Source organism: Bacteroidia bacterium, assembly GCA_033391075.1.
GTDB lineage: Bacteria > Bacteroidota > Bacteroidia > J057 > J057 > JAWPMV01.
Genome location: JAWPMV010000001.1, coordinates 4,150,590 through 4,208,260 on the forward strand (window position 1 = coordinate 4,150,590; position 57,671 = coordinate 4,208,260).

General features: G+C 42.5%; 41 protein-coding genes (2 of these 41 cut by a window edge). 18 read left to right on the forward strand and 23 right to left on the reverse strand.

All coding sequences use genetic code 11. The features are described 5' to 3' along the window. A protein-coding gene (locus tag R8P61_16540; GenBank protein MDW3648677.1) for a PKD domain-containing protein crosses the window boundary here: on the reverse strand, nucleotides 1-1,400 show its 5' portion. Its footprint begins 463 nt before the window's first position; 1,400 of the gene's 1,863 nt are visible here — the first part of the coding sequence; it begins with the start codon at nucleotides 1,398-1,400; its stop codon lies off the left edge, out of view. A gap of 204 nt (nucleotides 1,401-1,604) precedes the next feature. Next, the gene (locus R8P61_16545) at nucleotides 1,605-2,894 is read right to left on the reverse strand and encodes an FtsX-like permease family protein (GenBank protein ID MDW3648678.1); all 1,290 of its coding nucleotides are present in this window, start codon (nucleotides 2,892-2,894) and stop codon (nucleotides 1,605-1,607) included. A 121-nt stretch (nucleotides 2,895-3,015) separates the two neighbouring features. On the opposite strand from R8P61_16545, the gene R8P61_16550 reads away from it, so the two are divergent. Then, complete coding sequence (locus tag R8P61_16550; GenBank protein ID MDW3648679.1) at nucleotides 3,016-4,326, forward strand: DUF1343 domain-containing protein; 1,311 nt, start codon at nucleotides 3,016-3,018, stop codon at nucleotides 4,324-4,326. Between the two features lie 99 nt (nucleotides 4,327-4,425). Continuing rightward, nucleotides 4,426-5,382, forward strand: a complete 957-nt coding sequence (locus tag R8P61_16555) for a glycosyltransferase family 2 protein (protein MDW3648680.1) — start codon at nucleotides 4,426-4,428, stop codon at nucleotides 5,380-5,382. A gap of 562 nt (nucleotides 5,383-5,944) precedes the next feature. Here R8P61_16555 and R8P61_16560 read toward each other — a convergent pair. After that, nucleotides 5,945-9,037, reverse strand: a complete 3,093-nt coding sequence (locus R8P61_16560) for a hypothetical protein (protein MDW3648681.1) — start codon at nucleotides 9,035-9,037, stop codon at nucleotides 5,945-5,947. 153 nt (nucleotides 9,038-9,190) lie between these two features. Here R8P61_16560 and R8P61_16565 point away from each other — a divergent pair, with 153 nt between their 5' ends. After that, entirely contained in the window at nucleotides 9,191-10,006 is an 816-nt protein-coding gene (locus R8P61_16565; protein ID MDW3648682.1) for a DUF4349 domain-containing protein, read from the forward strand. Nucleotides 10,007-10,030: 24 nt separating this feature from the next. Beyond that, nucleotides 10,031-10,732, forward strand: coding sequence for a hypothetical protein (locus tag R8P61_16570; protein MDW3648683.1), 702 nt, complete (start codon nucleotides 10,031-10,033; stop codon nucleotides 10,730-10,732). Between the two features lie 482 nt (nucleotides 10,733-11,214). Here the strand turns inward: R8P61_16570 and R8P61_16575 are convergent, their stop codons facing one another. Then, a complete protein-coding gene (locus R8P61_16575; GenBank protein MDW3648684.1) occupies nucleotides 11,215-13,995 on the reverse strand; it encodes a 7TM diverse intracellular signaling domain-containing protein in 2,781 nt (926 codons plus the stop codon). A 237-nt stretch (nucleotides 13,996-14,232) separates the two neighbouring features. Here R8P61_16575 and R8P61_16580 point away from each other — a divergent pair, with 237 nt between their 5' ends. Further along, nucleotides 14,233-14,454: a hypothetical protein gene (locus tag R8P61_16580; GenBank protein ID MDW3648685.1), complete on the forward strand. Its 222-nt coding sequence runs from the start codon at nucleotides 14,233-14,235 to the stop codon at nucleotides 14,452-14,454. On the opposite strand, the gene R8P61_16585 is transcribed toward R8P61_16580, so the two are convergent. The 5 genes from R8P61_16585 to R8P61_16605 form a co-directional block, all read right to left on the reverse strand. Continuing rightward, a complete protein-coding gene (locus tag R8P61_16585) occupies nucleotides 14,440-15,087 on the reverse strand; it encodes a hemolysin III family protein (protein MDW3648686.1) in 648 nt (215 codons plus the stop codon). The two genes, R8P61_16580 and R8P61_16585, sit on opposite strands and share 15 nt — an antisense overlap. Nucleotides 15,088-15,109: 22 nt before the next feature. Next, the gene (locus R8P61_16590; GenBank protein ID MDW3648687.1) at nucleotides 15,110-15,970 is read right to left on the reverse strand and encodes a 4-hydroxy-3-methylbut-2-enyl diphosphate reductase; all 861 of its coding nucleotides are present in this window, start codon (nucleotides 15,968-15,970) and stop codon (nucleotides 15,110-15,112) included. 12 nt (nucleotides 15,971-15,982) lie between these two features. Beyond that, nucleotides 15,983-16,684, reverse strand: coding sequence for a (d)CMP kinase (gene cmk, locus R8P61_16595; protein MDW3648688.1), 702 nt, complete (start codon nucleotides 16,682-16,684; stop codon nucleotides 15,983-15,985). Between the two features lie 9 nt (nucleotides 16,685-16,693). Next, entirely contained in the window at nucleotides 16,694-17,080 is a 387-nt protein-coding gene (queD, locus tag R8P61_16600) for a 6-carboxytetrahydropterin synthase QueD (protein ID MDW3648689.1), read from the reverse strand. Between the two features lie 224 nt (nucleotides 17,081-17,304). Beyond that, the gene (locus tag R8P61_16605; GenBank protein ID MDW3648690.1) at nucleotides 17,305-18,267 is read right to left on the reverse strand and encodes a hypothetical protein; all 963 of its coding nucleotides are present in this window, start codon (nucleotides 18,265-18,267) and stop codon (nucleotides 17,305-17,307) included. A 179-nt stretch (nucleotides 18,268-18,446) separates the two neighbouring features. Here R8P61_16605 and thpR point away from each other — a divergent pair, with 179 nt between their 5' ends. Further along, nucleotides 18,447-18,992 carry an RNA 2',3'-cyclic phosphodiesterase gene (gene thpR / locus R8P61_16610; protein ID MDW3648691.1) on the forward strand — a complete coding sequence of 182 codons (546 nt, stop codon included), beginning with the start codon at nucleotides 18,447-18,449 and terminating at the stop codon, nucleotides 18,990-18,992. Between the two features lie 16 nt (nucleotides 18,993-19,008). Here thpR and R8P61_16615 read toward each other — a convergent pair whose 3' ends face one another. After that, a complete protein-coding gene (locus tag R8P61_16615) occupies nucleotides 19,009-19,692 on the reverse strand; it encodes a response regulator transcription factor (protein ID MDW3648692.1) in 684 nt (227 codons plus the stop codon). A 3-nt stretch (nucleotides 19,693-19,695) separates the two neighbouring features. Then, nucleotides 19,696-20,955, reverse strand: a complete 1,260-nt coding sequence (locus tag R8P61_16620; protein ID MDW3648693.1) for a HAMP domain-containing sensor histidine kinase — start codon at nucleotides 20,953-20,955, stop codon at nucleotides 19,696-19,698. 169 nt (nucleotides 20,956-21,124) lie between these two features. Here R8P61_16620 and R8P61_16625 point away from each other — a divergent pair, with 169 nt between their 5' ends. Then, nucleotides 21,125-21,571: a DUF1573 domain-containing protein gene (locus tag R8P61_16625; protein MDW3648694.1), complete on the forward strand. Its 447-nt coding sequence runs from the start codon at nucleotides 21,125-21,127 to the stop codon at nucleotides 21,569-21,571. A gap of 12 nt (nucleotides 21,572-21,583) precedes the next feature. On the opposite strand, the gene R8P61_16630 is transcribed toward R8P61_16625, so the two are convergent. Next, complete coding sequence (locus R8P61_16630; protein ID MDW3648695.1) at nucleotides 21,584-25,189, reverse strand: LamG-like jellyroll fold domain-containing protein; 3,606 nt, start codon at nucleotides 25,187-25,189, stop codon at nucleotides 21,584-21,586. 159 nt (nucleotides 25,190-25,348) lie between these two features. Further along, on the reverse strand, nucleotides 25,349-28,207 hold the full coding sequence (locus R8P61_16635; GenBank protein MDW3648696.1) for a TonB-dependent receptor: 2,859 nt from the start codon (nucleotides 28,205-28,207) through the stop codon (nucleotides 25,349-25,351). A 432-nt stretch (nucleotides 28,208-28,639) separates the two neighbouring features. Between R8P61_16635 and R8P61_16640 the strand changes: the two genes are divergently transcribed. Then, nucleotides 28,640-30,316 carry a DUF1800 domain-containing protein gene (locus R8P61_16640; GenBank protein MDW3648697.1) on the forward strand — a complete coding sequence of 559 codons (1,677 nt, stop codon included), beginning with the start codon at nucleotides 28,640-28,642 and terminating at the stop codon, nucleotides 30,314-30,316. Between the two features lie 22 nt (nucleotides 30,317-30,338). After that, complete coding sequence (locus R8P61_16645) at nucleotides 30,339-31,922, forward strand: DUF1501 domain-containing protein (GenBank protein ID MDW3648698.1); 1,584 nt, start codon at nucleotides 30,339-30,341, stop codon at nucleotides 31,920-31,922. A gap of 66 nt (nucleotides 31,923-31,988) precedes the next feature. On the opposite strand, the gene R8P61_16650 is transcribed toward R8P61_16645, so the two are convergent. The 3 genes from R8P61_16650 to R8P61_16660 all read right to left on the reverse strand — a co-directional run bounded on the left by R8P61_16650 (nucleotide 31,989) and on the right by R8P61_16660 (nucleotide 36,519). After that, complete coding sequence (locus tag R8P61_16650; GenBank protein MDW3648699.1) at nucleotides 31,989-32,180, reverse strand: YwbE family protein; 192 nt, start codon at nucleotides 32,178-32,180, stop codon at nucleotides 31,989-31,991. A gap of 4 nt (nucleotides 32,181-32,184) precedes the next feature. Continuing rightward, complete coding sequence (locus R8P61_16655) at nucleotides 32,185-33,036, reverse strand: hypothetical protein (GenBank protein MDW3648700.1); 852 nt, start codon at nucleotides 33,034-33,036, stop codon at nucleotides 32,185-32,187. A gap of 249 nt (nucleotides 33,037-33,285) precedes the next feature. Further along, nucleotides 33,286-36,519 carry a hypothetical protein gene (locus R8P61_16660; protein MDW3648701.1) on the reverse strand — a complete coding sequence of 1,078 codons (3,234 nt, stop codon included), beginning with the start codon at nucleotides 36,517-36,519 and terminating at the stop codon, nucleotides 33,286-33,288. Between the two features lie 184 nt (nucleotides 36,520-36,703). On the opposite strand from R8P61_16660, the gene R8P61_16665 reads away from it, so the two are divergent. From R8P61_16665 to R8P61_16695, 7 genes are all read left to right on the forward strand, one after another. Further along, nucleotides 36,704-39,370, forward strand: coding sequence for a S8 family serine peptidase (locus R8P61_16665; GenBank protein MDW3648702.1), 2,667 nt, complete (start codon nucleotides 36,704-36,706; stop codon nucleotides 39,368-39,370). 51 nt (nucleotides 39,371-39,421) lie between these two features. After that, nucleotides 39,422-40,480: a hypothetical protein gene (locus tag R8P61_16670; protein MDW3648703.1), complete on the forward strand. Its 1,059-nt coding sequence runs from the start codon at nucleotides 39,422-39,424 to the stop codon at nucleotides 40,478-40,480. 81 nt (nucleotides 40,481-40,561) lie between these two features. Next, a complete protein-coding gene (locus tag R8P61_16675; protein ID MDW3648704.1) occupies nucleotides 40,562-43,450 on the forward strand; it encodes a CHAT domain-containing protein in 2,889 nt (962 codons plus the stop codon). A 188-nt stretch (nucleotides 43,451-43,638) separates the two neighbouring features. Continuing rightward, nucleotides 43,639-44,325: a MotA/TolQ/ExbB proton channel family protein gene (locus R8P61_16680; GenBank protein ID MDW3648705.1), complete on the forward strand. Its 687-nt coding sequence runs from the start codon at nucleotides 43,639-43,641 to the stop codon at nucleotides 44,323-44,325. Between the two features lie 41 nt (nucleotides 44,326-44,366). Beyond that, entirely contained in the window at nucleotides 44,367-44,774 is a 408-nt protein-coding gene (locus tag R8P61_16685; GenBank protein MDW3648706.1) for a biopolymer transporter ExbD, read from the forward strand. A gap of 232 nt (nucleotides 44,775-45,006) precedes the next feature. Further along, entirely contained in the window at nucleotides 45,007-45,813 is an 807-nt protein-coding gene (locus R8P61_16690; protein ID MDW3648707.1) for a DUF1223 domain-containing protein, read from the forward strand. 393 nt (nucleotides 45,814-46,206) lie between these two features. Then, nucleotides 46,207-50,388: an ATP-binding protein gene (locus R8P61_16695; protein ID MDW3648708.1), complete on the forward strand. Its 4,182-nt coding sequence runs from the start codon at nucleotides 46,207-46,209 to the stop codon at nucleotides 50,386-50,388. Nucleotides 50,389-50,440: 52 nt separating this feature from the next. Here R8P61_16695 and R8P61_16700 read toward each other — a convergent pair whose 3' ends face one another. After that, nucleotides 50,441-51,343, reverse strand: coding sequence for a helix-turn-helix domain-containing protein (locus R8P61_16700; GenBank protein ID MDW3648709.1), 903 nt, complete (start codon nucleotides 51,341-51,343; stop codon nucleotides 50,441-50,443). A 211-nt stretch (nucleotides 51,344-51,554) separates the two neighbouring features. Between R8P61_16700 and R8P61_16705 the strand changes: the two genes are divergently transcribed. Beyond that, complete coding sequence (locus R8P61_16705; protein MDW3648710.1) at nucleotides 51,555-52,157, forward strand: DUF3137 domain-containing protein; 603 nt, start codon at nucleotides 51,555-51,557, stop codon at nucleotides 52,155-52,157. A 98-nt stretch (nucleotides 52,158-52,255) separates the two neighbouring features. Here R8P61_16705 and R8P61_16710 read toward each other — a convergent pair whose 3' ends face one another. Beyond that, nucleotides 52,256-53,245: a glycerophosphodiester phosphodiesterase family protein gene (locus R8P61_16710; protein ID MDW3648711.1), complete on the reverse strand. Its 990-nt coding sequence runs from the start codon at nucleotides 53,243-53,245 to the stop codon at nucleotides 52,256-52,258. Between the two features lie 173 nt (nucleotides 53,246-53,418). Here R8P61_16710 and R8P61_16715 point away from each other — a divergent pair, with 173 nt between their 5' ends. Beyond that, nucleotides 53,419-53,871 carry a hypothetical protein gene (locus R8P61_16715; protein ID MDW3648712.1) on the forward strand — a complete coding sequence of 151 codons (453 nt, stop codon included), beginning with the start codon at nucleotides 53,419-53,421 and terminating at the stop codon, nucleotides 53,869-53,871. Nucleotides 53,872-53,892: 21 nt separating this feature from the next. Here the strand turns inward: R8P61_16715 and R8P61_16720 are convergent, their stop codons facing one another. From R8P61_16720 to galU, 5 genes are all read right to left on the reverse strand, one after another. Then, on the reverse strand, nucleotides 53,893-55,035 hold the full coding sequence (locus R8P61_16720; GenBank protein MDW3648713.1) for a hypothetical protein: 1,143 nt from the start codon (nucleotides 55,033-55,035) through the stop codon (nucleotides 53,893-53,895). A 15-nt stretch (nucleotides 55,036-55,050) separates the two neighbouring features. After that, entirely contained in the window at nucleotides 55,051-55,953 is a 903-nt protein-coding gene (locus R8P61_16725; protein ID MDW3648714.1) for a hypothetical protein, read from the reverse strand. Continuing rightward, on the reverse strand, nucleotides 55,940-56,299 hold the full coding sequence (locus R8P61_16730) for a cupin domain-containing protein (GenBank protein MDW3648715.1): 360 nt from the start codon (nucleotides 56,297-56,299) through the stop codon (nucleotides 55,940-55,942). Before R8P61_16730 ends, R8P61_16725 begins: the two co-directional genes overlap by 14 nt. A 112-nt stretch (nucleotides 56,300-56,411) precedes the next feature. Next, a complete protein-coding gene (locus tag R8P61_16735) occupies nucleotides 56,412-57,362 on the reverse strand; it encodes a hypothetical protein (GenBank protein MDW3648716.1) in 951 nt (316 codons plus the stop codon). An 88-nt stretch (nucleotides 57,363-57,450) separates the two neighbouring features. Then, on the reverse strand, nucleotides 57,451-57,671 hold the final stretch of the coding sequence (gene galU / locus R8P61_16740; GenBank protein MDW3648717.1) for a UTP--glucose-1-phosphate uridylyltransferase GalU. It continues 688 nt past the right edge of the window; the window shows 221 of its 909 coding nt (coding positions 689-909); its start codon lies off the right edge, out of view; the stop codon is at nucleotides 57,451-57,453.

A 57,671-nucleotide genomic window follows, 5' to 3' on the forward strand; every position in this document is an offset into this window, starting at 1 on the left:
AAGGCTTTCATGTACCAGGGGCAGGTGTCGGCTACCAAACCAGGAACATGAACACAAATATCGGATTCTCCTTTACACGTACCAGGCCCTACGGTATCCAATGCTATAATTACCGGACGATTGTCCTCTTGCTCTCTTTTCAGAACCAATGTAAGTTCCGGTCCATCCGTAACTTTGATTTGTTCTTTACCTTCATCCTCCCACGACCAGATAAATTGTCTGGGGGAAGCACCGGTAAATGCGGCTTTGATGGTAAATTGAACATGACTATCACTAAGTTCCCTTTTATCGGTCTGTTTGACTTCTCCAATAACCGGACAATCAACAGGCGAGGGATCGAGCCTTACACTGGTGATTACTGAGCTTTCACAAGTTTCAGGTCCTTTACCATCCACGCTCACCTGATGCGTAGAAAAGTCATCTCCATTTTTATAGGTATGTGTGGCTTTTAATCCATCCGGTCCTTTCTTAACTACTTTATCACTTCCATCTCCAAAATCCCAGGTATAAGTAAGGTGAGGATTGTCAGCTTTTTCCAGAGTCGCAACAAAATCAATGGTAGTTTCCTTTTTGTCCTGGGATTTTTCACGCTTAGTTTCTTCTACGCTCTTTAGAGCTGGATGCTCTCTTCCCGGAATCTTTATCCCTATCGATTCCGAATCTCCACATGGACCAGGTCCTGAACTTGTTACACTGACCGTAAATCTTACGTCATCACCAAAAGGTCTTTCATAGGTATGCTTTACTTCTGGTTTTTTGGTTTTGATAGGATCACTACCATCGCCCATATTCCAGGTAAATTCTTCTATTCCTTCTCCTTCGACCCGTAGGTGAAAGCTTGCATTTATAAGCTTGTCATCCGGATAACTGTAGGTATAATGAGAGAATCTGATTTCCGGACAGTCCTCAACAATATGAATCTCATTGGAGCTATGCGGGAAGAAAGATCTTTTAGCTTTAAAATTAGTTAAGAAGGTCCAACCACTTTCGCCAAAATTGCGTTCATCTACATACTTTTTCCTAATCTCAGTTGGAGCATTTGCCATTTGCTCCCAATTATCCCCAATCATTTCATTCCCTCCACTTAAGCCAAATCCTTTACTTGCATCCAGTGCGTCTCCAAATACTTTGGAAATTTCGACTGCATTATTGCCTTTGTCATCTTTTACCCTTTTTGCAAAATATCCCCCTAATACCGTGAACTCTCCATCGGGTCCTTTTAGGGCAGTATTTACCAGGGTTTTCCCGAGGATAGCAGCAGTATCTATATCATTTTCAGTAGCGCCCTTGTGGGTAGAAAAGACGACGCCATATCTTTCAAATCCTGGCCTCTCTATGGGACCGGATCTTAGATTGAATTGCTCCAGTAAAACAGGAGGAGGAACAAGAGATTTTCTCATTTCTTAGAGTTTAAGGTGTTTCAATACAAGAGATTGGGAAAAGCATTCTAGGTGACTATTTTTAATATGGGCAAAAAATTTCATAATTGCCAAAAATAAAGCCCTCCATATATCCGAAATAGCGGAAAATTACTAGAAGCTATACTACTGAAAACCCTTAATAGTCAGGGAGAAAGGAAATAAATAGCAGGCTGTTTATAATGCTTAGTCGAAACGAATTGCCTTCAAAGGACTGATTTTATCAATCACCAGGGTAGGGATAAACATGAAAATGGTACTGATTAAAACAACCGCCAGATTTACCGCAAAAAAGCTACTCCATTCCCAGGAAACAGGCACCGTATCGATAAAGTAATCTGCCTGGGGAATTTTCAACCAGGAGAAGGTGTATTGGGACCAAAGGAGACCTAATCCCAAAATATTGCCAAATATGACTCCGAGGCTAATGAGGAAAAAGGCATTGAATATAAAAAGTCTTTGTACCCGTCCGGAAGACAAGCCAAGGGCCTTCAATATCCCGATGGTCTTGGTTCGCTCTATAATCGAAATAAGAATTACGCCCGTCATATTGATGATAGCCACAACCACCATGAGCCCCAGAATGACCCATACATTCTGGTGTTGGAGATTTAACCAGTCAAAAATCTCGGGCATTATATCTGTGATTGCTCTGGCTTTTTGATCTATTCGAGCCACTTGTGTAATCGAGTCTGTGGTCTGTATCAGATTTGAAGGCTCTCGTTGGACCAGCGGAAGGCCACTCAAATTGAGTTTGTAGGGTTCATAATTATCAAAACTTTTGAGGTCCACTTCCAAACCTGAGACCTGATTATCCTCCCATTTCCACACCTGCCGCAATCGATCTATATGACAAATCATAAATTGATTGTCAAACTCCTCCATACCGGTTTCATAGATTGCCGCAACTTTAATGGTTCGTATCAATTTATTGCCGGTTCGGGATTGAAAAATCAGGCGCGCCCGATCTCCAACTTCCAGCCCAAAGTTCTGAGATTGTTTTTTCGAAATGACTATATCCTTGGAAACAGAAGAGCCCGAATAGTCGGGTATTTCACCTTCCAGCAATACTGATTCTATATATTTCCAGTTATAAGCAGAATCCACTCCTTTCAGCATTATGCCATCCCAGGACTCTGAAGATTGCATGACCGCAACATGGTGGATGTAGGGACTCACAGATTCAACATTGGAAACAGAAAGAATAGAATCCCGCAAACTCTCGGAATAGGTAATGGGCACAGCTTCCATGATTTTATGCTTATCCTCCAGATAATGAGTAAGCACCACATCCGCGCTAAAGCCAACAACCTTCTGTTGAATTTCCGTTTCAAAGCCAGTAACTACCGACAAGGCAATCTCCATAGTAGCCGTAGCCAATGCTATACTTAAAATGTAAAGCTTGATTACGAGACCCGTTGCAGCTCTTTCACTACCAAAGGTCATTCTGCGGGCAAAGAAGTATTCGAAATTCAAAAGATATCCTTTATCGTTGAGAGCAAACTATTAGTTGAATAAATGCGAAAATCATTCCCGGGCTAATTTTTGCTCCTGTAAATTATTGTAAATTTAGCCTTTCAATTTATTTCGTGCACAAATGGAATCCGCCAAATATACCAAAATAAGCCTCATATTACTTGTAACGATCACTTGTTTTCTAAGTTTCGCTTGTGAGGGAAGTGGCCAGAATAATTCTTCTGCCGAACAAAAGGCTGTAGAAATGAGGGAAGGAGAACAAGTAGACGAGCAAAGCAAGCGCAGAGCCGCACTCAAAACAGGTCCTGAAATGCTTTTTGAGCAGCATTTGGCTAAGCTTGAGGGGAAATCCATCGCTGTTGTAGCCAATCATACCTCCCAATTCCGCAATGGAACCCATCTAGTAGATAGCCTCATAAGTACAGGAATAAAGGTCGAGAAAGTTTTTGCTCCTGAACATGGATTCAGAGGTACGGCAGATGCTGGAGAAGCGGTAGAAAGCGGTAAAGATGCAAAAACAGGTCTTCCTATCATCAGTCTTTACGGTAAAAATAAAAAGCCGAGTAAAGAACAGATGGAAGGGCTGGATATGGTCATCTTTGATATTCAGGATGTGGGTTCTAGACATTATACCTATATCGGTACCATGACTTATGTGATGGAAGCCTGTGCAGAGAAAGGCATTCCTATCATGGTTCTCGACCGTCCCAATCCCAATGGCTGGTATGTAGATGGTCCGGTCTTGAAAGCCGGAAACAATTCCTTTATCGGCATGCACGAAATTCCCATTGTCCATGGAATGAGCATCGCGGAATATGCTAACATGGTCAATGGAGAAAACTGGCTAGCAGATGGCCTAAAGGTAGAACTCGAAGTGGTTCCCTGTGAAGGCTACGTACATAGCATGCGCTGGGAAGATACCGGTCTGGACTGGATTCCCCCCTCTCCTAATCTCGGTACTGAATACAGCGCATATTTATATCCGGCCATTTGTTGGCTGGAACCAACTCCAGCCAGTGTAGGAAGAGGAACACATGATGCCTTTACTATTGTAGGTGCCCCCTGGTATACACCCGCAGCTGGCAGCTACAAAGGCCTGGAAACTGAAGCCTATAGTTTTACCCCTGTTTCTTTAGCAGGCAAATCAAAATACCCCAAGTTTCAGGATGAAACCTGTAAGGGGATAAAATTCTCGAACCGAGTTTCAGGCAAAGCCCTCCTGATTGCAGGTATAGAAATTATAAAAGAACTATACGCACAGGCACCCGATAAAAAAGCCTTCTTCAAAAAAGGGTTTAACAAATGGCCGGGAAGCGGTGAATTTCAACAACAACTGGAATCTGGAGTACCAACAGAAGAAATTTATACTTCCTGGCAGGAAGAGATTAGGGCATTTCAGCAGATTAGAAACAAATATTTGCTTTATCCTTGATCCTGAGGCAAGTTTTCGGCAATAAAGGACATTTTCTAAGCTTGATCTTAGGCTATCCCTAATATTTCCTAAATTTGCCGACCAATATCACCGAATGCTATGGATATTTCTGTTGTAGTGCCTTTATATAATGAAGATGAATCAATTCCAGAATTGATGGAATGGATTGATCGTATCATGAAGGAGAATAACTTCAGCTATGAAGTTTTGATGGTTGATGATGGGAGCAAGGATAAATCCTGGGAAGTTGTGCAGGGCATGACAGAGAAGTATCCACAATTGAAGGGGATTCGGTTTGGGCGAAATTATGGAAAGTCTGCGGCCCTTCATGTAGGCTTTCAGGCGACTCAGGGAGATGTGGTCATTACTATGGATGCAGATCTGCAGGATAGTCCAGATGAAATCCCGGGATTATATAAAATGATTGCTGAAGATGGTTTTGATCTGGTGTCCGGCTGGAAGAAGAAACGCTACGACCCTATTTCCAAAACCATTCCTTCCAAATTCTTCAACTTCATCACCCGCAAAGTTTCGGGCATCCATAATCTTCACGATTTCAATTGTGGTTTGAAGGCCTATCGCAGTGAGGTAGTAAAAGCCATAGAAATCTATGGAGAAATGCATCGGCAAATCCCACTCATTGCAAAATGGGCCGGATTTGAGAAGATAGGGGAAAAGGTAGTTGAGCACAGAGCCCGTAAATATGGAGTCTCTAAATTTGGCTTAAACCGATTTATCAACGGTTTCCTCGATCTTTTTACCATCGTATTTACGCAGAAGTACTTAAAAAAGCCCATGCACTTTTTCGGTACATGGGGCGTATTATTTGCTGTAATCGGAGGCTCTACCCTGGCCTATCTGGCTTTTATCAAATTGGCTCTGGGCGAAGGACTCGGGCATAGAATTCCCGCCCTTATGTTCGGCTCTGTTACAGTACTTCTAGGATTTATCCTGTTTAGTACGGGTCTCCTGGGCGAAATGATCAGTAGAACTGACCCCAATCGAAATTCCTATCGCATAGCTGAGACGGTAGGAGATATGGTCAAGGTTGAGTAGCCTCTCTAAACCCTTCCTGACCCCTTCCGCGCTATCCCCCTTTCCCTTTTTCATGAAAAGGGGAAACGACCCGCATGGCCAGAATTCTCAATGGCCTTGTGCGCATTTCCCTAAATCGCGCAATAAGGGAAATGGGGCCTGTCGCGAAAGGGTTCATCACAATCAAACCAAAGGTCATCTCGAAGCTTGACCTGCGCCATGATTGGAGGGCTGATAGATCATGTACATCAATTCTCTCAAAATACATGATTTCTCGGTACGCATTCCCTCACACCTCCAAGCCTCGAAATGACTTTTGTGGATTTCTGAACCCTTCCGCACTACCCCATATTCTTTACTACATTTAGGAATTCGAAAGGTCTTACTTTCAACAATTATATCAAGGACATTTACTTAAAAAAAGGCGTGCGGGAGTTGGAACGGCTGTGGGCGGACGGATATGCGAAGTGGCCTTGGTTTAGCCGTTCCGATTTTGCGCAACTTTTCTAAAAAGTTGCAAGAAAACCCATACTAATCATCAAAAATCATCCTTTTTAATTGTATTCGCCTAATGGGCATAATTTTATTCCCCTAACCAATCCAGCTCAATATCATCTACTTTCTTCTTGAAAACTTTCCAATCTACTTCAAAGAATTCCTTGATGGCTGCCATATGCGGCTCCATCTGCTTCTCCGCCTGATCAACAGCAGAAACTTGTGCAGGCGTTGAGGGGAAAAGCGTACTCTGAAGATTACGGATTACCCCCAACATGCCGTATTCCAGAATTTCTGGATTGCGGCTAAAGCCCTGAATATCTCTGGGGGGTAAAATCCCTTTCAGGATGGTTTTGATCTTCTTTTTGAGTTCCTGAGCCTCATCGTACAAGATTTCATGGGCATCATTGTCAACTTCTTTAAGTTTGGCGCTTACTTGATCCAGGCTTTTTTCAGCTGCCCGCAGGTGATCAACTTCAGCCGTAACAAAAGCGATATTTCCCAAATGCCTGTCCAGCAATTCGGCCTTCTCCACAAAATCATCCTGACTCATCGGCAATTTAGGATCGGCTTTTACCTGTACATCAATCGATTCGGATTGATCTCCTACGGTTATTGAAACCTTATAAGTACCGGGCACCACCTGTCTTCCGCTAGGGGGATCACTTCCTGCTTTGGCTTTTGGAGCAGATGGGAAGCGGATGCCATTGTTTTGTAAGTTCCAGGAAATGCGATTGAAACCTTTATGGATTTTTCGGCTGAAATTCCTAACCAGATTTCCCGCTTCATCAACTATTTCGATTTGGGCTTTGGCCTCTTTATTCTCCAACTCATTTATATAAAAACTCAGTAAGGCCCCCTGCACTCGATTTTCCGCTGCAAATACCGTCGCACCCGTACTTCGGTACCCATTCGGTTCTCCCATATGAGCCAGATAAGCATCCGGTGCCTGAAATACATGAAGCTTTTTATCCAGGATTTTTTTGGAGGCACTGATTTCGCGGAAAGGTCGAATATCATCCATAATAAAGGCAGAGCGTCCGAAGGTTCCGATGATCCAATCCCCTTCTCTGGGATGAATTTTCATATCCATCATAGAAGTAGTTGGCAATCCAGCTTCCCATTTTTGCCAGTTCTTTCCTTTATCCAAACTCACATAAGCGCCAAACTCAGTCCCGAGGAATAGCAAATCTTCCTCAACCGGATCAGGCGCAATAGAAAGGGCATAGCCCCAAACTTTATCTGTATCTACCAGATTGGTAAAGCTGTTTCCATAATTTTTGCTGTGAAAAACATAGGGATCCCAATCTCCTCTGCGATAATTATTGGCTACAACAAAGACTTCACCGGCGTTGTGAGGAGAGGCGACAATTTGACAAATCCAGGAACCCTCAGGCAAGCCCGGCAATTCCCCTGTCATATCTTCCCAGTTCTTTCCACCATTACGCGTTACATGCAATTTACCATCGTCACTACCTACCCAAATCAAGCCTTGCTGCAAGGGGCTAGGTTCAACCGTGATAATAGTTGTGAAGTTTTCCGCACCACTATTATCGAGAGAAAGACCACCAGTAGTCAATTGTTGTTGTTTTTCAGGATCATTGGTGGTGAGGTCAGGTGAAATGCTTTCCCAAGAAGCACCTCTATCCATGGTTTTTAGCAAATATTGGCTACCATAATAAATTGTATTTTCTTCGAAAGGATCCAGAGCTATAGCAGCATTCCAATTAAAGCGGAGTTTGCGGCCATCAGCAAGGACAGGTTTGAGACTCCTCAAAGCCCCTGTCTCCAAATCATATTGCAGCAAGCTCCCTCCCTGCAACATAGAATAGCCATAACGAGCATCCTGCGGATCAGGAATGGCATCAAAGCCATCTCCATAACCTATGCGATTCCAATATAAATTTCGAATGCCTTTCCTGCGCCAAACCTGAGAAGGACCTCGCCAGGTTCCATTGTCCTGCATGCCTCCATATACATGATAGGGAGTCTCCATATCATAATTAATATGATAAAACTGCCCGAGGGGCAGGGTTTCCGGGAACATCCAGGTCTTTCCTCTATCCCGTGAAACAGCCATTCCTCCATCATTTCCTAATAAGAGAAATGAAGGATCATCCGGATGACTCCACCAGGCGTGATTATCTCCATGTAGTTCATTGGGATTCACAAACTGACGAAAAGTTTTTCCTCCATCCTCACTTACCGACACCCGACTATATAAATTGTAGATGCGGTTTTCATTTTTGGTATCAACAAAGATATCGGCATAATAAAAAGGTCTGCCTCCTACATTCTTATCTGTTTGTTTTTTAAAGGTATGCCCTCCATCCTCGGAGCGATAGAAGGCAGTCTTTTTCGCTTCGATCAAAGCATATACGATATTGGGATTACTCGGGGCGATAGCCAATCCCATACGACCCAACTCACCTTCCGGAAGACCATCAGCAGGCGTTCTTTGGGTCCAGTTTTCCCCTCCATCATAAGAAATATACATTCCTGAGCCTTCTCCTCCTGATTTGAAATACCAGGGCCAGCGTCTATGCTCCCACATGCCTACGATAAGCTTATTGGGGTTTTGCGGATCGACTACCATATCTCCTACGCCCGTCCTTTCATTTACATAAAGTACCTTTCTCCAGTTCTTTCCTCCATCCGTACTCTTAAAAACTCCTCTTTCTTCATGATCGTCCCAGGGATTTCCGATAGCACCGACCCAAATGGTATTGGGATCATCTCTGTGCAAAATGACTCGATGAATATTACGGGTTTCTCCTAATCCCATATGTTCCCAGCTCTTTCCACCATCAATGCTTCGAAAAACCCCATATCCATGAGAAAGACTATTTCTGGGATTTCCTTCTCCAGTTCCCACCCAGATTTCATTGGGATTGTTCTGATTCAGGGCAATGGCACCTATGGATGCTGCTTTCTCCTGTTCGAAAATGGGAGTGTAACTGATGCCACCATTATCCGAGCGCCAAACACCTCCCGTAGCTGTCCCAACAAAAATAATATCGGGATCACTTATTACGACATCAAATGCCGTAACCCTGCCACTCATTCCGGCGGGGCCTATATTTCGGGCTCTAAGGTCTTTGAATAATTCAGGATCTAATTCCTGAGCGGAAAGGGGAAAAAGCATCCCCAGCATGCTGAGTAGTATTAATAGTTTCTTCACGTGTTTTAGCGTTAAGGTCAGGAATTCAAATTCCGGAGAAATAGTGAAAGCTACAAGTAGCTGGAAGATAATAGGCCATTGTTTATGGAATATTGAATAGGCTCTGCTCTTTGAGGTATACAACACATATTAAACAAGCATAAAATCAGCTTCATGAAAATCACCACCTATTTGTCCCTGATCCTTCTTTTGCTTTTCTCTTGTCAGGAATATTCAAATGAACAGTTGGAATCCTATACTGCTTTTGAGCAATACGATCAAAATGACCGTTCCGATTTACGAGAAAAGGCTGGAGATGAAGCCCCCGAAGAAATGCCGAGAAAGTTGATCCGCAAAGGTGAAGTCAGTTTTACGGTAAATCACCTTGATAGTGCTTATGTCCGAATTGCCCATTTGATCAGGGAGCAAGGAGCTATCATTTCTAATGAGACCTTGAGATCACATAACAACTATAGAGCTTATGAAATTACGGTCAGGGTAAAGCCAGAAAATTTTGACCTCCTGCTTGATAAAATTCTGGATGGAAGTGAAGAAGTAACAAATAGATCTGTCAATACGAAAGACGTAAGCCAGCGCTACTATGATCTGGAAAGCCGACTAAAGAGTAAGAGAGCTATGGAAAGCAGGTATCTACAATTGCTTACAAAGGCAGATAAAATTGAGGACATGCTAAAAATTGAGGCACAAGCGGCTCAACTTCGGGAAGATATCGAGGCTATGGAAACCCGCTTTCGTTTACTCAAAAACCAGATCGGATTAAGTAGCCTTCAGCTTTATTTTACTGAAACGGAGGCCATGCAAAAACCAAGTCTACTTCAAAAAGCAGGCTCCAACTTTGGTCAGGGCTGGAATGGCTTTATGAATAGCTTGATTGCCCTAATCAATATCTGGCCTTTGCTTCTCTTACTTGGAGCCTTATTTATTAGCCTAAAACGATATAGAAGCCGTAGGAGAAATGAAGAAATTTAAGCGATCTATTTGTAATTTTAGGGGGTGAGCGAAAATCCCCATATAGAAGAACTTAGTTTTGAAGAAAGTATAGAATTCCTCTTCTCTTTACGGGAAGGGGAATTCCCGTATAGGATAGAAGCAGAAAGAGATCGACATCGTCTGTATGCGATAGATGAAGCGCGCAATACCTTATGGGAATTTCGTTTACCGCTTCCTCTGGCCGCCCTCCCGACCGAAAGAACAGAATGGAGAAGCTACCTTCATGAATTAGAAGAGGAGATTCCTAACTATGTGTTGGTCCTCGTGCAGTTGGGGGCTGCTGCTTTGGGTTATTTTGAAGATGGAGAAGTTTACATTCACAAAACCATCAAGAAATATATGAAGCGGCATAAGCGAGGAAAGGCCCAAATCAGTTACCTCAATACCCGGGGCAAATCCAAAGCAGGTTCCCGTATCCGTCTGGCGAATACGATCCGCTTTTTCGAGGAGATCAATGAGAAGTTGGTAGAATGGTCCGAAGACTTCGAACTGGAAAGAATCTGCTTTAGTGGGACAGCACAAGTCTGGGGGCTATTGTTCCAAAGCAGCCCACTTCCTCCTTTTGAGAAGAAAGATGAGCGTTTGGTAAAAGTTCCTATGGATGTGAAGGTTCCTTCCTTTGAGGAGATGATGAGAGTCTCTGACTTTATAAAAAAGGGAAGACTCTCCGTTCATCAACTTAATTATCATCCTCTTGAGCATTAGGGAATCAAATAGGGTAGGCTTTGTGTAAATCAATGGTTGTTACTGTAGGAACATTCAGACGTAATAAAAATTAAAATCCCCGGCACCTAAGGCCGCTTTTCCCTAACAAAAAGCCATGGTACCGGAGATAACAGTCGTCTACATAAAAGAAATAGTGCATGTGCAATATATTTTTCTCTTGGGCCCAAGTACTAACACAAATGTTTCTAAGTATTAAATAAGGACAAAAGTCATCCTCACCTCTTGGATACCCAGGTTGTTTTCATAGTATAGATTCAAGACTGAGCTTTAATTTTCGTCAATGTGTTTCGATGCTCGTTTGAATGTTTAGAGAGTTAATATGCACAACATACACTATCCCTTCAGAATCAATTCAAACTTATTACATTTTAGGAAAATGTGGGGAGTTGAAATGGGACAAGAATGGTATCTTTTGGGACATTTTGCGAAAAAAGCGCCCAAACTAAGCTTTTTAGGTCTATTTATTCCGCGGACCCATTTTTACGAAATTGTGTAGGACTTTTCCCAACCAGGTCCTTAAAGGCCTTTCGAAAGCTGGCGACCTCTTTATATCCAACTTCCAAAGCGATCTCTATTACCTGCATATTGGTATTCATTAAGAGGTCCTTTGCTATGTTGATTTTATTATTTCGAATAAGTTCGCCTGGGGCGACCTCAAAGATCTCCTTGATCTTCCGGGTCAGTTGTCGTCTCTCATAATTGGCATCCTCAGCCAATACAGAAACCCCATAGTCTGTATTCTTGAGATTGAGATCAAGACTTTCTCGAACTTTATTTATGAACTCCTGGTCATGTGCAGAGAAGACTTTATCAGCTTCAACTTGTTTCTTAGTTTCTCCATTTGATGAAGAAGTATTTGTAAGGAATTCCTTCAAATATTTTTCCTTCAGCTCTCTCCGCTGGTGAATCATTTGGTGTATGCGCGTTTTGAGAAAGTCTGGATGGAAGGGTTTCAGCAAGAAGGCATCTGCACCCATCTGATATCCATTCAACTGCACTTCGTCTTCGGGTTCTCCTGAAAGAAGCAAAACTGGAATATGCCCCATTGTTGGAGATTTTTTTATACGAGTGGAGAGATCAAAACCTGTTAAACCGGGCATCTTGATATCTGAAACAATCAAATCCGGAAGGTGCTCTTCCGCCAATGCAAGGGCCTGCTCCCCATTTTCGGCCAGATACAGCTGGAAGTCCTTTTGTAATTCAAATGCGATAAAGTTTCTCAATTCCCGATCATTATCAACGATCAGGACAGAAGCCTTAGTTCCATCCTCACTTTTGGTCTGTTGAATAGGGGGTGCAGTCAGGGTCGTTTCAATAAATGACTTTTCTCCCTCTTCTTCATCAGACTCCTGCATCCACTCATGTGCTTTGATATGAGCCGTTCCCAGGGGCAAGCTTAGGGTAAAACTTGTAAATTCCCCTTGTTTTCCATCAATTTCCAATTTACCTCCCAGAATCTTAGATAATTCATAGGATACTGCCAGCCGTATACCTGTAAGGTTGCGATTTTCGACTTCTTCTGTCTGAAATTGATGAAAGCGGTTGAATACTTTTTTCAAGAGCTTTTCTGAAACTCCCTGGCCCGTATTCCAGACATTAATATGGAAATGTTGCTTATCTGTACTAATCCCGAGCCTGAGTTTGCCTTTATCATTTAGATCAATAAAGGCTCTTTTAATCAGGTTATCGAGAATCATAAATAGTTTTTCCCGATCTGTTGCAACTTCCAGTCCATCAGCCTCATTAAAGATTTCCAGCTCGAAACCTCTGTCTTTTGCCAGGGGTTGTACAAAGCGGAGAATTTCATCCAACAAATCTTTAAGTAGAAAGCGGCTGGCATTGACCTTCATCCGACCTTCATCTATTTTGGTCAGTTCCAGTAATTGATCTGTACTATCCTGCAGTCTTCCTGCATGGATCTGTATATTTTTCAGATAATAGGAATAGGCATCCCTATCTATGGGTGTTTTTTCTTTCAGGCTTTTCAGCATGGATTGGGTAGGTCCCAAAATGAGGGTAAGAGGAGCTCTACTTTGCAAGAAAAGGTATCTGAACAAACGAGATTTAATCTGGTCAGCTGCCTTGATTCGACTCTGCTCGAGATCATTCTTTCTTGTTCTCATAGCCAAAGCAAAAGAGAAACAAGCCAATTCGATCAAGGTAGATAACTGAAAAAAGTTGATCCGATCAAAATAACCTAGCAGGTGTGTTCCTTCAAAGCCAAGCAAAAAGAGGACGGCATTGAGCAAATTGCCAAAGGCAAGGAAGATCGAACCACAAATAAAATATCGGGCTGCTCTGTCTCCTTTTTTCATCACCAAAGGAGCTATCAGGAAGACAAAAAGAACACCAGGAGCTGTGATTAGGAAATTAAATCCAAGCACTCCGAAGATCTCATAGCTTACTCCTAAAATGAAGGTGCCTATAATCAGGTTGATAAATTGAATCCAAATCAAGGCTTGCACCCATTTGTCATATGCAGGTTTAAGCTTCTTGAGATTGGTCATTTCCTTAAGGAGCAACAAATAGAATATGACAATTCCATTGTCAGCAAGGTTTCTGATATTCGGACGGTAATTGGGTATCTCATCCAGAATAAACTCAGAGATCAAGCCATTATAATCCAGGCTATGCAGGATCAGGCAGACCATATACAGGGAATAGTAAAGGTAAATGGGTTCTTTACTGCCCAAAAATATGATCAAATGGTAAATAAAGAGAACCAGGATGATGCCCAAAAAGAGAGAATGAAAAATAACCCGAATAGGACCATGCAGATCCAGGTCCATGGACAGGGGCCTCACGATCAGGCTTGAACGAACATCCAAATCGGTAAATTGCAGAGCTGTGATTTCCAGGTAGGTCTCTTCATTGGGGGGAAGTTTGACCCTCAATTGGTTTTGCAAGCCCATTCGCTGGTCTATGCAATTATCATAGAAGATAATAGCTTTGGGAGCTTTCCAGGAGTCAGGAATAAAATGGCCAGACAACAGCTTTTCTTTTTTCCCCTCACTAATTTGATAGTAGCCCCAGATTTTATCCCAATTACCGGGAAGGATAATAAAACTGGCAGAATCTGAGTATTCGCTTTTAAGATTTAAGATTAGCTTTACTTCTTTTCCTCTCTGCGGTTTGAACCATTGATCATTTAACTGGCTCTGGAGGTCAATTACTTGATTTGCAGGGCTTAAAACTACCGATACGTGTATAGGGTCCCCTTTTGCAGTATTGGTAATGCACATGCACAGCAAAAAGGCACAAACGTTTAGCAAGACACTTATTTGTAGCCGTATCCTCACGTAGACAGACCTAAGTTGAATTACGAGTTAAGAAAATTTAAACAGAAATTGAAATAATGATGAGGTAAGGGCAAAAAAACAACCGGCATCCGCTACGATGCCGGTCTATTCCTTTGTTAACTTATATTCTGATCTGCCGAGGCAGCTCCACCTAGCCAACGAAGGTAAAAAAGCTAAAAAATGTCTCCCTACCTTCGGGGAGCATTAATGGTGAAGAATTTTGTTAAACTACAATTGGAACAAAGCATTTTCTACCTCCTTTCTTTAAGTGAAACAAAACAGCAAGCTTCGTCTTTGGTCGATTCCTCCGACTACTTTCATGCTGGCGGTGAAGATTATCACCTCGCTGTATTAAAGATAAGTATCTCCCCTCGACTTGCCAAACAATCAGGCAGTTTTTGACAAGAAATCCATGGAGTATAAAATGGCGATGTAGTGGCTGACTGTTCCTGTCAGGACGAAGAGGTGCCAGATGGCGTGGCTAAAGCGTAAATTCTTCCAAAGGTAGAAGATGACTCCCAGGGTATAGGCCCCTCCCCCAATAGCTACCCAGAGGATTCCTTCAAAGGACATCGCAGAGAATATGGGCTTCGCAATGAAGACTATGGTCCAGCCCATCATGAGGTAAATGATCGTAGAAAGAATATTGAACCTACCCGTAAAGAAGATTTTAAGTATGCTTCCCAGCAGGGCACAAGTCCATAGAAGAATCAGGAATAAATAGCCGCTTTCCCCATTCATAAAAAAGAAGATAAAGGGCGTATAACTTCCTGCGATCAGAAAATATATGGCGATGTGATCCAGAATTCTCAAAACGGGCTTCACTTCCGGATGCTGTATGCTATGGTAAAGAGTGGAAAAAAGATAAAGCATTAATAAACTCACGCTAAATATGCTTACCCCCCACAAATGAAGGACATTGTCGTGGTTGATCGCATAGCTGATCAGGACGGGTACACCGATAATTCCCAATATCACTCCCAATCCATGGGTAAGGCTATTGGCCAGCTCTTCTTTGAGATTAAAACTTTGCATGAGTTATAGGATAAGCCTCCAATCAGGCAGGCAAACTTTCTGTTTGCTGTTTGTTGATAAAATCAGCCACTTCTTCCATAAGCCACATGGGAGTTGAGGTAGCTCCACAAATGCCTATGCTCTTCTTTCCCCTGATCCAGTCCAGGTCCAGTTCTTCTACTCCGGAAATGAAGTAGCTCTCAGGATTAACGGATTTACAGGTTTGGTAAAGGGCTTTCCCATTGGAGCTCTTTTTTCCAGAAACAAAAATGATGACTTCATGCTTATCTGAAAACTTCTGCAATTCAGGTTCGCGATTGCTCACCTGCCGACAAATGGTATCGTTGAATTTGAAGTCCTCAAATTTGTCGTTCATTTTCTCCCGAATATTATAGAGAAGCTTGGTTCCCTTGGTAGTTTGAGAGAAAAGAGAAACAGGTTTATCTATTTGCAGTTTTTCTGCTTCTTCTTCAGATGAAATTACGATGGCTTCTTGCTGGGTTTGTCCTACCAAACCATTTACCTCTGCATGTCCTTTTTTACCCAGAATCACGATTTGCCGATCTTCATCATATGCATTACGGATACGATTCTGCAACTTTAACACTACTGGACAGGAAGCATCTATCAATTCAAGATTGTTTTCGAGGGCAGTGAGGTAGGTTTCGGGAGGCTCCCCATGCGCCCTGATCAATATCGTCGCATTTTTGAGTTCTTTCAATTCATCATGACTGATGATCTCAAGTCCCAACTCCTGCAAACGTTCTACTTCTTTGTCATTATGCACGATATCCCCCAGGCAATACAATTGCCCATGTTCTTTCAGGTGATCTTCAGCCATTTCGATGGCATAAACTACGCCAAAACAGAAACCAGAATTCGAATCGATTTCAACTTGAAGCATATTATTGGGGTTTCAATTCTCGACCTTATTTATTTCTATCATTCTCCCTTTCGCAAGTTTACATACTTTTTCTACTTGCTCAGGAATACTCATATCGGTAGTATCTATTACGATAGCATCCGCAGCCTGTTTCAAAGGACTTTGTTCGCGGGTAGTATCAATTCTGTCTCTTTCCTTGAGATTTTCAACGACCTCCTCCAGACTGATTTCAATTCCTCTTTCTTCCAACTCCTGTAAGCGCCTTTGGGCTCGCACCTCAACATCAGCTTTCATAAAGATTTTTAGCTCTGCCTGAGGAAAGACAACCGTCCCGATATCTCTTCCATCCATCACAATTCCTCCTTGAGAACCAATCATTCTTTGTTGGCGGACCATCTCTTTACGGACCAATGGATGAACACTCACCTGACTCACATTGTCATTTACTTCCGGAGTCCTGAGTACATCTTCTACATGAACACCATTTAAATACGTTTGAGCTACTTTATGTTCTCCTTCTACTCTCAATTCTATTCTCATTTGCTCCAGGGCCTTCTCCAATTTCTCATTCTCTGAATCAAAAGGAATATCATTTCGGAGGAAATACAAGGTCGTAGCCCTATACATAGCTCCCGTCGTGATGTAGATGTAGTCCAGCTTTTCAGCTACCAGTTGTGCAGTTGTACTCTTCCCACATCCTGCATAACCGTCAATCGCAATGATAATTTTTTTCACGCAGACAAGTTAATCAATTTTTTCCCTGAACTCACATTTGGCAGTACAGGTTTCATGGACAATTATACTATACAAACCCGCCAACTTTGGCTTTAGGGTAAAGTACAGCCATTTGGCGAGATTTTCTGAGGTAGGATTTTTAAGTAGATCAATGCCTTCCCTTTCTCCTACCTCATTGAGGCACCAGTGATCCAACATTTCGATATAAGGCTTGACAAGCTTCTTTATATCCCCAAAATCAATCAAAATCCCTGTATCAGGATCAATTTCCCCTGCCACATTTACCACTACCACAAAGCTGTGACCATGCAGTCTTCTGCATTTATGCCCTTCTGGCATTTTGGGTAAATAATGAGCGGCTTCAAATCTGAACTTTTTGCTTATTACTACTGGCATATAATTCGCCTTTCCTGCAAAACAACTGCGAATTATTTAGATAAGCAAGGGGGGAGAGGTGTTCTGGTGTTCTGGTGTTATTGTTGGGGGAAGGGTGCGGGTATTAGGGTATTAGGGTATTAGGGTATTCTCCTCTTAGGCTAATAAAATCCAAAGAGTATCAGTGCTAATCCTATAAGACTAACACTTGAACACAAGAACACCTGAACACGAGCACACTATCCTTACCTCCTCCTAAAGCTTTTACAAACTTCCCGAAAGGCACTGAGGTGATAGATTTCATCATCTGGGGCGTAGGCACGAATTTCGAAATGAGACTCTTTATCGAAAAGTACTACATGATAGGCGAGTTTTTGCTGATCTTCAATTTGCCGATTTCTTTCTATGGCCCAGGTTTCCAGGCCTTGCATTCCATCGATAAAAACCTCTTGCACTTCAATCGCTTCATAGGTACTGAAAAAGGTGTCAGGAAATACGGCTCGTTCTGGCCAGGATTTGGGATCGGAATTCCAATGGTTTTCTGAAACCAGTAATCTGTGTTGGTTTCCTTTACCGCTTAGGGCCTCCCCTCCTTTGGTAAAAATCAGGCTGATACTATTTCCTTCTTCTTTGACCAGGGTTTTGGTTTGGGCCAATTCCAGCTCCATAGGTTGGCAATTGATCTCAAAGGAAGCCAGGGTATGTTTACTCATTTTCAGGCGATCACTCGGATCATAAGTAAGGCCCAACATGCATTCCTCAATCTCTTTGCCCAATTCTTTTTCTCGGAAAGAAGGATAACTGGCAATTACCAACACCAAATAACGCTCATCTCCCAAAGCAAGGAGGTTACTGATCATTTGCTCATTCTGATCCGGAACAAGACTGGGTACGCTATAAGAAAATTTCAATATGCGTGCCTGGAAGCCGGAAACTTCTACTTCTTTAGAGGAAATCAGCTTTTGACCGGGCGCCAGCATGCCTTCACTAAATTGGGCTCCATTCTGCTTGAATGATTGCCCTCTTAGCTCTTTTACCCGTATTTGACTTTGCTTGCGAATGGCCTCTATACCAGGATAGCCCATGGCCAGTTGAAAGTCCACAGGAATTTTCAGGTACATGTGTGTACCCGGTATATGAGTATATGCCCGATGGGTGGATGAACGAAGGGGTAAATGCGGTTTTTGAGTTGGCACTAGTACCTGCATGTTGAATAACTTAAAGGTAACGATTGCTAATGAAAAAATATTATTTGCAAATAAATTTAGTTAAAATATTCCATTATGCAAATAATTATTGCAATAATGTTAATATTTTTGGCAATAGACTTCGTGTTTAGGTGAGTATTCCCGTGAAAGGGCGTATATTGATTCTCTTTCAGATATATATGACAAGATTGTTTTTAGGGATACCGATAAGTCCTTCCATAAAAGAGGAGCTTTTGCATTTTAAAGAAGCTCAAACTGCCTATACGGGAGTAAAATGGACAGCGGAAGAAAAGCTCCACATTACGGCATATTTTTTTGCAGAAGTGGCGGAAGAAATGTTAGAAAATCTAAAGTCGCTCCTTTACATTGCCCTAAAGGATCAATCTTCCTTTGACCTTGAATTTGAAAAATATGAGCTTGCTCCTCCCCGCCAAGCCGCACGCATGATCTGGGCTCGTTTCAAAAAGTCTGAGCGCTTCATTTCCCTCCATGAAGAGGTACATGCCCTGTACAGCCAAATTGAAAAACCCATTCAAAGAAGGAAGAAACCGATTCCCCATATTACCCTTGCCCGTCTAAAGGATCAGGCTCCCAGAGAAAGGGAGGATTATACTTGGAAATATAGCTGTAAAGATTTGAGCGTAGATAAGCTTATTTTATGGCAAAGCAGTTTGCAGCCAGAAGGAAGTATATACGAAGCTTTAGAAGAATATACCCTCAGCTAAAGAGAAAATGCTCGCATCAAGGGCATTTAAAACGAAATCCAATGCCATGCACATTTTCAATGGATAGTCGTTCATCAGCTTTCAGGTATTTTCTCAGTTTGGAGATAAATACATCCATACTGCGCCCCAGAAAATAATCATCTTCTCCCCAAACTCCTTCCAGTATCTCCGCTCGCTTCAGGACTTGATTTTTTCTATTGTACAGAAACTTTAATACTTCTGCCTCTCTTTGGGTCAATCGCTGCTGTTCTCCCGCATGGCTCAGGTGCAGATTATCAAAATCGAAATCATAAGCACCTAATTTCAAGGAGCCAGGTCTGGGTAGGACTTGATGTTTGCTACGCCTCAAAAAAACCCGTATCCGCAGGATCAACTCTTCAATGCTGTAAGGCTTGGTTATATAATCATCTCCTCCCGTTTCAAAGCCCTTGATTCGATCCTCCTTTAATGATTTTGCTGTTAAAAAGATGATGGGTATTTGCTGGTCCATCTTCCTGATTTCTTCTGCTATGCTAAACCCATCCAATTCGGAAAGCATGACATCCAGCAGACAAAGATCAAAACTTTCTGCTTGAAAGCTTTCCAGTCCCATTTTCCCATTTTCACAATGACAAATCTCAAAGCCTGCCTGCTCAAGATTGTCTCGGGTTACAAAGGCCAGGCTTCGATCATCTTCCACATAGAGAATTTTTGCAGACATAGGTTAGCTGAATTGAATATTGATTCGGGTGCCTTTTCCTTCTTCACTTCCCAACTGGATTTTCCATCCATGAGCATCACAGATTTGTTTCACATAATATAAGCCCAGCCCAAATCCTTTTACATTATGTACATCACCAGTTGGAATACGGAAGAAGCGATCGAATACATGTTTTTGATATTCTTTGGGAATGCCCACTCCCTGATCACGTATTTCCAAGACTGGCCCTTTTGACTCATCTCGACTGCTTATTTCTATGTGGGGAGCCTTTGAACTATACTTTATGGAATTGTCAATGAGGTTGAAGAGGATGTTTTGCAGGTGTAATTGATCTGCTTGAACCTTGTCCTCAGTAGCCTGTAAATCGAGCATGATTTTTCCCGATTTATCTTCCACTTTAGCACTAAAACTATCTTTGAGGGTATGGATTAACTGATGCAGGGGCACCCTTTCCAGATTTAGTTGAAGATTATTCTTTCCAACTTCAGCGATCTGTAAAAGTTTTTCGACCTGTTGATTGAGTCTTTCGTTCTGGTCTTGAATAATCGAAGCATAATTGAGCAGACGAGGATCTTGCTGGACCTGAGCATCATCCAGAAAGACCTGGTTGCTGATTTTTATCGTGGAAATAGGCGTTTTAAACTCATGGGTCATATTATTGATAAAATCTGTCTGAAAGCGAGCAAGACGATTTTGCCTTCGAATAATAAAGATGGCCAGGATAAAGAATACGATTGTCATGAGCAGAAGCAGGGTAAAAAGAATGCTCATATCCATAGAACTCAAGATAAAGCCTCCTCTACTCGGAAATCTCACGCCAAAATAATAGATCATATCTCCCTGAGCAGCTGTGAGATTCAGGATATCACTTTCCAGTCCGTCATAGCTGATGGAATTGCAATACAGCATCTCATCGCTGGAGCAGTCATATACATAGTAATCAAAGTTTTCCTGCAATAAAGCGGATTCGAGGTGATAGCGCAGCGCCACCTCCAGATCACTGGCATCAAAAGCATGATCGATATTGACGAGGTAGTAGTCTGTAGAGATTTGTTGTACCAAATTCTGTCTTGTTGGCAGGGGAATGTTGGCAAGGCCTGCCAGATTATTGGCCACGCGAAAAAGCGAGGCTCGCACTTTCTGATCAAATTCAGCTTCTCGCAAAGACCATGTTCTATATAGCCAATAGGTTTGTATGCTCAGGATGCCGAGAATAGCAACCGAGCCCAGTACAATTAACCATTTGATTAAGCTTCCTTTCAAGCTGATTTCTTTCCCCTAAGATAGTACAGAATCTGATTGAGAATCGAGACATTAACAACTCATTAACAAACAATAGGAACTGCTTAACAAGCTCGTATTGTCTTCTGAATTAGTTTTGAGGAAATGATGATCATCAATTCATTCAACTAAAAAATCATAAAAAGAAATCATGAGAAATCTAATCTTTGGAAGCATTTTACTTCTATCCCTTGTTTGCCTTGCATGGATTCCCCGCAATACTGAGTTCACAGCAGAAGTTGAAAACAAAAAAGTACTCAAAGCCTCTTTGGTAATTGGAGAGGATGCTGCGATCAGCTGGAACAAAATGGAACATGACTTTGGGGCAATTCCTCAAAACGTACCCGTATCTTATGAATTTGAGATTACCAATACCGGGGATCAGGCAGTAAAAATCCTGGATGTAAAAACTTCTTGTGGATGTACAGCAGCCGGATACAGCAAAGACGCTATCGAAGCTGGAAGCTCCACCTATCTTACTGCTAACTACAATGCAAAAAGCGCAGGCCTATTCAGCAAGTACATCAAAGTTTATACAGATGTTCAGGAAGAGCCTTTCAAGCTTCAAATCAAAGGAGAAGTAGAAGTAGCTAAGTAATGCCTGACGGGATCATTGTTTGATCCAGGTCCTGCTTACAGAGGCTCCGCCTTCTCTTAATCGCACAACATAGAAACCCAAGGGCCAGTTTGTGGTGGATACTTGTATCTCCTGCAAGCTGGCATAACTTTTCACCTCCTGTTCATAAATTTTTCGTCCCTGGAAATCATAGACTTCCAAGAGCAAATGAGCAGCTTTCGCAGTCTCCAATTCAATATTTAGTTGTTCATTGCCGGGATTGGGGAAAAGCTTCCAGCCCAGGAGTTCTGAAGGCAAGTCCTCTACTGAGATGGTCATATCATCAGCAATCGACAGGCTAAAAAGGTCTCCATCATTGAATTGCACCCCTTTAAACTGAATTTTACTCCCTAGCAGCACACCATTATTTCTGACAATTGCATCAGAAAAGTCTTTGTCATTATCGATCAATAGTGAAAATTCGGATTCATCTGTCAAATCCAACCCTAGACCTGCCAGTTCAAATTCCACCCAAACCAATCCAGGATTACCCGTTCGGCTTACTCGCCAACTTCGGTTAAATCGCATGTTCTCTCCGCTTGGCACATTGGGATTTCGCTCGAGGGTCCCTCCATCATGCCCCCATACCAGGTACTCCTGTTCTCCCAGACCTGACGGATTGCTGATTCGCAAAATGGCAGAAGTATCTATGCTCATGCTATTATCCTGCAGTAGATGTTGCTGACTATCCTTTCCTATACCTGCAAGGGCTTTATCATGACTACTCTGAGTATAATAAAGGTGAGAGCTCACCGGAATTGTCAGTCCATATTTAACAGAGAGATAAGTTTCGATAGCATTACGGCTTTGCAAGTCCTGATCTTTGCCATAAACGATCAGTTCGGCAATCTGCCCGGTATACCAGGCCGAATAGCGGCGATTTCTTGCTCCCACAAAATAAGGCCCCTCTCCCTGCAAGCCATCTCTTAGGGTGCGAGAGCTGTTTTCGATCCCATTCTCAAAAATCTGATATCCATCGGGAGAAGAAGAGACACTCATCATATTCCAATCGCTCGAAGGGGAAGTAGTATTGATCGATCCCGGTTCGAGTCCATAGACAGAGTAGTCTCGGCTATTGCCATTCACTTCCAATCTATAGCCAGATTCTTTGACGGTAAAAGGATTTCTCCAGTTAAGGCTATTGGCTGAGTTTAGAACGATATAATAATTGTGCTTGTCTGGTTTGAGGTATAATTCAGAAGAACCAATCATGAGGTTTCTGAAAATGGTGAAGTCAATGGCGGGATTTCCATTTATTTGATCCCATTCTCTGCGGGGTCCTTCATCAAAGGCCGTTGCAGAATTTCCATGCGGACTCAAATCTTCCCATATACTCAAGGAATTACTATTGGGTCCCAGTTCTGCCTGCAACCATAAGCTCAAGCCATCGTCAAGCCTTCCCGGAGCTTTAGGAATTGCTCCTTGTGGGACCTGCCCCAAAGTGAAATATTCACCATCTTCTAACCTCACTCCAGGAAATCCAATTTCATTTTCATTCAAATAAGATTGAGCATAAACCCTCGAATTTGAGAAGTTCCCATCCTCATCTACCAAAATCGCATAGGTATAGCCGGGATTGAGGCCCAATTCTTCCAGATCAAAACTTACAGCAACTTTCCCCAAATCTCCCGCATGACTCACTCGCCAGCTTCTTTGGATTCGACTGTTGACTCCCGGAGGAACACTCCCGCCAATGCCTAAGTCTCCATTATCATGTCCCCAAACCAGGTAATCTCCATCATCCAATCTACTAGGTCTGGAGATAGATACGATACTGCCGGAGCTAACATTTCGACTTTTGGTTTGGCTAAAGCCCATCAAGGCTCGTTCCTGACCAATTCCGGCCAATTGATTCGGGTGACTTGTATGATTATAAAAGCGATGTTGATTTACGGAAATATCGATTCCGAATTTCAAGGATAAATAAGTGAGAATGCTATTTCTTTCTGCATTATTCAGGTTGTTTTCGTATACCAAAACCTCTGCGATTTCCCCATTAAACCAGTCGCTATTATCAACTGATCTGGCGCCCATGAGTGTGCTATCTCCCGGATCAAGCCCGGTCAGGGGATTGAGGATAGCAACATTGGCACCATTTAAGAAAAGGCGATAATCTGTAGCATTAGAATTTGCACTCAGTATGCTCCATTGATTGACATCGACAGGAATTTGAGCTGTTTGTGATGGTTGGATTCCCGCTACCTGCCACATGCTTGACGAAGCCACTTCCAGTCTATATCCGTTTTCAGTGAAAGCAAAGGGGGTTGCAGCATCTGCAGGACTATTTCCTTTCAATACGATAAACCAGGCATGTCGATTTGCCCGCCCTGCAAGATCAAGGGCTTCTCCCACCAATCTTTCATTTGCAGCATTGAAATTGACGGATTCATTGAGGTTGATCTCTTCCAATTTTCGAGTAGGGCTTGTTCCGGATTTTGACAAATGATTTTGGCCTCCAGAGATATCAAACCAGTTTTCTACGGCTCTTGCATTGGGGCCAAAGTTTGCATTTGCCCAATAAATAAGTCCCCGTTCAACTCTTCCCGGTGCTACGCGAGGAGGTTCGTCTGTTCCACATAAGCGAATATCATCTATAAATATGCTATATGGATTTGTCAGATATGCATTTTTGGCAATAAAGCGGATATAGGCCTCTGTTGCACTCACATTGGCCCGGAAAGTCATGCTGTACTTTCGCCAGACAGTATCTAAAATAAAAAATTGAGTACCTAATTCCTCGTAGGGAGTTCGCCGATTGACCAGAGCCTCTATCCTTGCACTATCGACATCACTCTTCATCCAGCAAGTCAGGGTATAGTAGGAAGCACTATCAACAGGAAACATAGCCCGAGTAGCAGTAGTCATAAATGCGCCTGCCCCTCCAAAGTAATTGACCTTCAATTCCGCACAAAAACGCCTGTCGTATACATTTTCATTCTCTAGAAAAAGAAAGGATGAACCGGGATCTCCGCCATCATAATGCGACCATACAGAAGAGAAGGCCAGACTTTCAAAGCTTCCCAAAATTGCCAGATTGCAACTATCAGAAACTTCTTTTTCACAGAGGGTAACAAAGTCCACAAAAAAGTCATAAGGTCCTCTTTGAGGAAAAAAACTGGGAGAAAACACGAGTACCGCATTAGGCCAATTTTCAGGTGCCTGAAATTCTACATTCACCTCCTGCCAAAAAGGAAGGGTAAAAACGGAATCCAATAAAACCGGGATAAAGCTAGAGTCTCTCAATATGCCGAAATAGACCCTACTGGTATCAGAAGATCGGGCAAAAAAGGAAAGTTCATAAAATTTGCCAGCGGTCAGGGAAAAAGTCTGGGGGCGATTGTTCATACTGGCCCCATTCCCATTTACTTCCAGTTTAGCAGCAAAGTTGCCAGAAATTACTGAACTATCTGTCTGGCTCAGGCCAGAAGGATTTCCATTTACCCCATCCGTAGAATTCCAGCCCAATTGGATATTGGCTTCTTCAAAGTCATGAAATTCAATTCGATTGCAAAGCTGAGCCTGCAAGGGAAGCTGAAAAATAGAAATCAGGATAATGGGGAGAAAAAATGTTTTCAGGAAATCTGTAGTTGTCCTATACATAGGCAGGATAAAGTGAAAAAATGATTGTATCAGTTACCCCCTCAAACCTAAGTAAGCCAATCTCTTTACAAGTGTCAAGTTCTTGTATGTTCGTTCAAAAAGTAACCCGCAAGGCAAAATCTGCCTTGCGGGTTTCATTATTTAGGTAGAATAATTCTATTATTCTTCTCCAAATGTATATCTCAGGGTAAGCAATGTTCTTCTACCCAACATTGGGAAGTTAGGGAAGGCACGGTAATTAGAATCAAAAAGGTTGGTAGCATTTACACTAACGAATAGTCCATTATCGAAAGCATATCCTACAGAAGCGTCAACCAGATTTCTCACATCCGTTTCTCCGGAGAACTGTCCAAAGTTGGCAAAGAAAGAATCATCATGCTGAAAAGCGAATGAACCATTGACGCCACTTCTTGGCGTGTAGTTCATACCAAAACGATATTTGTTTTTAGGCGTGTTGAGGTAAGCAGGGAACTGCAGACCATCATCATTATCGTTTCCAGGAATCCACTCATTTTGACTCAACCAGGAATAGTTGGCAAAAAAGCTCAGGTCATTGTTTACAAAATACTGTATTCCAATATCAGATCCCCAGTGGTCTCTCTTAGCGTCCGCAAATGAACGATAACCAGCTGTAACGTGGGTAATTCCATCTCCCTGAGGGATATTGTCAGATTCAACAGCACCGAAGATGCTCAATAAAGGTGCTATCGCAGTCTGGAATCCAGCACCCCCTTGTCCATAAGCACCGCCAATAATCGGAGCAAGTCCTGCTGCGGTAGCTGCGGCTTGCTCTGGAGTCTGTCCAGCATTTGTAAACAAGTCCACGAGGAAAGGAGTAATGCCTGTTGCAACTGCATTTGCAAGCGCATCCTGGATCTCTGTATCGCCTAAAACAAGGGCATAAGTAGGAGCTACTGCTGTAAATTGAGTAAATCCTTTCACACTCATGTTGTAAACGTCTACCGTTACAGCCAGCTTATCACCAAAGAATCCTTTGTATCCAAATTCAATCGCATCGATGATATTCAGACGTGCAGGTGCTGTAGGCACCAGTTCTGTCAGCGGCTGCTGCGTAAAGATATTATATCCAGCGAGTACACCCGTAACTCCTCCTGGAGCATTTGCGGGGTTTGACAAATAAGCAAGAATTTGATCGGTAAGAGGTTGACCAATTTGTGCCGCTAAACCAGGTCCAAGCGCAGCAAGGACATCTGCACTAACAGCTCCATAAGGAATCGCCAAAGGAAGTCCTGGGGTACCGAAAGGCAGGTCAGGAATACCTGGAACAGTAATGTCAATAACCGGATCGGTATAGGTATGAGGAGTTTTCTGTCCGTAGAGCCAGATGTCAAACAAACCAGGAACTGGTGAAGCAACCGGGAAGTCAATGTTTACCTGAAGACCAGAAGGCGGTCCGGTAGCGCGGTTGTAGGTCGCGCGGAAGGTATGCGTAGGAGCCGCTTTATACACCAAAGCAGCACGAGGCGCCCATGCACCATCGTCCAGGAAGTTGAAACGGTCATAACGACCTGCAAGTGTCAAATCAAGCTTATCACCCAAAGCGAATTTACCTTGTAGATATGCTCCATAAATCTGATAATCATCATCTTCCTCATTTCTTCCATATACCAGGTTTTCAGTACCATTGATCGCTTGACGATAATCCGCACCAGCAGTCCAGAATGCATTCAGGAATCCCGGAGTTTCAAAATTATACTGAACCTGAGCCTCTACTTGTTTACGGGCTACAGGAGTTCTTAAACCAGTTTGGTAAAGGAAAGTAGGATTCTCCTGACTTCCTCCATCATTGTCTACATAGAAAAACTGTCCAAAGAAACCTCCTTTTTGAACACGAGCCTGTCCCCAGAATTCAGTTGCCTGAGCAAGGCCTTCTCCTTGATTATTGTAGAATACAGAAGATGACTGATTATATCCACCAGAAGTGAAAATACTTAGATCTTCAGTAGGTCGAAATTCTAAAGTTGCATTTACGGCTGTATTGAACCAGTCATTTTGCATAGGATTGCCGTCTCCATCATCATCCAGTTCGGCCTCTGTCAATAAGGTGGTTAGTGGTTTTGTAACATCAACTACACCATTGGTGATTTGAGGCTGGGAAATGGTCGTCTGGAATTTGGCAATCTGATCGGCGTCTATTGTAGGATCCAGAATAAATTCATTTCCTCTCTTATAGTGCGCATTGATTTTGTATCCAAACTTCTTGCTGGCATTTCTACCTGCATGACGGATGGTACCTCCAAAGGTATTCAATTCCCCACCTATCAATTCGATGGTAGTTCCGGGAAAATCAATAGGGTTCTTGGTAATGAAGTGGATTACCCCTGTTACTACCCCAGGTCCATATAGGGCTGATCCAGGTCCTCTTACCACTTCTATTCTTTGAAGGTCAATATTGTTTATACCTTGAGCATCTGTCTGAAAGGTACCAATACCTGGCCCGATCAAACTTCTATAGTCCATAATTGGGAATGCCCCGGTACCGAAAAGACCCGCAGCACCACGCATCTCAATATTGATACGGTTGGCAGATTGTTGCTGAATCTGTACCCCTGGTACATTGACAAGGTTACGTGTTGCATCAATCTGTGGCGAAATCTTTAGATTCTCAGTATTAATCACCGAAATAGAAGCTGGAGCATCCTGTATTTTTTCAGGACGTCGAGATGCGGAAATAACCACCTCTTCACTAGAAGTAATGTCCTCAACCATCACGATGTTGAGCGTAGTAGAACTTTGTGTAATCTCAATACTCTGCGCCTTATACCCTATATAGGTAATATTGAGGGTAAGGGGAGGGCTATTATCGACACTCAAAGAAAAATTTCCCTGATCATCGGAATAGACACCTGAGGTAGTACCTTCGATTTGTAGCGAAGCACCAACCAATGGAGTACCATCTTCCGCAGTTGTCTTACCGGTAATTTTGGTCTGAGCCGAAAGATAGGAACATAGGGAGGTGAGGATGACAAGTAATAAAACGTGTCTGAGTTTCTGCATAATAGTAGTAGTAAAAAGTGATTTATTTAAATGTCTTCCCAGAAGGGAATATTTGATAGTTGCCTTAGGTAAATTTAGATTTCGAGTAGTATTTAGAGTATAAGTCATCACGTTAATCAGATTAACGTGTATTGATGTTAGTAGATATGTTAGCTAAAAGACCGATAAATTCCTGTGGCATTTACCAGAACGAGGATAGGGTATGTAATTTTTAAATGTAACCAAAGTTTCCAATATTTCAAATATAAGGAACTTAGGCCAATTAGCCTAAATGATTTCCTGAAGCATTTTCACGGCCTGTTTCATGCTCCTATTAAGATAATGATTTTTCCCATTATATCGAATCTTCATTTATTCCCTTAAACAAATGTTTTATAAAAAATAAATATATTGAGATTCATATTTATGGGAACTCATTAAAACCTAACGGTTATGGATAGAAGATCTTTCCTGGGTTTAAGACAGGAAAAAGATGTGTCTAAAGCTCTCTTGCCCAAACAGATACATTCCGGACTTTCTCCTTATGCGGGTCCATGGACTAAGGTTCAGGCCTCTCACCTTCTCCGAAGAAGTTTATTTGGTCCGAAAGCAAGTGAAATCAACTGGTCCGTCAGCGCGGGATTAGAGGCTAGCCTGGATGCACTTTTTGCAGATCAAGCGCCGCCAGAACCTCCACTCAATTTTTATGATACCGCAGATCCGGTGGTTCCCCTTGGAAACACCTGGATAGATGCCCCTTATGTGGACGGTAGCCGAAATAGCAGGAGGAGAATATCCCTCTTAGCCTGGAGCATGGGACTGAGAATTCATCAAAATATTTCTATCCGGGAAAAGATGTGTCTTTTCTGGCATAACCATTTTGCTATCCAGAGTTCGGATGTAGTTGATTCCCGATTCCTGTATAAGTATTGCAATCTGATACGAGAACAGGCCCTCGGCAACTTTCAAACCCTCACAGAAAGAATCACGGTTGACCCTTCCATGCTTCATTACCTAAATGGGAATAGCAATTTTCGACAATCAGATGATGGAGGCCAAACCTATAGAGCTTCCAATGAAAATTATGGACGGGAACTCTTGGAACTTTTTACCATTGGAAAAGGAGACGATGGAACTGAAGTTTACTATACAGAAGATGATGTCAGAGCGGCAGCTCGAGTGCTTACGGGTTGGATTCATCGGGGACGCCTTTCCAATCGCTTTCCCGTGACGGTAGAATTCCGCAGCAACCGACATGATCCGACCCCCAAACAATTCTCTTCTCATTTCAACAATCAAGTCATAAGCGATAATGGAGCCAATGAGTACAAAGATCTGATCTCGATGATATTCAATCAATTGGAGACGGCTCGATTTATTTGTAGAAAGCTTTATCGCTGGTTTGTCTATTATGAAATTGATGAAGATGTCGAAAGTCAGGTGATCAATCCTATGGCGGCTCTGCTCAGGTTCAACAATTATGATATCAAACCTTGTTTAAGAGCATTGCTTGCCAGCGAACATTTTTATGATGCGGTAAATAGAGGCTGTATTATCAAAAATCCACTCGAATTCACCGTAGGAATTCATCGGCAATTTGATATAGAGTTTCCAAAGTATCCCAATATTCTCCCGCAATATCTGCATTGGTACCGCTTACATACGGAAACCACAAACCAATTGCTCGAATATTTAAATCCTCCGGACGTAGCGGGCTGGCCGGCTTATTATCAGTTGCCGAGATACCATGCCTACTGGATCAGCTCAGTTACCCTTCCGGCCAGGCAAAATACGGTAAGTCTCTACAATAAAGATCAGGGCTATAAAAGCAGTGGATTCCAGACCCTTATACAACCTCTCACATTACTCGATGCTGTGAGTGATCCACTGGATCCTAATACCCTGATTTCCGAATGGGCAGAATTGCTATTTCCGCAAGCCCTGGATCAAAGTCAGTTGGACTTTTTAAAGGAAGTACTCATTCCCGGTTTGCCTGATTATGAGTGGACCCTTGAATATGGATTATTTCTCGAAGATCCTTTCGATCAGGTTCTGAAAGCATCTATTCTCAGCAAATTGCGAGCCTTATTGGATACCATGATGAGTCTGGCGGAATTCCATTTATGCTAAAGCCCTTTTAACAGAAAATCTCATGAAAAGAAGAAACTTTCTGAAAAATACAGCAGCGGCTACCACCTTGCCTATTATGCTGGGAGGGCTTCCTGTACACGCGATCAATCGAAATCCTCTCCTGGATATCCTGTATAAAAATGCCATGATGACGGATCGGGTCCTGGTCCTGATTCAATTAAATGGAGGAAATGACGGATTAAATACGGTTGTTCCTCTCAATGAATATGGCAATTTGAGTCTGGTCAGGCCTCAGGTAATTCTGCCCGAATTAAGTATTCTGAGATTGAATACAGATACGGGATTACACCCTGCGCTGACTGGCTTCAAACAACTTTATGATAGCAGCAAATTGACGGTTTTGCAGAATGTAGGATATGATAATCCTAATTTTTCTCACTTCCGATCAACAGATATATGGCTTACTGGCTCTCCTTCTAATGAAGTTTATTCCACTGGATGGTTGGGACGATATCTCGATATGGACCATGGAGGATATCCCGCAAATTATCCCAATGATGATTTTCCCGATCCATTGGCCATAACCGTGGGGTCTATTGTTTCCAATACCTGTCAGGGACTGGGCAGCAATTTCGGAATGGCTATTCGCAGCCTGGATGAATTTAACCAGTTGCAGACGGGAGGAACAGGGGGAACACCCAATAATCGATATGGTATTGAACTGGATTTCATCCGACAAAGCATGCTGCAAACCAATCAATATCTGGGAAGTATACAGGATGCAGCAAGTGCCGGTAATAATCTCTCCCAACTTTATCCCCAAAGTGGCAATCGCCTGGCTGATCAACTCCGCATAGTCGCTCAGTTGATTTCGGGAGGCCTACGCACTCCTTTCTATGTTGTAAATCTGGGAGGTTTTGATACGCATATCCAACAGGTAAACTCCAGTGATCATCTTGCTGGTCGACATGCAGATTTGATGTTTGATTTGAATGAGGCAGTTACAGCATTTCAGGATGATTTGGAGCTGATGGGGATACAGGATAGAGTTCTCGGGATGACTTTCTCAGAGTTTGGAAGAAGGATCAGAGGAAATGACAGTTATGGAACAGATCACGGTGCGGCTGCGCCTATGATGCTTTTTGGAAGTCAGGTAAATGGTCAGATTATTGGCCAAAACCCTATCATCGACCCGGCGGTAGATGAGACCGCCAGTATTCCGGCTGATATTGATTTCCGATCTGTATATGGTTCCGTTCTGATGGATTGGTTTTGTGTGGATGAAAATGACATAAAAACCCTGCTATACAATGATTTCCAACGCATCAACATCCTTCCTCCGGACCTCAGCTGTGATTCAGCAACCAGTGTTAAGGATCTATTGAATCCGGACTTATTGAGTCAAAATTACCCCAATCCATTCCAAAGCAGTACTCGAATTCCTTTTAGTAGTGAAGGTGGGGATTTACGGATTGATATTTTCAATACCAGTGGAGTAATGATTAAAACCCTCACGAATCGATTCTTTGCGCCCGGAGAATACCAAATCACCTTTGATGCGGAAGGCCTGGCTGCAGGCGTCTATTATTATCGTTTGAGGCATAACAATAGTTATGCTACGCGGAGTATGATCCTCACTCGATAAAGCTGAGACTAAAAAAAGAGTCGGGACAGATGATCATCTGTCCCGACTCTTTTTCATAATTTTCGATTATAAAATCTCTTTTACCCTTCCGACAATCCCACTGGCAAGTTTAACCTTGATTCCATGGGGGTGATTGGAGGATTTGGTCAGAATCCGCTGTACGGTCCCTTCAGTCAATTCGCCCGTACGCTGATGGTGTTTTTGTACCACGCGAACCTCGGCTCCGACCTGTAAATTTTTCCTATTCCTATATGGCATCTCTCTATGGACGTTTTCGGTTTCCTCTCACTCGACTATTTGTCCCAACCTCTTGGGGTCTTTTGCCTCCCCAACCAACATTCAGTAAATCCATCTTCTCATCCCAGCGCTGTTTGATCTGGTATTCCATTTCTATGAGGTCAGAGGTACGATTGTAAGCACTTCCCGTTATATCTTCTCTTTTGGCAAATACCGCATACCAGTGTCCTTCGCCATATTCGATTTCCAGCAAATCATAATCATCTTTCCAACGCTGAGAGATATTGTATTCCATTTCCCATAGATCAACGATCCGGTTGTAACCAGAATTGGTGTGGCTCTTGCTTTTTGCGAATACAGCATACCACTGCTCTTCCCCATATTCTATATCCAGCAATTCGTATCCATCATCCCAGTTATTCTTGATATCTCTCTGCAGGGCATTGATATCTCTGGCCCGACTGATACGGCAGTCCTCCATTTCATCACTTTGTGCATATACTCCATACCAGAGTCCGTCCCCAAATTCAATATCCAGCATAATAAAGCCATTTCCCAGAATTTCGCGGGACTCGGTTTCCCATTCCAGTAGATTGGTGGATCCAAAGAAAGAAGTCTTTCTCAAGTCCTGGCTTTTACCAAAAATTGCATACCAGTGTCCTTCACCATATTCGATTTCGAGGAGATCATATCCATCTTTCCAGCGTTGCTGGATTTCAGATTCCAATTCCCATCGGCTATCAGTCCGGTTGTATCCGGTATTATCTATATCCTCACTTTCTCCAAATATGGCGAACCATTTTTTTTCTTCTTGTGCATTTCCTTCAAAGGAGATCAGCAGCATTACTGCTAGTAGAAATGAGATGAGTCTGTTCATGTTAAAGTTTATTGTTTGCAATAAGAATTTCGCAAGTATGTGCTTTTCCGACTGTCAAATACTTAGGTCAAATAAAATTTAAGATATAAAGGCTTTTGCTAAAGCACCCAAAAATGGCACAATTTTATGTGTTTTCAAGCATTTCAGGAAAATGATAAAATAAAAGATCTTTAAAAGAAAGGCTTCCCTATTCCTTAAATCTATCACATTTGTGTCTAATATCAGACAGCCTCTATCTAATCATACAAATCATTCCAGTCTTACCCTCAGCATTCCACAATTTTTCAAGTTAGAACGCAATACAAGGGTTTTCCGACTTTCTCCATCATCCACCATAACGGCAGCAGTATTGGGGGGAGTGCTACCTAAATTGTGGGCATAGAGGGTAATGAAATTATTACCTGGTCGGAATGTGAATTCAAATTCGGCTTTTTTCTTTTTCAGGCCGTATTGTTCAATGATCCATTCTCCATTCACATTGACAGAAACGGTATCCAGGTCTTCGGCTGCGTGATCCCAAATGGTAATCGTTGCTTTTGGATTGCGGATAACAATCTCCTCCTGGGTTTTGATCCGTCTCTTCTTTATTCGGGTCGGAATACCATCTCTTCCATAAGAAATATCACTTTCTACCGGCCTTTCAGTTGAGACAGGCTGAGGTTTAGGTTCTTCCCTGGGAGGAGGCGGTGGGGGAATATTCTCGCGGGGTTTTTCAGCAGCTGTAATGGGTGGGGCCGCTTCCAGATCATCATTACAATCCCGTATCTGTTGAGGACCGGAAATTCTTTCACAATAATCTGCATAGGCTCTCACCTGATAGGTCCCAGGCCTTTCTACTTTATAGGAAGCTTGATTGGCACCGGGAATATCTTTTCCATCTTTGATCCACTGATAACGAAGTCCGGCTCTGACTTGTGTATATAACATCAATCCTCCATCATCGCATAATGTCATCGGCTCTTTGCGATTCTTGAAATCAGGTCTGCCATATTTCATCACAAAGCCTTGCGAATTGCTGGTCAAATCGAATTGAGCACCTGGAAAGTTTTTGCCTTTGCTGTTGCCAGCTACCCAGATGCTTCCTTCCTGATCTCCGCTAATGGCCGGTAATTGGTTCATCACATTGCTGGCCCCTTTGTCCTGCCAAATAATGGTCTGCTTGTCCAGTCGATTGAGTTTGCTAACAAAGAAATCGGTACGGTCGCTGAATCCGGCGATATAAAGATCGCCATCAGAACTATGGATACGGGATTTTAAGGTGAGGCTGGAATTCGGCTCTAACAAATCACCCCTCCAGCGACGCTTCCCATAGGTATCATATCGATAAATCACACTGTTCATGACCAGATAAGAAGTTCCCTCACAGTCTGTATGAAAGTCAGCGGTCCGGTATTTACGTTTGCCTGTATCCATACTTTGAGCCCAGAAAAGATCTCCCTCCGGACTGAATTTCGCCAAAAAGTAATTATCACCCTGCACTGCACCTCTTAAAATCTTCTTCTCAAAATTCGCAATGATCTTGTATCCACCTGCGACATACACATTTCCATCACAGTCGGTATGCAAGCCATTGCCAAAATCATATTTATACCAGTCTATCGGAAAGGTTTTCACCCAAAGTAATTCTCCCCTTGAGGAGTGTTTGGCCAGAAATAAGGAACCTCGATTGGCAGCCTTGTAGCGCATTCCACTAATAATCATTTGATCATTGAAACGGCCACTGGTATATACAGAACCCAAATCATCTACAGCAAGACCTGTCAATCGCTGGCGAGAGACTTCTTTCTTCCAGAGCAGACGACCATCCGGACGGTATTTACTCAAATAGGTGTCATTATCGGCAACAATGAGGTTTCCATCATTATCGGTATCTATAAATCTCTGGCTGAGATCACTTTTTCTTTCTACGGGGAAATTCAGGCGAAAGAGTCCATTAGGGAAAAATCCATCGATTCTGTCTTCAACCCGAGATCCTCTCTCTACGCTACTTAAGACATAAGTAGCACCAGTAGGAGCATTGGAAATAGCTCTTATATAGGTATCCCCTTTAGATTTTGGCAATTTATTGGTCCATAGCCAACGAGGTAAAATGGGGAGCATTCCGTTTACCGTATCTGCCTCTGTAAATATGCCCGGAGGAGTAAATCTTCTTAGATTTAGGGCCGGAGATACATTGGTACAAGCTCCTAGGGAAACTTTTACAGAATAATTGCCTGGCGTTTTTACCCAATAGTTTTTCCCATTTGCATTGGGGATTTCCAGCTTATTTTTTAACCATTGATACTCTCCCCCTCCACGGACGACAGCACTTAGTTGAATAGAATCATCTAAACAAAGGATATCTTCATAGGATTCAACTGTAGGCTCTGGGGGAGGAACAAAAGTAATTCTCTGTTCCTGAGAGGTATTTACACAGCCGTCTTTTCTTCTCTGTAATTGATACACGCCACTTTCTCGAACGAGCAGGTCTCGTTGGGTTGCTCCTCTGATCGGGCTTCCATTTTTCAGCCACTGATAATCTATCCTTCCCATGGCAAATCCAGCCTCCAGTCTAATTTCTGCCCCTTGACACAAAGTCTGATCACCTCCCGGATATACGTCCAACTCACAGCTATTGAGATCCATCTCAAAAATATCATTACTCCCCAAACTTCCCTGATCCGAACACCAGAACAGTCGCTTTCCATTATCGGTAACAAAAAAATCGAAATCATATCCTGGTGTATTAATGGGCGCACCGATGTTTACCGGTTTCGACCAGTTTCTCCAGGTATTGTCAAGGCGTTTGGTCATGAAAATATCATGGTCTCCCAGGCCTTCATGTCCATTGCTATTGAAATAGAGGGTAACTCCATCTTCAGCCAGGAAAGGCGCATCTTCATCACCAACCGTATTGATGGTGGGTCCCAGATTGACGGGTTCACTCCAGGCAGTATCATTTATAGGAAAAGAAATGTATATGTCCGTTCCTCCATAGGTATTTTCTCCTTCATTGGGCAAAAGCATGATCCTTTCCGGAGTCATGTAATAGTCTTTGTATTGCCCCTGATAATTGAAATTGCGGATATGAGCATCGATAGGAACGGACCAATAGCCTTGTCTGGTCCGCACACTATAGGCAATTCCACCTTCTCTCACACCAGGAGGCACCTGCATGACCCATAAGGTGTCTTCATCCGGGGAAACCTGCCAAACAAAATCATGCCCTTTCCCATTCAGAGGCTTTCCGATATTTCTGGCGGGATTCCAGCTTCCATCTCTTCGACGGGTACTGAACCAAATATCGCCAGGATCGGCTTGTCCACCTGTGTTCGAAGGCATTTCTCTACGCCAAAAGTATAGAACACTCCCATCTGAATTGGGAATGGGCTCTCTTTCTTCATAGGCTGAATTAATCTCAAATTCCGGATGAATGACCTTCTGACCCCAGAGAGGAAGCACCGAAAAGATGGAAATTAGCAAGACTAGGAAATTCGGTCTCATGTTTACTTAGGTTCTGAATTGTCTGGATGATTATCCTTAATATAGTCAACGCAAAGATTTGCGATGGATTTTATGAGGATAATAATTTCTTTAATACACTAAATAAATGGGGTAAACGTGCAAGAAACGCCTCCTGCAATAAAGGGAAATTCAAGCAATTTCCGTGTATATTCGTTTTACTATTATGCGAAAGCACCTATTCCTTTGGCTTTTACTTGCTGTGCTATCGACAAGCTATGCGCAGGATAGCCCCTGCGTGAGTGGTGAGTTGCTGGTTATGCTGGAGTCGACTGCTCCGGAAAAAGTCCTCGCCCGTCCCTTCCAGGGAGCAAATTCTCTGACCTACCCTCAAGTCAAAAAATGCATTTCCCCTGCCCTCTCTATTTTCCTTCTGAGCTTTGATCAGTCGGAGTTGGATGAAACAGAAGCCCTCTCGCAACTCAGGCAATGGGAAGGAGTCAGGTATGCTCAGCTAAATCACAAGCTCGAACATAGAGCTTTGAATACGACCATACCAAATGATCCTAATTTTCTTGGTCAATGGCCTCTGGAAAATATCGGGCAGAACAATGGGACTGTAGATGCTGATATTGCGGCTACAGAAGCCTGGGATATTACCACCGGTGGATTGACGGTTCAGGGAGATACGATTGTTGTGGCAGTCATTGATCAGGGCATGGATTTGAATCATGAGGACCTAAACTTATGGAGGAATCATGCAGAAATCCCCGACAATGGGATAGATGATGATGGGAATGGGTTTACGGACGATTATTTGGGTTGGAATGCTAATCAGGATAATGATGAAATCCCTCTGGATATACACGGTACACCCGTAGCAGGCATCATTGCTGCCCAGGGAGATAATGGAAAAGGAATTGCCGGAGTAAGTTGGAATACCCAGATCATGACGCTGGTAAATATTCTGGCGGTAGAGGCAGAGGTTGTTGAAGCTTATAGTTATGTATTGGAAATGCGGCGAAGATATAATCAAAGCGGAGGGGCAGAAGGGGCTTTTGTAGTGGCAACCAATTCCTCTTTTGGGGTTGATTTTGGGAATCCGGCCAATTTTCCCATTTGGTGTGCCATTTATGATTCTTTGGGAGCACAGGGAGTAATCAATGTAGCAGCTACTACCAATGCAGCTCGGAATGTAGATGTGCAAAACGATATGCCCAGCGGATGCATCAGTGATTTCCTCATTACCGTAACCAATACCAATAATCAGGATGTCCTGAATACAGGAGCGGGTTTTGGAGCCAATAATGTCGATTTGGGAGCTCCGGGCACCCAGGTACCGAGTACTCGGGAGAATGATACTTATGGGAGCTACAGCGGAACTTCTTTCTCTACGCCTTATGTAAGTGGTACTGTGGCCCTGCTTTTCTCTGCTGCCTGCCCGGAAATTTTAACCCAATACAAACTCACACCAGAAAATATGGCCCTGGAATTTAAATCCTGGATTCTGGATGGGGTAGATCTTTTACCTTCTCTCAATGGAAAAACCCTATCGGGGGGAAGGTTGAATGCTTATAATAGCCTCTTACTTCAACAAGGAGATTGTAGCAATTTTAATTTGGATTGTCTGGCGCCCGATATGCTTGAAGTGAGTAATCTGACAGATGTTTCAGCCCTGCTTAGCTGGGCGAATATTGATTCTGCGGAGAATTATTCTTTTCGATATCGGGAAAGTAGTGCGAGTATCTGGACCGATAGCGTGCTCAGCGATACCTTTCTCCAACTTGACATACTGACCCCCTGCACCGATTATATTTTTCAGGTATCAGCCAATTGTACTGACGATAGTTCCGGTTTTTTGGCTAGCCAGAGATTCCGAACCGAGGGTTGTTGCGAAGCGGCTCCAGGATTTGGCGTAACTGAGCTTGATTCTACTGAGATTTCTCTGGTCTGGCAGAATGTTTTTGGTGCCAATGCCTATATTCTTCAGTTTAGAGAAGAAGGTCAACAAAGCTGGAATGAGGAAATAATCAACGATACAAATTTTCTCCTGGGCAACTTAAATCCCTGCACGCTATATGAATTGAGGTTGGGAACAGATTGCGGGAATCCCGATACCAATTTCACCCAAATCCTTCAAATACAAAGTCCGGGCTGTGGATTTTGTCTCGATACAGAATACTGCACCTCTCGCGCCAATGTCACACAATTCGAATGGATAGAAGCGGTTAAGATCGGCCCTATTCAAAATGTCTCTGGTTCAAATGGAGGTTATGCAGAATTTTCTGAGCCCTCCTACATACTGGCTGAAGATTCTACGTATGAAATCACCCTCGAACATGGATTTGTAGGATTGGCTGGCAGACAACATTGGCGAATTTGGATTGATGCAAATCAAGATGGACAATTTGCAAGTAATGATAGTGAATTATTCTTTGCCACGGATTTGCCGATTGATGGAGAATTTAGCGATAGCCTGAAAACTCCAGCAGCCATTCTCAGTGGAAATACCCGTATGCGAATCAGCATGAAATTTGAAGGCACATTGAATCCTGAACTTCCTCCCAGTGAATGCGAGACCTTTGAATTTGGAGAGGTAGAGGATTATTGTATCCAAATTTTACCTAAAGGAAGTGTCAGCCGAACTCCCCTATTTAATCCCCCTTTCCTAAAAGTTTATCCAAACCCTTTCCAAAATCAATTAGTTATAGAAAGTGAGGAGGCGGTTCTGGACTGGCAACTATTTGATGTTCAGGGACGATTAGTAAGAGAGGAAGGTAATTTAAGGAACTACGAACGTTTGTTGAATTTAGGAGATCTCCCAAGCGGCATATACTATCTGAAAATACACACAGAAAACGGCACAAGCAGTAAGAAAATACTCAAGTATTGAGTTACATCCTTGTCTCGATTACTCTAAGCAACACCTCTAAGCTAAACTGCGATGAAATCTATTTGGTCAACGTCATGTGCATTCATTCTCTTTTTTCTACTACTGCATTCATCTTCTTTCAGTCAAATTCAAACTACCTTATCTCTAGGAGATCGAGAATCTGGCGATGATCTAACCAGCCTTTGTGAGCGACCTATTTCTTTTTGTCTGAAGGCCAATTGGGGCAGCAACATTGAAATGGAAATTAAAGGTCCTCCCGTTAAGATTCTGAGTGTAAATGCAAAAGTTTCTCAAGGAAGAAAAACCATCTGGGAATCGGAAGGATTTGAAATTGATAGTCTTTTCTTTCAAAACGATCGTCATTACTATCGTGTCATGGCTGATCTCACCAAAAGTAAATTTGTAGGAAGAGCATTTCTGGAAATCCGAATAGATTATTTGGACCAAAGTGATGGAAATCAGGAAATCCAAACGGCTATCCGTAAATATGCTGTTTGTATAAATTGGGAAATAGGAACCATAGAAGATTGTCAGAAAGTATGTAATTGCTCTGAAGATTGGAAAATAGGCATCATGGCAGGAACTATTTGGGGACTATATGGAGGCGGACCTGATATCTTTCAAGACAATACTTTCAGACCCAATATCAGAGACAAATTTATCGGGGCAAGTTATAGTTCTCCCGGATATCGATATAGCTATTCAGCAGAAATTGGCCTTCAATCCAATGATTTTGTCTGGCAGGAAGTTATTTACTTTGTCAATCAACCCGTAATCGTTGCTACAGATACAATCTCTCGTCTTCAACTCTTCGTAACCCCCGGCCTTTGGCGAGCTCACTTAAGGGGGCTAAAAAGTATTGCTTTAGGCAACAGCTATTATTATCTTATAAATGCTAAGGTAGATGGTGAAAATGCCGCCAACCTCGGTGAGATCAAAGACCAGCGATTCAAACGTTTCCAGCCCGAATTTTTCTGGGAATTTCGCTATGGTCATCCCCTCGAAGGTCTAAGTGTAAGTGCACGTGTGAGCATTCGAAGGGGAGGAATTCAAGGTGTCACGGATAACTGGCATCCCTTTGGCAGGCTATATTTAAATTATGGATTTTGAGTTATTACGAATAATTGCTCAAAATCAGAATATTAGCTAGCCTAAAGCCAACACAGCCTTTGGCCAATACGTATTTATAGCATGATCCACGCCTTCAAATATTTAGGTCTGGCTATTGTATTCTTTTCCTTACTCAGTGGTAAATCTCTGGCGCAGGATCAGTCTGACGATAGTTATCAAGCTGATGAGCTTGCAAAACAACAATTTGAGCTTGCCCTGACAAATCTTAACCAGGATCGTAATGATACTGCGATTATACTTTTCGAGGAAGCACTCTCGCATTATAATGATGCGGAAAATAGTGAAGGGGTTTATACCAGTGGTATCTATCTGGCCATCGCACTCAAGAAAGCAGGACGACTGGAAGACTTCCTCGCCCATAGCCATATCTTTCGTTCTCATTTGGTGGATTCAGACTCTCTTAGTGCGCAGCTTAAACTCTCTCTGGGAGCATCTTTTTTCAAAAAAGGCGACTATCAGGAAGCCCTGGACAATCTAGAATCTGCCCAGGATCGCGTGGAGAACATGAATAACAATGATTTGCTCCACTACCGTATCCTTGAAAACAAAGCCCGGATTTATAGAAAAATAGAGGATGCTGGGGGAGAATTGAAAACCCATGAGGAAATCGAGAAACTCCTAGGAACCCATGAAGTATTTCTTCTGGAAGAAGATCTGCTTGAATTATCTATATATAAATGGGCAGCCCTTGTTCGGGCAAAAAAAACAAAAGAAGCTGAGAATTATCATTTAAGGTCCGAAAAAATATACCGGGCCTATGAAGACAGCTTTAGCCCGGATCGGAAGGAATTTGCGTTGAGAGAAATGGGGCATACGGCTTATGAGATGGGAAAACACCAAACAGCAAAGAACTATCTCAATGAATACCTCAACCTGGCTTCAAAGCAGGAAACAGAAATTGATGAAGCGAAGTATTTATTAGTTCAGATCGCTTTTCGTTCAGGCGAAGAGACCTCTGCACAAAAGTTACTTACAGCACTATTGGCAAAAGGAAAAGAGCTAAGCCTAAGTAAAGACAAAATTGCAGAGCTCCATTTTATAGCAGGTGAATTGAAAAAAGCAGAGGGATTGTATGAAGAAGCCATCCGTCAGTATCAGGAGGTTTTCAAAATTTGGAAACCGGATCAAAGAAGCCTTTCCATTCACCAAATCCCTGAAGTAGAAAATCTTCCGGCTAAAGTCCTCAATCATCGTGTTCTCTGGTCCTATGCTGAAACACTCAATGATATGGGATTGATTGATGAAAAAGCCTCAAAGGCATTATTCGAATCCTCTCTTGCTGCTTATCAAAAAGCCATGGAATTCGGAGAAAAATTGAGAAATGATGTCCTGTTTGAAGAAGAAGAAATCATCCCTTTAGCCCAGGTCAGACAAAAATATGAAGAGGCAATACAACTGGCAGTACATCTGGGACGCATCAATAAAGATGATCGTTTTATAGGTATAGCTTTTCAATTTCAACAAGCCGCAAAAGCAGAAGAAAGAAGAGAAGTTTTTTTCCAGTATTACCGCAATCAGGGCGTCCCTTGGGATTCGAAGGAGGAAAGCAGAAGAAAAATCTTTATTCAACGCCTCAAGGATTTTGAGAAAGAAATTGCAGAAATCCCTTTCAAAGAAGAGCGCGAAGTTTTGCAATCTATCCGAGACAATGTTGAGGATGAATATGGACGTTTCCGCCAGTCTTTACGCTATGGAGATGCTGCCTATTTTAAACTCAAGGAACAAAGCGCTCAGAGCTCCATCGCTGAGCTTAGGGCACAATTGGGCAATTATGAATTGCTGCTTTGTATGTTCCAGGGGAAAGAGAAACTCTACCTCTTCGAACTGAGAAAAGAAATCATAGACCTTCGCATTGTTGAACTCAGCGAAGAAGGGAATAAACCTTATCTGGACTTTATAGCTATGGTTCAGGATAAATATTCTTCAGCTCATGGTTTTGGTGAACGAGCCTATTCTTTTTACCAGGAATTACTGGAGAAACCATTGACTGACAGTACTTCATCTATTGTTCTGGTTCCTGACGGTTTGTTTCATTTTTTCCCATTTGAAGTTTTGCTAAGCGAAAAAAGCGAATCTATTGATTTTAAAGACCAGCCCTATTTAATCCGAAAATATCCGATCCGCTATCTTCTCCATAGTACTGATATCCTGCCCACCAAAGAATATTTTTATCGGGATTATCAGCATAAGTATGCCATGTTTATGCCCAGACCTAAAGAGGGTAAGAGCCTGAGTTTTATTGATTCCCTCCAACTAAATGATGAGGAAAGAACCAATATTTCCAATAGCGATTTTCCGCTGCTCGATAAACAGGAGAAGTACATGGAAAAAAGACGCAAACAAATGGGTGCAGAAATCTTTGCGGGTTGGAGAGCTAGCGAAAGAAGCTTCAGAGGCTATGGGGAAGATTACCACAGCGTTGAAATGGCAGGCTATGTGGTGAGCTCAGATTACCAGCCCTTATACTCAGGCCTTCAATTTAGTCCGCAGGATGATGGAGGGCATTTCCTGGCCGTTCATGAGATTCTTGGCAATGATTTGAATAATGATCTCCTGATCCTGCCCAATCATGCTGCAGTAGGAAGTCTCCAGAATGGACAAGGTTTTCGAAGCCTTGTATATGCATTAGAAATCTCCAAGGTGCAAAATCTCATTATCAGCCAATGGATGATGGAGGAAAACGGAAATCAAATCATACTCGAAGATTTGATCAAAAGACTTTATGTCGGAACCGGTAAAGCACGTGCCCTTCAGGAAGCCAAATTGAACTACTTGAAAACAGAGGAAGAAACCCATCCTTATTATTGGTCAGGCCTCGTTTTATATGGAGATAATATAGAACTGGAAGGGGAAGAAAGACCCTGGTGGAGCTATGGTGCTTTGATATTTGCCCTCTTTATGCTCCTCCTGATAATCTTCGGTTTTAGGCGAAAAAGAAGACGGAGATAGTTCAGTACAGAAAAAATCCATAGGCTTTGTGCAACACTCAGCAATCCTCTTTGTCATTAATGCAGTTTGGAAATGTGGAGAATATTCGAGAAAAGCCAATAAATCTCTCGCAAAAAAGTATCAGGTTTTGAATAAACCCCTGAAAATTCCGTAATTCCGACCTAAAATACGATCCAAAATATTCATTTATGCTGTACCTACTTCAAACCCCCGCTGTCGCAGACTCTACGGGACTGGCAACTGAAGCTGCTGCGAGTAAATCTCTTTGGGAAGTCCTATATGCGGGTGGCTGGCCAATGATCCCCCTGGTTATCCTTTTAGCACTGGCAATTTTCATCTACATTGAAAGATGGCGGACGATCAGTCAGGCCGATGGTGATTCTAATGAGATTATGCAAAGAGTACGGGATTATGTACTGAATGGCAATATAGAAGGAGCGAAAGCCCTCTGCGATACACAAGGATCTCCTTTTGCACGAATGATCCGAAAAGGATTGGGACGTTTGGGTTCTCCCCTGAAAGATATCCAGGCATCTATTGAAAATGTAGGGGAACTGGAAGTTTATAGAATGGAACGAAGACTTTCTATTCTGGCTACTATCGCAGGTGCTGCTCCCATGATTGGTTTCTTTGGAACCGTACTGGGGATGATTAAGGCTTTCAACGCCATTGTTACTGCTGGTGGTCAAACAGATGCTATTCAGTTGGCAGACGGTATTTCCGAAGCCCTGGTAACTACGGCCTCTGGATTGGTAGTAGGTATCATTGCTTATCTGGCTTACAATTCTCTGGTAGCCATGAAAGACAAGGTAGTTTACAAACTGGAATTGACCTCTGCTGGATTCGTTGACCTCTTGCAAGAGCCTGCCGGATAAAGGCAACATCTTTCTTTTTCACCTTAAAAAGACCTTAATCCATGGCACTCAGATCAAGAAATAAACCGTCCCCGGAATTTAACTCCGCCTCTATATCGGACATCGTGTTCCTCTTGCTGATCTATTTCATGCTGGCTTCAACTTTTGTTACCCAGTCATCGATCCGCATCCAATTGCCAAGTAGTACATCCGATCGTCCTGCCTCTGGTGGACATAATATTACTGTTGGACAAGGCGGACAAATTGCCTTTGATAACCAAATCGTGCAGGAGAAAGAGGATCTCAGACCTTTCCTCGAAGGTTTCCTGAATGATGAAAACAAACAAAATGATATCGTAAACCTGCGCATCGACAAGGAGGTAACCTTCCAGGAAGCTGCAGGAGTAATGGGAATCATTTCTGAATACGAGAACGCTAAGCTGGTGATCCTTACTGAAAGGGAAAACTAGCGAATACATATAAAGAGAAAAGGGCGGGTCTTTTACAGGCCTGCCCTTTTTTGTTACAATATGTTAGACTTTTGTGAGGAATAAGGAAGTTGAACTTCTGAACTTGCTTACCTAACAACAATCCGGGCCTTTCCCGGCAAACACTTAAGCCAAAAATGAAATGAAGTATCTCAGCATTTTTTTCGGCCTTTTACTAGCCTTCTCATTAGTAGCCTGCGGACAATCTGAAAAGATGTCCAAGTCCAAAGGGGAAATGAAGGCGATGGAGATGAAAGACAAGGATAAAATGTCGATGACAAAAGACGAAATGGAGTCTATTGAAATGAAAAAGATGGATAAAATGGAGATGAAAGGATTTGCTGTGCTTGAACTCTTTACTTCAGAAGGTTGCAGTAGCTGTCCTCCTGCAGATCGACTTCTGAGTGATGTAATCACAGATGCCGAAGAGAAAGGTCTTCAGGTCTATGCACTTTCTTTTCATGTCGATTACTGGAATCGTCTGGGATGGAAGGATCCCTATAGTTCTGCTGTTTTTTCTGAAAGGCAACGCAATTATGCCCGCACCCTTCAGAGCAATGTATATACCCCGCAATTGGTCGTAAATGGAAAGGATGAATTTGTAGGATCCAATCGTACCAAAGCTGCTATGTCTATCAAAAAAGCCCTCGATGCACCCGTAAAAAATCTGAGCATTGATTTTGAATCAAAACTTATGGGAGATCAACTTTCATTCACTTATAAGAGTGGGGACAAAATGGAAGGCAAAGTGCTGAATGTGGCTTTGGTTGAGTCTGATCTTTCCCAGAACGTAAGTCGGGGAGAAAACAGAGGCAGATTACTCAAACATGACAATGTGGTCAGGGCTTTTGAAAGCCTGGAATTGGATGCATTGATGGGAAGAGGAAGTTTACAACTACCTGAAGATTTCAATCTAGCGAAGGCCAAACTGATTGTCTATGCCCAGGACAAATTGACGCGAGAAGTCGTTCTGGCTCAGGCAATCGAGCTGTCGGAGAAAGCCGCAATGATGGAAAAGTAGGCCTTCCTATACCGAACCCAAACAGATAGGAGCAAACGAATCCTTTCCAGTCATCCCGCATTTATCTTGAGTAAGGGATAAATTGCGGGATATTTCTTTGTTAGGTTTTGAGATTATTACCCCACCGGAAAGCTTATTATATACTTTCAGGAAAAAAACTTAAGCGTAAAAATTCTCAGAGGCAGTTGTAAGATATAAGATTTTTCCTCTCCAATTTATTTGGCAATACGCTTTGAAAGAGGGGAAAAAACCAGAAATAGGGAAATTATCATGATTTGTTCAAAACGAGTAAGTAAAATAGTAGGCTCAAATCCAATGTAAGCGAATAGGAATATTTCGTTTAAATGAAACACTCGTATAATTTAGTTTGCCTTTTCATTACCTAAGTTATACGTGAGAAAGTATTTATTACTCCTAGCATTTACCTGCTGCCTCATTCCTTACCTGTTTTCTCAATTGCCGCCTATTAATTTTGAGCAAATCCATTTAAATAAGGATTTCACCTCGCCTCACATTTATGGGATCGATCAAGATGAGGACGGATTTTTGTGGCTTGGAACTTCCAAAGGAGTTTATCGATACGACGGATCTCTTTTTCATTCGATTCAGGCAGAAGCTGACAGCAGCTCAGCCTTGTCTGGAATGAAAATCCGAGCTATCATCAGCGATCAGAAAGGTAGTCTTTGGTTTGGAACCCAGGGAGAAGGTTTGTTCCGTTACGAAATTTCAACAAATCGACTGTCTGCATTTTCTCCTGACTCCAGTGAACATACCCCCTTGAATAATCAGGAGATATTGAGCCTGGAGCGAGGAGGTGAAGACATTTTATGGGTAGGCTCAGAAGGAGGCCTTAATTCAGTAAATGAAAAAACACTACTCGTTCAAAGCATTCCTCTAAAGGCCAGGGGAAAAAAGATAGATGAGCCTTTTTCAGTCCTGGGAATCGAGAAAGATAGCCAGGGAAATATATGGGTTGGTAGTTGGCAATACGGTTTATGTAGGCTTGTTTGGGATCAAACAAAAGAAGGCCTGAAGCAAGCGTACCTGGAGAAAATTGAGTTCTCTAACAAAATCATGGCGAAAGCTCCGCTGAGGCAAGTAACCAGCCTGCATATTGATTCGCAGGATCGAATCGTTTTTGGGAGCCTGGGAAGAGGACTGTACATTACCAATCCCGTTACTGAACAGGAAATCCACTTTTTCAAAATCAAGGAATTATCCAGCCTAAGGGAGCAGAAAACGGGTCTGGCGATTCTAAGCTCTTTTATTGACTCAAAAGGAAACATATGGGGAGGGAGTACGAGAGACCTGCAGATTGTGAGTCCTATTAAATCTCTACCGAGGGAAGGCGAGGACAAACTGAGAATCGTAGAGGGGAGATCGATTAGCCACCAAAGTATAGGAACTTTGGGCCTTCCCAAGGGAGGAATCAGGTGTATTTTCGAAAGTAAAGAAGGCATTATATGGATTGGTGCAGAGGGTGGATTAGCTAAATATTCCTCCCAATTGTCTCTGTTTAAATTTTACCCAACAAATACCGAGTTACATCACCTTAGCAACGTAGATCATACACTACAGGGAATCCTGAGAGGAGCGTGGATGACAAATCATGACGAAGACCTTTTGTACTATGATGTTTACGGAAATCTTAAGAGATCCTACAATACCCAGGCCGCGCCTGATTTTCGACTGGAATCGAACCGAGTATTGGGAGTATACGATGATGTCAGGCATAAGGCTATTTGGATTTTTGGCCCCAGCGGGATAACAAAACTCAACGCAGAGGGTAAGAAAGTTCATTACCTTCGTCTTGCGCCACCAGGCCAAAGCAAAATCGACTACATCAAAGCTTTTCATATTGATCCTGAGGGGTTTATCTGGATCATCTCCAAACAAGCGATCTACGCCCTTGACAGAGACCTATCTATTCTTAAAAAATATAATTCTTTATCAGATATAGATCCGAGGCTAAGCTATGGAAAAATCAATGATGCCATCCAAAGCAAAGGAAATACCTTTTGGGTTGCATCGGAATTATCAGGTCTGTTAAGCATCCAATTTAAGGGAAGGGAGGCGAAGCTTATGAAAAGATTTATCCCTTTCCCCGACAATCCCGAAAGCCTGAAAAACAAATATTTCTTTTCTTTACTCAAGCATAAAAACTCCATTTGGATAGGTTCTCATCAGGGACTCCTTACTTTTGATCCGGCAAAGGGTGAATTTGAGTTTTACGGGGAAAAAGAAGGACTCCAAAACCCGATTATGGCCCATTTGCAGGTAGACGAGCTGGGAACGATTTGGGGAGTTTCTAATGATTATATCCTTCGCTTTGATCCTCGCTCCAAACGTTTTACTCACTTTGGAACAAAGCATGGAGTTAGAGGAGGAAGTTTTACCAATTACTATTCCCACAAAAGCAATGATGGCACATTGCTATTCCGATCCAATGAGGGATACCTGAAGCTTGATCCAAAACAACTTTCAGATGAAGTGGAAACTGCACGCTGCCATTTCACCGAATTATATTTGAATGGAAACCTCATTCAACCTCTAAAAACCCTTCAGGAAGAAAGCATAAGCATTCTGGATCAAAACCTGGCTAGTACCCGCGAATTAAACATCCCACCTAGTCAGAAGCGTCTGGAGATTCGGGTATCCTGTATTCAATACAATTTCCCCAATGAGCAAAACAACTACTATAAATTGGAGGGATACGATCAGAAATGGAGGCCATTAGAAATGGGAGAAAACATTTCCTACATGAATCTGGAAGCTGCAAGTTATACCTTGCGGATCAGAAGTGGGGACCTTGAACTAGACGATCAGATTAGCCTAAAAATCAATATCCTGCCCCTTTTCTGGGAAACCCCTTTAGCAAAACTATTGGTCGGAATTCTTCTGACAATGTTAATAATTGGCTTATTCTACCTCCGAAGCTGGCAAGTCCTGAATCAAAATCGCCAGCTACAGAAAAAAGTAGAGGAACGGACGCGAGAGCTAAAGGTTGCAAACCAAAAGGAGAAAGAAGCCCGTCAAAAAGCTGAACAGGCAACTCTAACCAAGTCCCAATTTCTTGCAAATATGTCTCATGAAATCCGAACGCCTATGAATGGTATTCTGGGAATGGCAGAATTATTATCCATCGAAAACCTGAGTAATGAGCAGGCAGAGTATGTCCGCCTGATTCGGAAAAGTGGGGAAAATCTCCTGACCATCATAAATGACATACTCGACTTCTCCAAAATAGATTCTGGCAAATTTATCCTGGAGCGCGAGCCAATAACTTTGGAGGATTGCATGGATGATATCCTGGGACTTCTGAGCAGCAAAACAGGAGATCAAGCCCTGGAATTGCTCTCCAGGCTTGATTCGAATCTTCCTGCTGTTGTTTGGGGAGATGAGTTGCGCCTAAAACAAATACTGATCAATTTATTGGGGAATTCACTTAAGTTTACCCATAAAGGGGAAGTTGTCCTCGAGGTGCAGGAGAAAAAACGATTCCTTCAGGGAGATCAGCCTTTCGCCCGATTGGAATTCAAGGTGCGAGATACTGGCATAGGTATCCCTCCGGAGAAACTAAAATATCTGTTTAAGGCTTTTACCCAAGTTGATGCTTCCACCACGCGAAAATATGGCGGTACCGGATTAGGCTTGAGTATTTCTTCCCATTTATGTCGCCTTATGGGAGGAGAACTTAAGGTTTGGAGCGAGGAAGGCCAGGGAAGTGAATTTTCCTTTGAATTAGATATGGAGATTAAGGAAGAAGAGTCAGTATTTTCAGAAACATATCGTTCACTATCGGGAAAAAAGGTTTTGATCATAGATTCGGAAATCCACAGGAGTCGCTTCTTGATTTCGATTCTGGAGCATTACCATATGATCGTGATCCATGCATCCGATCTGGAAAAAGCTCAAAGTTTGGTAGCCTCTGAAAGCGGAATTCAAGCCCTCATTTGCAATGGCTTAAATGATGCCAAAATCTCTCCGTATAAAGACTGGATCAAGCGAAACCCAGATATAAAATTTATCCAATTGCTACCCTTCTCAGATTTACGAGAAAACAAGCAGCAAGGAGAGCTTTGGGAAATCATCAAAAAACCGGTCAGAAAGAGTCTGCTACTTACAAGCCTATGCGAACTAAGCGAACTTGCAAAGCAAAATAATCATCCACCCAAACCGATACCTCAAGGCGTATTCCCGTCTCAAGAGATTTTATTGGTTGAGGACAATCCTATCAACCAAAAACTGGCCCTGAAAATCATTCAAAAGCTAGGCTTAAAGGCACAATTGGCCAATAATGGAAAAGAAGCTATTGAATGCTTGCGCAAGAGGAGTTTCAAAATTGTCTTAATGGATGTTCAAATGCCTGTCATGGACGGACTGGAGGCAACTCGCTTCATAAGGTCCAACTTCTCATCCGAGCATCAGCCCATGATTCTGGCTATGACGGCCAATGCCATGAAAGGAGATAAAGAAATGTGTTTGGAGGCAGGAATGAATGATTACATCAGCAAGCCTTTTAAAATGGCTGAAATCAAAGATTTGCTAAGCAAATTTCTGCTGGATTTAGCCTAAATGGATCAATAATCAGTGCCTTGCTTTTTCAAGCCGTTCAGCTTAGCGGGAATTAGTTCACGCTCCTATACTCACGAGGACTCATTCCGGTTTTGGCCTTAAACATTTTGCTAAAATGCTGGGAATACTCAAAGCCCAAACCAAAAGCCACCTGACTCACGGGTTCATTGGAGTTAAGTAACAGAGTCTTGGCTTTGTCGATGACAAAACTATGAATATGGTCCTGGGCATTTCTGCCGGTTTCCTTTTTCAGCAGATCGCTCAGATAATTGGCGGACATATTCAGTTTTTCACTGCAAAACCGTACCGAAGGAATCCCTGTGGCCAATTGCTTTTCTGAACGAAAGTACTCTTTCAACAGATGCTCAAAGCGACTGAAAACATCCTGATTGAGATTGCTTCGGGTGTAGAATTGGCGATCATAATATCGAGTACAATAGTCGAGCAGAAGCTGAACATTCGTAACAATCAATTTCTGGCTGTGCTTGTCGATATTTGAGGCTATTTCCTCTTGTATTTTTTCTAGGAGATCATTGAGGACTTTTTTTTCTTTGTCTGAAATATGCAGGGCTTCATTGACTTCATAATCAAAAAAACTATAGCTATCGATTGTTTTGCCCAATTCGGATTTTCTTATCAAATCTGGATGAAAAAGTAAAGACCAACCTCTGGCATCACTTTCTTCCTCCACCTCTTTGGAACCCATGACCTGACCCGGCGCCATAAAAATCATGCTGCCTTCTTCAAAATCATAAGAGTTTCTCCCATAAGCAAAAGACCCTCTGAATCCTTCTTTAAGCGCAATAAAATATAGAGAAGAAGTGATCCGCATATCCTCCATCCCTTGAGCATAACCCGGCTTATGTTGAAAAATGGAAATCAAAGGATGTTGAGGCTTTTCAAAACCCATCACGCGATGAACCTCAGATATGCTGTTAAAATGAATAAAATCCATAATCCGTCCTGTTTTTTCTTCTTACAAATAAAGCTAGTAAAAAGAATCGCTTTGTATACATTTTCTAAATCTTTGTATCCATTTCCCATATCAAGAGGGATAGCAGCCTTATTAGGGAACTGATTCTCTACTCGCATCATGTTTCCAACTTGGATAAATTTCAGGCAGTCTCTATTTTAAGGAGAATTAGCAAAAAATAGTCTGTATTTATATGTCAAAAATTGATCTTTTTGGAAAACACAAACGCCAAATCTGGAAACAACTAGCAGAGCAACTGGAAGGAGAATATGTTAAAGGAAAAATGTTCAAAACCGATCGGGTTGAGGCTTATCATGGAGATTGGATGATAGTTTTGGATAGTTTTGTCATAGATAAGATGGTTTTCACCCGAATAAGAGCTCCTTATGTGAACCGGGATGATTTTACCTTCAAGATTTTTCGGGAGCATATTGGTCATAAGGTGAGTAAAGCCTTTGGGATGAAAGATATTGAAGTAGGGCATCCGGAATTTGATAAGGATTTTGTCATTCAAGGCAGTGATAAGCGCAAATTACAGATGATGTTTGAAGATCCGAATATCCGACAACTCATCAGTTGGCAACCCAAAATATTGCTAGAGTTAAGAAGAGAAGCTCCCCTATTCAGCAAGCCTAAGTTTCCAGATGATGTAAACGAAATTTATTATCAGGTTACAGGTATTATCAAAGACCTGGAGCAACTGCATGATTTATTTGAATTATTCGGGCATACCCTCGATCACCTTTGCGCTATAGGAACGGCTTATGAAGACGATCCGAATTTCAGCTATTATTAGGAAGTGTTGGAGATGGAGAAAACTTCTCCACTTATCATGCGTTGTAGTGTTTTAGTTGGTAGCTCTTATTTCTTCATTCCTTCTTCCTTGTTCTTCCTTCATTTTTTCCCAAAAGCAGGTCCCAGGAGGTCAATTCGATCTGTCCATATTCCTCCTCGATAGTTTTCTGGCAACTCTAGTGCATCTTCCCGTTTATCAAATCCCGTACTAAAGCCTTCGCCCTTATAAGGACCCACAAGCATGACGCGGGAATTGACAGACTCCATGCGATTGACAAATTTATGGGGCCAGCCCCAGAGCCAGGGGGCGAAATTTTCCGGAACCATCACCACACAATCCTGGCACTCTGCTGGGACGATTCCAGTCCAGCCATAGGCAAAGTATTTGGTCAGACAGGATTTTAATTTAGGACGAGTGGTGTATTGTATATCAGGAAGGAACTTTATCACTTCCTCTACGGATTTTCTCCCACCATATACCATCAATTTCCCGGAGCGTCTCTGACTGAGTTCTTTCAAGCTTTCGCCCAGAACCTTCCCCTCTTCCTTCAGATTGCTTTTCACATCTATCATGAAATCCTTGTCTGGAAAGCTGGTCAGGATTTGTTCCAAAGAAGGCATCATGCCTACCCCCTTTCCCCTAAAGGGAAAAGTCTTGCCTCCATCTGCTGTGTATCCATATCCAATGTCCAGCTTTTGCAAGGAATCCAGGCTATGATCTTTGGTTCGTCCCCTTCCCTCTGTTCGGCAATCCACTGTCCAGTCGTGAAAGACCCCAAAGCGATCATCTGTAGTCTTGTGAACATCAAATTCGACGATTTGAGCTCCTGCTGCAAAAGCTGCTTCAATAGACGGAATGGTATTCTCTAAATATTGATGCTCAACCGCTATCCATTTTTCTGCTGTACAGGTTTCATTGGTCAGGCCTTCCCGATCATAAGGCTGTCCCATGGCGCGGTGTGCCAGTAGAACGGGAGAAGCTTCTGGAACTGAGACGAAAAGATTGCTGTTGTTGAGGAATATAAAGAGGGGAAATAACAGAAGGAGCCAAAGGTATTTCCGTTTTCGGGACTTGCTTTTCTTATTCATGGATGGATGCTATTGCTCAAGTATAAGGATTCTCAGGCATTTCGTATAGCAAGCAGGAAGAATTTAGAAAAATTTAACAGTTCAGACAGGACTTATGGTCTTTCAGACAAAAAGACAAGTTTACTAGTTGATTCAGGATTAATTTATGCTAAAGGGATCATAAAATTTCCAAAATGAGAAAACCTGCAATCTTTCAAAAAGTCTTGACGGGCTTTGGCTACTTCTTCTGGATCAATGTTGCTGTGATCCTATTGCTAAATTGGATCGCCTATGTAGAAATCGGCTATTTGCCAGAAGTTCAGGAGGATTTTCCACTAGGATTTCTCGGCGGAAAAGAAAGATATAGTTTTATTAATGCTTTTCTCGCAGAAGACCTACTATTCCCTACCTGGTTTGGTAGTTTATTTGTCTCCTTTATATTATCCCCCATCTACCTTTGTTATGTCCTCCTTTATTGGCTCTTTAAGGTAGAGCAAGATCTTAGTAAACCAAACCTATCCTTTTCCCTGTTTGGATTTATTTTATTCAATTTATTGAACTTCCAATTTCTTATTGAGCGGTATTTATACAAATGGACCTCAATCTCTCTGGAAATTCACGACTGGACCTGGTGGTTCATAGACTAATTTTCCCTAAAGGAATCAGCTTTATTTACCCACCTTCTGTTCCGGCGGATTATTCAGGATAAAGTCCACTACTTCTTCCGGCTCATCACTCAGGTAGAGAAATTTGTAATAAGGCTGATTGTAGGCCAGTTGTTTTAGGACAGGGAATAGAGAAGTCTCAATCTCGTATCTTTCTTTTCCCAGAAAAACCATAGGACTGTAATACCCAAAAGTAGCATAGTGGTTCTGAGCCGCATCCTGAAATATCTCCTGGGTTGTACCTGCACTACCCGGTGCAAAGACTACTCCATGATGACAGAGGGCTAAAAGGGTATCTTCCCGAATCGAGTTTGAGAAATATTTGGCGATGTGAGAGGCAAATACATTGCTGGGTTCATGACCATAAAACCAGGTGGGAATAGCCAGATTTTCTGCCCCTTCCGGATAATATTCAAATACATCCAGGGCACTCTGAATAAATCCTGCATCCGTATAATGAGGCGCTACTTCCATGATCTTGAAGGCTTTCTCCAGGTCCTCTGCTTCATAACTGGCGAAATAGGCGCCCAGATTGGCAGCCTCCATGATGCCGGGCCCTCCTCCTGAAATGATAAAATATCCCTCTTTTCCCAATAGTCGGGCTGTGTGTGCAGTTTTTCGGTAGAAGGGATCGGTACGCAATTTCCCATGTCCACCCATAAAACCCACACATCTCAATCTCGTCATACCCGTATCATCATAGCCTACCAACTCTCTCAAACTGTCGTCAATGGCATGGTCGTGTATACGTTGGCTGAGGGCTTCAATGATGTGGGGATTATAGCGACTTACAGAAAAGTGTTCGTAGATTTTCAGGTCAAGGCTTTGATCGTCCAACTCATTGTAGCCATCGAGAAGTTCCCGGCAAGTATAGAGCTCTCTTCTATAGGGATTGTAAGGTAGGCCTTCGTTTGGAGGGATAATAAGTCCTCCTTTGGAACGGATAATGGCCTGATCACTTTCTGCCAATTCACATCCGAGGAAAATCACATTTCGCAAAAAGACGGAATTCCACTGAATGTCTATACTCTTCAAATCCATCTCCAGGATCGAGCAGTTTTGCAGAACATGATAGGTGTTGATGGTTTCCAGGAGTGCTTCCTGTGTTTTGAAGAGTCTTTCGTTGAAATAACTTTGCTGGATCATATGATTCACTTTGGCTTAGGTAGACCAGGAGCCGTCTTCCAGAATTGCTTTTAGCTCCTTTCCATTGAATTCGAATAATTGTTGGACACTTATGCCGCATTCACAACAGCGAGAGCCACTTTGTAGATAAAGTCTCTCATTGAGAAGAAATAGTTCCGGATAACTAAAAAAACTGCAAGGTCCTGTTAGCGGATATTCTGCTCCCTGACTTAAAAGAAAAGTTGCAGCCGGCCCTTGATAATCGGCAAAGGTATAGCTGAGGATAAAGTATTTCTCTTCCTTATATTCAAACTCATGGACGATTACTTCTTTATTATAGGCAACTAATTCAATTTTTAATGCACCCCCGGTATCTTCAAATTCATCCGAATAATCCCTTTTGAGATTAATTCGATTGGCAAGTTCTTGCTTTTTCACCGAATCAGTTATCTCTTTCATGCTTAGCCACTTTATCTCTACTTTATCTCCTAATAAAATGAGATGAGGCTTGATCGAAGTATCCAGATCAGTTGTAGTCACCTCATGCTCAAACAATTCATCGACCAGGAGGAAATTTTCCAGGGCTTTTGCGGAATGAACTTTCCTGGATTCATGATCCAGAAACTGAAGCTCGCTTCCAGGAGGGATAATTGCCTGGGCATAATTAATTTCATAGGAAATGGGGAAGGCAAAGCCTTCTTCCTGAAATTCAAGCACTTTGCCTTCAGGCAAGGCCTGAAGGGAGTTAACTTCTTCTTTTATATATCCAGCTTCCTCCTCTATTTCAAATTCTGTCGCGGAATCTTCTTCTACTAGAAGAGCAGCCACCTCTTCCTCAACCTGGATAGGATCAGCCTGAGTTTTTTCCTCCTCCCCACAAGCGAAAAGAAGGAAAGCAGTAAAAAGCCATAAGATTTGATCTGTCCTAAATCTTGTCATAATCTTTGACTGTAAGTTCGTGATCTACCTCTCCGGTGTGCTTGATCTGAGCCGGTTCAAAAAGCATAATCCAGACTTCTTCTTTAGCTATAGGCTTATGTTCTACTCCACGGGGCACAACGATCATCTCTCCTGCTTTTATCACTTCAGTGCGGTCCCGGAATTCAATTGTCAATTCTCCTTTGACCACAAAAAAGAGTTCATCTTCATCTTCGTGATCGTGCCAGACAAATTCCCCTTGCACTTTGGCCAGTTTGACTTCCTGCCCATTGAGTTCGGCGACGACTTTGGGAGACCATTGATCCTGAAAGAGGCTGAATTTTTGATCGAGATTTATGACCTTCATTTGATGCGTATTAGCGTTTTATCTTCTTCTTGTATTGCTGTTTTAATAGGGGAATAAAGGTAAAACATATTATTCACTCAATCACCCACCAATACAAGCCCTCTTGCATGCTTTAATCTTCGATGAGGGCCCCAGCCACTGCAATATCCTGAGCTGCATTGCCCACTGATTTGAATAGGGTAATTTCTTTACTATTCCTCCGGCCTATTATCTCTTTGCTGACAATTTGCCCGATTTCTCCGATGATATGATCTTTCGTGATTAGCCCGGCTTCGAAAGGCTGCGTAATATCTCCGGCTTCTTCCCAAATTGCGGAGGCTTGGTCTACAAATACCCGGCTATTAATTACTGCTTCCGGAGGGATTTCTGCCATGTCTTTTCTATAAGCTCCAATGGCATTGATATGGGTACCCTCCCTGAGATGTGCAGCCTCAAATACGGCTTTTGAAGAAGAAGTTGCTGTACAAACGATATCGGCTTCCTTGAGCTCCTTCCCTACTGCTAAATGACATGAGATTTCATATATTCTCTCCATCTCCTTCTTTAGTTCTAAGGCCTTTTCCTTCGTACGGTTAAAGAGGAGAATCTTTTCTATATCTCGAACAGCTAAAACAGCTTCTATCTGGGTTCTCGCCTGGACCCCAGCTCCAAATACGGCTAATACACTAGCATCCTTCCTCGCCAAAAGCTCTGTTGCAATACCTGAAGCTGCTCCTGTCCTCAAAGCCGTCAGATAGGTACCATCCACCAATGCAAGCGGCTTCCCATTTTCTGCATTCATCACTAATACAACTGCATGTATATAGGGCAAACCTTTTTGGGGATTTTCATCATGAATCCCTACCACCTTTACTCCAAACTGCTTATTCTCTGCCAGGTAAGCAGGCATAAAAAGGGATTGTCCCTTTTCCTCCGACATAAAAATATGTGCTCTAACAGGTACCTGAGCTTCTCCGCTGGATATCTGACGAAAAGTAGCTGCCATCAATTGGATGGCCTTTCCCATAGAAATCTTTTCGGCTATGTCTTTTGCGGAATAATAAGGAATGGGAGAGGGAGGCATGTGAAGTTAAAAAGTGTTATAGTGTTTTAGTACGGTAGTTGGATCGAGATCAAATTAACTACAACACTATAACACTACAACACTTTTCTTATATCTGTTTTATTCTTTCCATCTTCGCCGCCAACTCAATCACCCACTTTTGCAACTCCTCTCTCATATCCTCTCTCTCCAGTCCAAACAGCAAATTGGTTTTGATAAAATTGAGTTTATTACCGATATCATATCTCTTTCCATCAAACTCCAGGGCATACATATCATGCTCCTTAAGCATGAGTGCCATGGCATCAGTAAGCTGGATTTCATTTCCCA

What these genes read in the sequence shown, in the direction of transcription:
- R8P61_16705 (MDW3648710.1), top strand. Translation starts at nt 51,555, where the DNA reads ATGTCAAAAATTGATCTTTTTGGAAAACACAAACGCCAAATCTGGAAA.
- R8P61_16690 (MDW3648707.1), top strand. Translation starts at nt 45,007, where the DNA reads ATGTCCAAGTCCAAAGGGGAAATGAAGGCGATGGAGATGAAAGACAAG.
- R8P61_16665 (MDW3648702.1), top strand. Translation starts at nt 36,704, where the DNA reads ATGCGAAAGCACCTATTCCTTTGGCTTTTACTTGCTGTGCTATCGACA.
- R8P61_16670 (MDW3648703.1), top strand. Translation starts at nt 39,422, where the DNA reads ATGAAATCTATTTGGTCAACGTCATGTGCATTCATTCTCTTTTTTCTA.
- R8P61_16590 (MDW3648687.1), bottom strand. Translation starts at nt 15,970, where the DNA reads ATGCTTCAAGTTGAAATCGATTCGAATTCTGGTTTCTGTTTTGGCGTA.
- thpR (MDW3648691.1), top strand. Translation starts at nt 18,447, where the DNA reads ATGACAAGATTGTTTTTAGGGATACCGATAAGTCCTTCCATAAAAGAG.
- R8P61_16565 (MDW3648682.1), top strand. Translation starts at nt 9,191, where the DNA reads ATGAAAATCACCACCTATTTGTCCCTGATCCTTCTTTTGCTTTTCTCT.
- R8P61_16580 (MDW3648685.1), top strand. Translation starts at nt 14,233, where the DNA reads ATGTCTCCCTACCTTCGGGGAGCATTAATGGTGAAGAATTTTGTTAAA.
- R8P61_16555 (MDW3648680.1), top strand. Translation starts at nt 4,426, where the DNA reads ATGGATATTTCTGTTGTAGTGCCTTTATATAATGAAGATGAATCAATT.
- R8P61_16680 (MDW3648705.1), top strand. Translation starts at nt 43,639, where the DNA reads ATGCTGTACCTACTTCAAACCCCCGCTGTCGCAGACTCTACGGGACTG.
- R8P61_16730 (MDW3648715.1), bottom strand. Translation starts at nt 56,299, where the DNA reads ATGAAGGTCATAAATCTCGATCAAAAATTCAGCCTCTTTCAGGATCAA.
- R8P61_16650 (MDW3648699.1), bottom strand. Translation starts at nt 32,180, where the DNA reads ATGCCATATAGGAATAGGAAAAATTTACAGGTCGGAGCCGAGGTTCGC.
- R8P61_16605 (MDW3648690.1), bottom strand. Translation starts at nt 18,267, where the DNA reads ATGCAGGTACTAGTGCCAACTCAAAAACCGCATTTACCCCTTCGTTCA.
- R8P61_16575 (MDW3648684.1), bottom strand. Translation starts at nt 13,995, where the DNA reads ATGTGCATTACCAATACTGCAAAAGGGGACCCTATACACGTATCGGTA.
- R8P61_16585 (MDW3648686.1), bottom strand. Translation starts at nt 15,087, where the DNA reads ATGCAAAGTTTTAATCTCAAAGAAGAGCTGGCCAATAGCCTTACCCAT.
- R8P61_16725 (MDW3648714.1), bottom strand. Translation starts at nt 55,953, where the DNA reads ATGACAAGATTTAGGACAGATCAAATCTTATGGCTTTTTACTGCTTTC.
- R8P61_16685 (MDW3648706.1), top strand. Translation starts at nt 44,367, where the DNA reads ATGGCACTCAGATCAAGAAATAAACCGTCCCCGGAATTTAACTCCGCC.
- queD (MDW3648689.1), bottom strand. Translation starts at nt 17,080, where the DNA reads ATGCCAGTAGTAATAAGCAAAAAGTTCAGATTTGAAGCCGCTCATTAT.
- R8P61_16675 (MDW3648704.1), top strand. Translation starts at nt 40,562, where the DNA reads ATGATCCACGCCTTCAAATATTTAGGTCTGGCTATTGTATTCTTTTCC.
- R8P61_16660 (MDW3648701.1), bottom strand. Translation starts at nt 36,519, where the DNA reads ATGAGACCGAATTTCCTAGTCTTGCTAATTTCCATCTTTTCGGTGCTT.
- R8P61_16630 (MDW3648695.1), bottom strand. Translation starts at nt 25,189, where the DNA reads ATGTATAGGACAACTACAGATTTCCTGAAAACATTTTTTCTCCCCATT.
- R8P61_16710 (MDW3648711.1), bottom strand. Translation starts at nt 53,245, where the DNA reads ATGAATAAGAAAAGCAAGTCCCGAAAACGGAAATACCTTTGGCTCCTT.
- R8P61_16645 (MDW3648698.1), top strand. Translation starts at nt 30,339, where the DNA reads ATGAAAAGAAGAAACTTTCTGAAAAATACAGCAGCGGCTACCACCTTG.
- R8P61_16550 (MDW3648679.1), top strand. Translation starts at nt 3,016, where the DNA reads ATGGAATCCGCCAAATATACCAAAATAAGCCTCATATTACTTGTAACG.
- R8P61_16720 (MDW3648713.1), bottom strand. Translation starts at nt 55,035, where the DNA reads ATGATCCAGCAAAGTTATTTCAACGAAAGACTCTTCAAAACACAGGAA.
- R8P61_16615 (MDW3648692.1), bottom strand. Translation starts at nt 19,692, where the DNA reads ATGTCTGCAAAAATTCTCTATGTGGAAGATGATCGAAGCCTGGCCTTT.
- R8P61_16715 (MDW3648712.1), top strand. Translation starts at nt 53,419, where the DNA reads ATGAGAAAACCTGCAATCTTTCAAAAAGTCTTGACGGGCTTTGGCTAC.
- R8P61_16735 (MDW3648716.1), bottom strand. Translation starts at nt 57,362, where the DNA reads ATGCCTCCCTCTCCCATTCCTTATTATTCCGCAAAAGACATAGCCGAA.
- R8P61_16655 (MDW3648700.1), bottom strand. Translation starts at nt 33,036, where the DNA reads ATGAACAGACTCATCTCATTTCTACTAGCAGTAATGCTGCTGATCTCC.
- R8P61_16635 (MDW3648696.1), bottom strand. Translation starts at nt 28,207, where the DNA reads ATGCAGAAACTCAGACACGTTTTATTACTTGTCATCCTCACCTCCCTA.
- R8P61_16625 (MDW3648694.1), top strand. Translation starts at nt 21,125, where the DNA reads ATGAGAAATCTAATCTTTGGAAGCATTTTACTTCTATCCCTTGTTTGC.
- R8P61_16700 (MDW3648709.1), bottom strand. Translation starts at nt 51,343, where the DNA reads ATGGATTTTATTCATTTTAACAGCATATCTGAGGTTCATCGCGTGATG.
- R8P61_16640 (MDW3648697.1), top strand. Translation starts at nt 28,640, where the DNA reads ATGGATAGAAGATCTTTCCTGGGTTTAAGACAGGAAAAAGATGTGTCT.